33 protein-coding genes (1 of these 33 only partly in view) are annotated in these 46675 nt (G+C 73.0%); 26 read left to right on the top strand and 7 right to left on the bottom strand.

The window, feature by feature from the left end; genetic code table 11:
- The 6 genes from ACFYMO_RS26210 to sbnA all read left to right on the top strand — a co-directional run.
- Window positions 1-5370, top strand: a 5370-nt coding sequence (locus ACFYMO_RS26210) for an amino acid adenylation domain-containing protein (RefSeq protein ID WP_388549385.1), incomplete at its 5' end; no start/stop codon positions are given.
- Window positions 5371-5458: 88 nt separating this feature from the next.
- Window positions 5459-5677: an MbtH family protein gene (locus tag ACFYMO_RS26205; protein ID WP_366770947.1), complete on the top strand. Its 219-nt coding sequence runs from the start codon at window positions 5459-5461 to the stop codon at window positions 5675-5677.
- Window positions 5678-5767: 90 nt separating this feature from the next.
- Complete coding sequence (locus tag ACFYMO_RS26200) at window positions 5768-8368, top strand: amino acid adenylation domain-containing protein (RefSeq protein ID WP_366770948.1); 2601 nt, start codon at window positions 5768-5770, stop codon at window positions 8366-8368.
- Complete coding sequence (locus ACFYMO_RS26195; protein WP_366770949.1) at window positions 8365-9408, top strand: TauD/TfdA family dioxygenase; 1044 nt, start codon at window positions 8365-8367, stop codon at window positions 9406-9408. Before ACFYMO_RS26200 ends, ACFYMO_RS26195 begins: the two co-directional genes overlap by 4 nt.
- A 54-nt stretch (window positions 9409-9462) precedes the next feature.
- The gene (gene sbnB / locus ACFYMO_RS26190; RefSeq protein WP_388549380.1) at window positions 9463-10518 is read left to right on the top strand and encodes a 2,3-diaminopropionate biosynthesis protein SbnB; all 1056 of its coding nucleotides are present in this window, start codon (window positions 9463-9465) and stop codon (window positions 10516-10518) included.
- Between the two features lie 15 nt (window positions 10519-10533).
- Window positions 10534-11541 carry a 2,3-diaminopropionate biosynthesis protein SbnA gene (gene sbnA, locus ACFYMO_RS26185; RefSeq protein WP_037708303.1) on the top strand — a complete coding sequence of 336 codons (1008 nt, stop codon included), beginning with the start codon at window positions 10534-10536 and terminating at the stop codon, window positions 11539-11541.
- Between the two features lie 191 nt (window positions 11542-11732).
- On the opposite strand, the gene ACFYMO_RS26180 is transcribed toward sbnA, so the two are convergent.
- Window positions 11733-13250: an amino acid adenylation domain-containing protein gene (locus ACFYMO_RS26180; protein ID WP_366770951.1), complete on the bottom strand. Its 1518-nt coding sequence runs from the start codon at window positions 13248-13250 to the stop codon at window positions 11733-11735.
- Between the two features lie 261 nt (window positions 13251-13511).
- Between ACFYMO_RS26180 and ACFYMO_RS26175 the strand changes: the two genes are divergently transcribed.
- The 20 genes from ACFYMO_RS26175 (at window position 13512) to ACFYMO_RS26080 (ending at window position 37883) form a co-directional block, all read left to right on the top strand.
- On the top strand, window positions 13512-13709 hold the full coding sequence (locus ACFYMO_RS26175) for a hypothetical protein (protein WP_366770952.1): 198 nt from the start codon (window positions 13512-13514) through the stop codon (window positions 13707-13709).
- A 36-nt stretch (window positions 13710-13745) separates the two neighbouring features.
- Window positions 13746-15035, top strand: a complete 1290-nt coding sequence (locus ACFYMO_RS26170) for a condensation domain-containing protein (protein ID WP_388549377.1) — start codon at window positions 13746-13748, stop codon at window positions 15033-15035.
- A 142-nt stretch (window positions 15036-15177) separates the two neighbouring features.
- Complete coding sequence (locus tag ACFYMO_RS26165) at window positions 15178-15720, top strand: hypothetical protein (RefSeq protein WP_388549375.1); 543 nt, start codon at window positions 15178-15180, stop codon at window positions 15718-15720.
- A gap of 109 nt (window positions 15721-15829) precedes the next feature.
- Window positions 15830-19507 carry a CHAT domain-containing protein gene (locus ACFYMO_RS26160; RefSeq protein ID WP_388549373.1) on the top strand — a complete coding sequence of 1226 codons (3678 nt, stop codon included), beginning with the start codon at window positions 15830-15832 and terminating at the stop codon, window positions 19505-19507.
- A 45-nt stretch (window positions 19508-19552) separates the two neighbouring features.
- The gene (locus tag ACFYMO_RS26155; protein ID WP_366770956.1) at window positions 19553-20296 is read left to right on the top strand and encodes a hypothetical protein; all 744 of its coding nucleotides are present in this window, start codon (window positions 19553-19555) and stop codon (window positions 20294-20296) included.
- Window positions 20296-20973, top strand: coding sequence for an RES family NAD+ phosphorylase (locus tag ACFYMO_RS26150; RefSeq protein ID WP_366770957.1), 678 nt, complete (start codon window positions 20296-20298; stop codon window positions 20971-20973). The genes ACFYMO_RS26155 and ACFYMO_RS26150 overlap by 1 nt, the downstream gene beginning before the upstream one ends.
- 92 nt (window positions 20974-21065) lie before the next feature.
- Window positions 21066-22184, top strand: a complete 1119-nt coding sequence (locus tag ACFYMO_RS26145) for a hypothetical protein (RefSeq protein WP_388549370.1) — start codon at window positions 21066-21068, stop codon at window positions 22182-22184.
- Between the two features lie 152 nt (window positions 22185-22336).
- Window positions 22337-22573 (top strand): hypothetical protein, encoded by a 237-nt coding sequence (locus ACFYMO_RS26140; protein ID WP_366770959.1) that lies wholly within the window; start codon window positions 22337-22339, stop codon window positions 22571-22573.
- Window positions 22570-23340, top strand: a complete 771-nt coding sequence (locus ACFYMO_RS26135) for a hypothetical protein (protein ID WP_388549368.1) — start codon at window positions 22570-22572, stop codon at window positions 23338-23340. Before ACFYMO_RS26140 ends, ACFYMO_RS26135 begins: the two co-directional genes overlap by 4 nt.
- Window positions 23337-24287, top strand: a complete 951-nt coding sequence (locus tag ACFYMO_RS26130; RefSeq protein WP_366770961.1) for a protein phosphatase 2C domain-containing protein — start codon at window positions 23337-23339, stop codon at window positions 24285-24287. The genes ACFYMO_RS26135 and ACFYMO_RS26130 overlap by 4 nt, the downstream gene beginning before the upstream one ends.
- A gap of 2 nt (window positions 24288-24289) precedes the next feature.
- On the top strand, window positions 24290-25402 hold the full coding sequence (locus ACFYMO_RS26125) for a hypothetical protein (protein ID WP_388549365.1): 1113 nt from the start codon (window positions 24290-24292) through the stop codon (window positions 25400-25402).
- Window positions 25390-26040, top strand: a complete 651-nt coding sequence (locus tag ACFYMO_RS26120) for a 4Fe-4S single cluster domain-containing protein (protein ID WP_366770963.1) — start codon at window positions 25390-25392, stop codon at window positions 26038-26040. The genes ACFYMO_RS26125 and ACFYMO_RS26120 overlap by 13 nt, the downstream gene beginning before the upstream one ends.
- Window positions 26037-26339, top strand: a complete 303-nt coding sequence (locus tag ACFYMO_RS26115) for a hypothetical protein (RefSeq protein WP_388549362.1) — start codon at window positions 26037-26039, stop codon at window positions 26337-26339. The genes ACFYMO_RS26120 and ACFYMO_RS26115 overlap by 4 nt, the downstream gene beginning before the upstream one ends.
- A complete protein-coding gene (locus tag ACFYMO_RS26110) occupies window positions 26336-27508 on the top strand; it encodes a hypothetical protein (protein ID WP_388549360.1) in 1173 nt (390 codons plus the stop codon). Before ACFYMO_RS26115 ends, ACFYMO_RS26110 begins: the two co-directional genes overlap by 4 nt.
- A 2-nt stretch (window positions 27509-27510) precedes the next feature.
- Window positions 27511-29724 (top strand): AAA family ATPase, encoded by a 2214-nt coding sequence (locus tag ACFYMO_RS26105; RefSeq protein ID WP_388549357.1) that lies wholly within the window; start codon window positions 27511-27513, stop codon window positions 29722-29724.
- Window positions 29721-31850: an Hsp70 family protein gene (locus tag ACFYMO_RS26100; protein ID WP_388549355.1), complete on the top strand. Its 2130-nt coding sequence runs from the start codon at window positions 29721-29723 to the stop codon at window positions 31848-31850. Before ACFYMO_RS26105 ends, ACFYMO_RS26100 begins: the two co-directional genes overlap by 4 nt.
- Window positions 31850-33040 carry a hypothetical protein gene (locus ACFYMO_RS26095; RefSeq protein WP_366770967.1) on the top strand — a complete coding sequence of 397 codons (1191 nt, stop codon included), beginning with the start codon at window positions 31850-31852 and terminating at the stop codon, window positions 33038-33040. Before ACFYMO_RS26100 ends, ACFYMO_RS26095 begins: the two co-directional genes overlap by 1 nt.
- Window positions 33037-35625, top strand: coding sequence for a GTPase-associated protein 1-related protein (locus ACFYMO_RS26090; protein ID WP_388549353.1), 2589 nt, complete (start codon window positions 33037-33039; stop codon window positions 35623-35625). The genes ACFYMO_RS26095 and ACFYMO_RS26090 overlap by 4 nt, the downstream gene beginning before the upstream one ends.
- Before the next feature lie 6 nt (window positions 35626-35631).
- Entirely contained in the window at window positions 35632-37182 is a 1551-nt protein-coding gene (locus ACFYMO_RS26085) for a hypothetical protein (protein WP_388549351.1), read from the top strand.
- A 209-nt stretch (window positions 37183-37391) separates the two neighbouring features.
- Entirely contained in the window at window positions 37392-37883 is a 492-nt protein-coding gene (locus tag ACFYMO_RS26080) for a phospholipase (RefSeq protein ID WP_366770970.1), read from the top strand.
- 83 nt (window positions 37884-37966) lie between these two features.
- Here ACFYMO_RS26080 and ACFYMO_RS26075 read toward each other — a convergent pair whose 3' ends face one another.
- From ACFYMO_RS26075 to pglZ, 6 genes are all read right to left on the bottom strand, one after another.
- Window positions 37967-39319 (bottom strand): glycosyltransferase, encoded by a 1353-nt coding sequence (locus ACFYMO_RS26075; RefSeq protein WP_388549349.1) that lies wholly within the window; start codon window positions 39317-39319, stop codon window positions 37967-37969.
- A 26-nt stretch (window positions 39320-39345) separates the two neighbouring features.
- Window positions 39346-40917, bottom strand: a complete 1572-nt coding sequence (locus ACFYMO_RS26070; protein ID WP_388549346.1) for a sensor histidine kinase — start codon at window positions 40915-40917, stop codon at window positions 39346-39348.
- A gap of 11 nt (window positions 40918-40928) precedes the next feature.
- Entirely contained in the window at window positions 40929-41723 is a 795-nt protein-coding gene (locus tag ACFYMO_RS26065; protein WP_388549344.1) for a response regulator transcription factor, read from the bottom strand.
- Window positions 41724-41821: 98 nt separating this feature from the next.
- Entirely contained in the window at window positions 41822-43945 is a 2124-nt protein-coding gene (locus ACFYMO_RS26060) for a DEAD/DEAH box helicase (RefSeq protein ID WP_388549341.1), read from the bottom strand.
- The gene (gene brxD, locus ACFYMO_RS26055) at window positions 43945-45267 is read right to left on the bottom strand and encodes a BREX system ATP-binding protein BrxD (RefSeq protein ID WP_388549338.1); all 1323 of its coding nucleotides are present in this window, start codon (window positions 45265-45267) and stop codon (window positions 43945-43947) included. The genes ACFYMO_RS26060 and brxD overlap by 1 nt, the downstream gene beginning before the upstream one ends.
- 40 nt (window positions 45268-45307) lie before the next feature.
- A protein-coding gene (gene pglZ, locus ACFYMO_RS26050; RefSeq protein WP_388549335.1) for a BREX-2 system phosphatase PglZ crosses the window boundary here: on the bottom strand, window positions 45308-46675 show its end. 1617 nt of this gene lie beyond the right edge of the window; only the last 1368 of its 2985 coding nucleotides appear in the window; the start codon falls outside the window, past its right edge; its stop codon occupies window positions 45308-45310.

Below are 46675 nucleotides of genomic sequence, written 5' to 3'. Positions count from 1 at the left end.
CTGGGGTTGTTGGTGCCGGGTGGGCGTGTGGTGGTGGGGGATGTGCGGTATGCGGGGTCGTTGCGGACTTTGCATGCGGCGGTGCATGGGGATCGTGGGGTGCAGGCGCGTGCGGTGGTGGATCGTGCGGTGTTGTTGGAGAAGGAGCTGGTGGTGGCTCCGGAGTTCTTCACGGAGCTGGCCGAGGGCGATGCCCGTGTCGGGGCTGTGGATGTACGGCTCAAGCGGGGTGGCTATCACAACGAGCTGACACGCCACCGGTATGAGGTGGTGCTGCACAAGGCGCCCTCCTCGGTGGTGGACGTCGCTGAGCTGCCTCGGCGGGCCTGGACGCCCGAGTTCGACATCGCCGAAGCGGAGTCACCGATTCGAATCATTGGCATCCCCAATGCGCGGCTGGTCGGGGAGGTGGCTGCCGAGCGGCGTCTCGACGGTCTCGACGCGGGGGATCTGGGTTCCGGGGTGGATCCGGAGGAGTTGGTGCTTCGGGGTGCTGAGTTGGGGTTGCGGGTGGTGGTGACGTGGTCGTCCCGGTCGGTGGCCCTGTTCGACGCGGTCGTGCTGCCCGCGGACGGGAACGAGTCTGTGCTGTCCGGTGTGTATCTGTCGGCTGCTTCGGGTGGTCCGTGGGTGAACAGTCCGGTGGCTGCGCGGGGCATTGGGACTGTGGTGAAGGCGGCGCGTGAGCGGTTGGTGGAGGGGTTGCCGGAGTACATGGTGCCCTCGGCGGTGATGGTGCTGGACCGGTTGCCGTTGACGCCGAACGGGAAGCTGGACCGCCGGGCGCTGCCCGCTCCGGAGTACGCGGTGGCTGCGGGTGGGCGGAAGGCACGGACTCCGCAGGAGGAGACGTTGTGCGGGCTGTTCGCCGAGGTGCTGGGTCTGGAGCGGGTCGGGATCGACGACAGCTTCTTCGACCTCGGCGGCCACTCCCTCCTCACGACCCGGCTGGTCAGCCGGATCCGCAGCGCTATCGGCGTAGAGGTGCCGATCGCGGCTGTCTTCGAGAACCCGACGGTGGCCGGCCTGGCGCCGCGCCTCACGGGCGACGGCCGCACGCGTGCGGCTCTGGTGGCGGTGGAGCGGCCGGATGTGGTGCCGCTGTCGTTCGCGCAGCGTCGTCTGTGGTTCCTGCACAAGCTGGAGGGACCGTCGGCCACCTACAACATGCCCCTGGCGCTCAGGCTGAAGGGCGAACTGGACGCGGATGCACTCGGCAGCGCCCTGCGTGATCTGGTCGTCCGGCATGAGTCGCTGCGTACGGTCTTCCCCGAAGCCGACGGCGAGCCCCGCCAGTCGATCCTCGATCCGCAGAGTGCGGAGCTGGACTGGCAGCGCTGCTCCGTGACGGAGGAGGAGTTGCCGAAGGTTCTGGAGGAGTCGGCTCGGTACGCGTTCGCGCTGGGGTCCGAGATACCCGTACGGGCATGGCTGTTCGACGTGGCGCCGCAGGACAGCGTCCTGATGCTGCTGGTGCACCACATCGCGGGTGACGGTTGGTCCATGGGCCCGATCGCACGGGATCTGGTGGCGGCCTACACGGCGCGTGTGCAGGGTGATGCCCCGCGGTGGTCGGAGTTGCCGGTGCAGTACGCGGACTACACGCTGTGGCAGCGTGAGCTGCTGGGTGACGAGAACGACCCGGACAGCCTCTACTCCCAGCAGGTCGACTACTGGCGAGACAAGCTGGCGGGTCTGCCGGAGCTGGTGACCTTCCCGACCGACCGGCCCCGTCCGGCAGTCGCCTCCTTCGAAGGCACCCATCTCGACTTCACACTGGACGCGGAGCTGCACCAGCGCCTGGTCCGGCTGGCACGGCGGTCGAACACGACGGTGTTCATGGTGTTGCAGGCCGGTATGGCGGCGCTGTTGACGCGTTTGGGTGCGGGGACCGATATCGCGTTGGGCAGTGGTGTGGCGGGGCGTACCGATGAGGCGTTGGACGATCTTGTCGGGTTGTTCGTGAACACCTTCGTGTTGCGGACGGACACGTCGGGTGACCCGGAGTTCGAGGAGTTGCTGGGGCGGGTGCGGGAGTCGAGTCTGGCGGCGTACGCGCACCAGGACGTTCCCTTCGAGCACTTGGTGGAGGTGCTGAACCCGAATCGTTCCACCTCCCACCACCCGCTCTTCCAGGTCGCACTCGTGCTCCAGAACGCGCCTGAAGGCGACTTCGATCTGCCGGGGCTCCGGGTGACGCCCGAAGACGTCGGGATCGGCCGGTCGCGTTTCGACATGCTGCTGAGCCTGGCCGAGCGCTCCGGCGAGCGCGGGGTGACCGGGACAGTCGAGTACTCCACGCGTCTCTTCGATCGGGTGTCGGTTGAGGGGGTGTTGGCGCGGTGGGTGCGGTTGTTGGAGCAGGTGGTGGCGGATCCGTCGTTGTCTGTGGGTGCGGTGGAGTTGCTGTCTCGGGAGGAGCGGGGGCGGCTGGCCGGGTGGAATGACACTGCGGTGGCGTTGCCCCAGGTGTCGCTTGCTGGGTTGTTCGAGGAGCAGGTTGGGCGTGACGCGGATGCGACGGCTCTGCTTCACGGGCAGCGGAGCCTCTCCTATGGGGAGTTGAACGCGCGGGCGAATCGGTTGGCGCACTGGTTGATCGGTCGTGGTGTGGGGCCTGAGGTGTTGGTGGGGGTGGAGTTGCCGCGGTCGGTGGAGGTGGTGGTCGCGGTGCTCGCTGTGGTGAAGGCGGGTGGTGCGTATGTGCCGGTGGATCCGGAGTATCCGGTCGAGCGGCGTGCGTTCATGGTCGAGGACGCTTCTCCGTTGCTGGTGCTGGGGCCGCAGGAGCTGGCGCAGGACCTGTCGGACTTCCCGGAGACCGACCCCGGAGTGCCTGTGGAGGCGGCGCATCCGGCGTACGTGATCTACACGTCCGGTTCCACCGGCCGGCCCAAGGGCGTCGTGGTCTCGCATCGCGGTGTGGCCAGCCTGGCCCACACTCAGCTCCGGCGCATGGGCACCGCCTCCCGCAGCCGGGTGCTGCAGTTCGCCTCACCCAGCTTCGACGCGGCAGTCTGGGAACTGGTCGCCGCTTTTGCGGCCGGCGCCACGATCGTGGTGCCCGACAGCGCCCGGCTGGTGGGCGAGGCATTGCGAGATGTCCTCGCCACCCAGCGCATCACCCATGCGCTGATCCCGCCCTCGGTACTGGCGACACTTCCGGCGGGCTCCGAGGACGAGCTCACCGAGTTCGCGTGTGTGGTCGTCGGCGCCGAGGCGGCTCCGTCGGAACTCGTGACGCGCTGGTCGCGGGGCCGCCGCGTGGTGAACGCCTACGGCCCGACCGAGTCGACCGTGGCGATCTCGATGAGCGACACCTTCTCCGACGACGTGGTGCCGATCGGTCGCCCGGTCGCGAACACCCGAGCCCACGTCCTGGACGAAGTACTGCGACCGGTTCCTGCCGGGGTGGTCGGTGAGCTCTACGCTTCGGGCGCCGGTCTGGCCCGTGGCTATGTCGGGCGGGCTGACCTCACCGCGGAACGCTTCGTGGCGTCCCCCTTCGAGCCCGGCACGCGGATGTACCGAACCGGCGACCTGGCCCGCTGGCGGGCCGACGGGCAGCTCGAGTACATGGGCCGTGCCGATGAGCAGGTCAAGGTGCGCGGCTTCCGCATCGAGCCGGGCGAGATCGAGTCCCTGCTGACCGGCTGCGAAGGTGTCCGCCAAGCCGTGGTCCTGGCGCGTGAGGATGTGCCGGGGGATCAGCGGCTCGCCGCCTATGTCGTGCCGGATCTGGCGGCGGCCGCCACGACCGCCGAGGGCGATACCGAAGAGACGCCGTCCGACGAGGACGCCCAGGTAGGTGAGTGGCGGGAGATCTATGACTCGGTGTATTCGGGGGTGGGGTCTGGTGGTTTTGGTGAGGATTTCGCCGGCTGGGACAGTTCGTATTCGGGTGAGCCGATTCCGTTGGGTGAGATGCGGGCGTGGCGGGAGGCGGTTGTCGAGCGGGTGCGTGGTTTTGGTGGTGGCCGGGTTCTGGAGATCGGGGTGGGGTCTGGTCTGTTGATGGGGCATTTGGCGCCCGATGTTGAGGAGTATTGGGGTACGGATCTTTCGGGTGCGGTGATCGAGAGGCTCCGTGGCCAGGTGGCCGGGGCGGGGTTGTCGGATCGGGTGTGGTTGCGGTGTCAGCCGGCCGATGCGGCCGGGGACCTTCCGTTGGGGTATTTCGACACGGTGGTGATCAATTCGGTGGTGCAGTACTTCCCGGACGGGGAGTATCTGTCCCGGGTTCTGGATCGGGCGCTGGAGTTGTTGGTGCCGGGTGGGCGTGTGGTGGTGGGGGATGTGCGGCATGCGGGGTCGCTGCGGACTTTGCATGCGGCGGTGCATGGGGATCGTGGGGTGCAGGCGCGTGCGGTGGTGGATCGTGCGGTGTTGTTGGAGAAGGAGCTGGTGGTGGCTCCGGAGTTCTTCACGGAGCTGGCCGAGGGCGATGCTCGTGTCGGGGCTGTGGATGTACGGCTCAAGCGGGGCGGTTATCACAACGAGCTGACGCGGCACCGGTATGAGGTGGTGCTGCACAAGGCGCCCTCCTCGGTGGTGGACGTCGCTGAGCTGCCTCGGATTTCCTGGTCCCCGGAGTTCGACATCGCCGAAGTGCAGTCGCCGGTTCGGATCTCCGGCATTCCGAATGCGCGGTTGGCCGGTGAGATGGCCGCAGAACGTCGGCTGGACGGCCTGGATTCCGGGGATGCCGGTGTGGCGATGGATCCTGAGGAGTTGGTGCTTCGGGGCGCTGAGTTGGGGTTGCGGGTGGTGGTGACGTGGTCGTCCCGCTCGGTGGCCCTGTTCGACGCGGTCGTGCTGCCGGACGACGGGGACGAAGGAGCGTTGTCCGGTGTGTATGTGCCGGCCGCTGCGGGTGGTCCGTGGGTGAACAGTCCGGTGGCAGCACGGGGTATCGGCACTGTGGTGAAGGCGGCGCGTGAGCGGTTGGTGGAGGGGTTGCCGGAGTACATGGTGCCCTCGGCGGTGATGGTGCTGGACCGGCTGCCGCTCACGCCGAACGGCAAGCTGGACCGCAAGGCCCTGCCCGCACCCGAGTACGCGGTCAGCGCGGGTGGGCGCAAGGCACGGACTCCGCAGGAGGAGACGCTGTGCGGGCTGTTCGCCGAGGTGCTGGGTCTGGAGCGGGTCGGGATCGACGACAGCTTCTTCGACCTCGGCGGCCACTCCCTCCTCGCCACGCGCCTGGTCAGCCGCATCCGCAGCGAGCTCCAGGCGGAAGTCGCGATCGGCACGATCTTCGAGACCTCCACCGTCGCCGGGCTGGCGGAGCACGTGACGACGGCGTCCCGCACCGCCACGCGGAAGCGACCGGCGCTGCGGCGCATGACGCGACCGACCGGAAAGCCCTGAGAGATTCCCGGCGGCAGACGGAGCCGGCCCGGGAGAGAGAGCAAGCCGCGTAGTCGGCTGAGCCATGAGATGGAGAAGAGGAACAGTCATGACCAACCCTTTCGAGGACCCCGACGGCACCTATGTCGTACTCGTCAACGACGAGGGACAGCACTCGCTGTGGCCCGAGTTCATCGATGTACCCAGCGGCTGGACCGTCGCCAAGTCGGCTGACACGAGGGATGCCTGCCTCGCGTACGTCGAGGAGAACTGGACGGACATGCGCCCGGCCAGCCTGATCGCGGCCATGGCCGCCGCGGAGTCCTGAAGCGGCGGCTGCAAGGCCGCACCCCCTGGTGGCGCTCTCAGCGGGAGAGCGCCACCGGTCTCCAACCTCTCTGGTAAGGGCACGGAATCGATGGATACACCGACAGTGGCCGAGGGCACACCAGCCGGACCCGGGATCGCTTCGGTTGTTCCGCGGTGGCGGAGCGAGCCGGGGGATGCCGACACGCCGAGGACCGAGTACGAGTGCCCGGTCCCGGCCGACACGGTCCGGGGTCTCGGAGCGCTCGCCGACCGGCTGGGGGTGCGGTTCGAGTCCGTGCTCCTCGCCGCGCACGCGAAGGTCCTCGCGGGTCTCTGCGGCGAGCGGGATGTCCTGACCGGGCTCGTCGCGCCCGGCGGTGCCGTTCCCGAGCCGTGCGGTCTGCTGGTGGCGGACGGCGATTGGCAGCAGTTGGTGCTCGCCGCCGAGCGCGCCGTGCTGTCGTCGGCGGGGTCGGAGCAGCACCCTCCTGCCTCCGGGGGCGAGGTGGTCCTCGACCTCTCGGCCCTTTCCGCCGGCTGCCTCTCCGCCGACTCCCCGTCCGAGTCCGCGGCGCCTGCCGCCCGGGCGGGCGCCGGCCCGACGGCCGACGCAGGATTGCCGGGCGCCTGCGTTCTGCGTGTCGCCGTCCTCCCGGAGCGGGACGGACTGCGTCTGCGGCTGCTGGGTCGCAGCGACGTCCTCGATCGCCCCTGTGCCGAGCGCGTCGGCGGATATCTGCTCACCGCCCTCGCGATGATGACCGCCGACGCCGCGGCGGAGCACCACCGGCAGAGCCTGTTGTCCGCCGCGGAGCTCGCCCATCAGATCGACGGGCTGGCCGGGCCGCTGCGTGCCGTGCCGGACCGGCGGATGCACGAGTTGTTCGAGGAGCGGGTGCGCGGGCACCCCGATCGCGTCGCCGCCGTGCACGACGGCACCGAGTGGAGCTACGACGTACTCAACCGCCGGGCGAACCGGATCGCCCACGCATTGCTCGCCCGCGGGCTGCGTCCCGAGGACGTGGTGGCGGTGGTCACCGAGCGGAACCTGCCCTGGATGGCGGCGGTCCTCGGTGTCCTCAAGGCGGGAGGTGCGTATCTCCCGGTGGAGCCGCACTTTCCGGCCGACCGGATCGCGGCCATGCTCGGCCGCAGCGCATGCCGCTTCGTGCTCACCGAGCACGGCAGCACCGCGACCCTCGATCGGGCGTCGGCGGATCCCGGCTCGCGTGGGGCGTCCGGTCGGCCGACGCCGGACGTCGAGGTGCCGGTGCGCCTGTACCTCGCCGACGTTCTGGTGGAGGAGCGGGAGGGCGCGGACACCGATCCGGGTGTTCCGGTCGGTGCCGGGCAACTCGCGTACATCTACTTCACCTCCGGTTCGACGGGCGAGCCGAAGGGCGCGATGTGCGAGCACGCGGGCATGCTCAACCATCTCCTCGCCAAGATCGAGGATTTGGAGATCGGTGCCGGGCAGGTGGTCGCCCAGACCGCGCCGCAGTGCTTCGACATCTCCCTGTGGCAGCTCGTGAGCGGGCTGCTGGTGGGGGCCCGCACGCTGGTCGTCGGGCAGCGGGAGGTCCTCGACATCGAGCGGTATGTCGAAGCGCTGGTCGACGGCGGGGTCGAAGTGCTGCAGGTCGTCCCCTCCTACCTGGAGGTGATGCTCACCTGGGTGGAGGAGAGGCAGCGCGGACTCGGCCGGCTGCGGGTCGTCTCCGCGACCGGTGAGGCGCTGAAGAAGGAGCTGGTCGAGCGCTGGTTCGCGGTCTTCCCCGACATCAAACTGGTGAACGCCTACGGACTGACCGAGACGTCGGACGACACCAACCACGCCGTCATGGACCGGGTCCCCACCCACGACCGGGTGCCCCTCGGACCCGCGGTCCGCAACGTGCGGGTCTACGTGGTCGACGAGCAGCTCGTCCCGGTCCCGCTCGGGGCGCCGGGTGAGATCGTCTTCTCCGGGGTGTGCGTGGGCCGCGGCTACATCAACGACCCGGAGCGGACGGCCGCGGCCTTCGGTACTGATCCGCACCGGCCGGGGGAGCGCCTCTACCGCTCCGGGGACATCGGCCGCTGGCTTCCGGACGGTGCGCTGGAGTTTCTGGGCAGGCGGGACTCCCAGACCAAGATCCGCGGCTTCCGGATCGAGATCGGTGAGATCGAGAACCACCTGCTGCGCGTGCCCGGCGTACGGGACTCCGCGGTCGTCGTCGTGGAGGGCGGCGACGGGGAGAAGTATCTGGCCGCTTTCTACGCCGCGGACCTTCCGCTGTCCGTGGACGAGGTGCATAAGGTCCTCGGCGATGCCCTGCCCGCGTACATGGTGCCGCGGATCTACCACCACCGGGAGGCCCTGCCGCTCACCGGCAACGGCAAGATCGACAAGAAAGCGCTGGCCCGGGAGGCGGTCGAGGCCGCATCCCGTACCGCGGAGCCCGCGCCCGGCGGCGACACCGCGCCCCGGACGGCGACGGAGCGACGGCTGGCCGAGCAGTGGGCGCGGGTGCTGAACATCCCGGTCGCGGAGATCAGCCGGAGGCAGCACTTCTTCGAATCCGGCGGCACCTCGCTGTCGGCGGTCCGCCTCGGCGTCGAGAGCGGCGGCACCGCCTCCATCGAGGACATCGTCAACAACCCCGTCCTGGCCGAGCTGGCCAGGGTCATGGACGAGCACACGCAGCAGGGGAAGGAACAGAGCGCATGACGCAGCCGTCCGCACCGATGCCGACAGCCCAGGAGCAGCCCGCCGACGAGCTCGGCCTGGAACTGACTCCCGGCAAGCCCCCGATCCTGCGGGTCGCCTCACCGGTGGGTGCCGAGGCGCTCCAGGACTGGATCGGCGAGCGCGCCCAGTCGCTGGAGGCGGCCGTGCTCCGCCACGGGGCCGTGCTGATCCGCGGCCTGGGGGTGCGTGACGCGGCAGCTCTCGGCCGCATCGGCGAGCGGCTTCCGGGACGGCACCTGAGCCAGACGGAGGCGTTCGCGCGTCGCCGTCCGCTGGGCGGGCCGGTCTTCTCGTCCCTGGAGTGGCCGCCGGACCAGCCGATGTGCATGCACCACGAGTTGAGCTACGCACTGGAGTTCCCCCGGCTGCTGCTCATGGGATGTTTCACGCCTCCGGCCACCGGCGGCGTCACCGGACTCGCGGACGCCGAAGCAGTGCTCGCGGCCCTGCCCCCGGAGGTCGTGGAGCGCTTCACGGAGGTCGGCTGGTCGCTGACGCGTTCCTACAACGACCTGGTCGGGGTTCCCTGGACGGAGGCGTTGGGCGCGCCCGACCGGGCGGCCGCGGAGAAGTACTGCCGGGCCAACGGCATCGCCTACGACTGGCAGCCGGACGGCGGGCTGCGGACCAGGCAGCGCCGCTCGGCGGTGATCCGGCATCCCCGGACCGGGCGCCGGGTCTGGTTCAACCAGATCGCTTTCCTCAACGAGTGGACGATGGATCCCGCGGTGCGGGAGTACCTGGTGGCGCAGTTCGGCGCGGACGGGCTGCCGTTCAACAGCCGGTACGGCGACGGGTCGGCCGTCGGGGCGGAGGTCGTGGCGGCCATCAACGACGCGTACGAGGCGGCGACGGTACGCGAGCCGTGGCAGGCCGGAGACGTCCTCCTGGTCGACAACGTCCGCATGGCGCACAGCCGCGAGCCCTACACCGGATCGCGCGAGGTCGGCATGGTCCTGGGCGCCCCGGTGCGCCTCGCCGACTGCGCCCCCACCCATCTGCCCGACGCGGCTTCCTGAGCCGTCGGCCGCACCCCGCACACCTCCTCTCCGAGAACGGAGCCGCGCTTCGTCATGAACGCACAGATCCCTCCTTTCGCCGTCATCCCCGGCTCGCAGGTCCACCAGGTACTCACCGGGCAGGAGCGGCCGCTCATCGAGCTGATCGAGGACACCTACCGGGTGCACGGCGCGGGAGACACGGTCAACCCGCCCTCGTACTTCCTGCGCTTCCCCGACCGGCCCGCATCGCGCATCATCGCGCTGCCCGCGTCCGTCGGCGGGCGGACCCGGGTCGACGGGATGAAGTGGATATCCAGCTTTCCGCGGAACATCGAGGCCGGGATCCCCCGCGCCTCGGCCGTCGCGATCCTCAACGACCAGGAGACCGGCTATCCGATCGCCTGCATGGAGAGCTCCATCATCAGCGCCGCGCGCACCGCGGCCTCGGCAGCCCTGGCCGCGGACTGGCTGACCAGGGAGCGGGGGCGGCCGCGGCGCGTCGGCTTCTTCGGCACCGGCTTCATCGCCCGCTACATCCACACGTATCTGCACGCCGCCGGCTGGTCGTTCGACGAGGTGGGCGTGCACGACCTCAGCTCCGAGCACGCTGACGGCTTCCGCTCCTACCTGGAACGGTCCGGCGGCGGAGGTCGGGTCACCGTGCACGGGACGGCCGAGGAGCTGATCGGCTCCAGCGACCTGGTGGTGTTCGCGACGGTGGCGGGAGTCCCGCACGTCAGCGATGTCTCATGGTTCTCGCACAACCCGGTGGTGCTGCACGTCTCGCTGCGCGACCTGGCACCGGAGATCGTGCTGAAATCGGCCAACATCGTCGATGACGTCGAACACTGTCTGAAGGCCGACACCTCACCGCACCTGGCCGAACAGCAGGTGGGACACCGGGACTTCCTGGACGGGACCCTCTTCGACGTGATGACGGACCGGGTGCGGGTGCCCGCCGACCGTCCCGTGATCTTCTCGCCGTTCGGTCTGGGCGTGCTCGACCTCGCGGTGAGCAAACACGTCTACGACGCCGTGCGCGAGCGGGGTGAACTGGGCGTCGTCGACGGTTTCTTCCACGAGATCAGCCGCTACGGGGAGGCCGGGGCCGACGATGAACACGCTTAGGGCGGGGTGGCCACGTTGACGGTGATCAGCGCACCGCAGGACTTCAACACCGAGGACCTCTACATAGATCTGCGGCCGCTTCTGGGAAGCGCGCTCCATCTCAAGTGCGAGGGATTCAACTTCGCCGGTTCCATCAAACTCAAGGCGGCCGCGGCCATGGTGGCCCAGGCCGAGGAGTCCGGACTGCTGACGGAGGACTCGGTCCTGGTCGAGTCCTCTTCGGGCAATCTGGGCGTGGCACTCAGCATGATCGCCGCGAACGCGGGCTACCGCTTCCTCTGTGTGACCGACGCCCGGTGCAACCAGAGCACGCGCCGGCTGATGGAGGCCATGGGGACCGAGGTGTACTCCGTGAACCGGCCGGACGCGGAAGGCGGCTTCCTGGGCGCGCGGCTGGAGTACGTCCGCGACCTGTGCGCCTCCGACCCGCGCTACGTGTGGCTCAACCAGTACACGAACGCGCACAACTGGATCGCCCACCACCGGACCACGGCCCCCGCGATCGCCGAGCAGTTCCCCGACCTCGACGTGCTCTTCGTCGGCGCCGGCACCACCGGCACCCTGATGGGGTGCGCCCGCTACTTCCGCGAGTCGGGACGCCCGGTGACCGTCGTGGCGGTCGACACCGTCGGCTCGGTGACCTTCGGGGGTGCGCCCCGGACGCGCATGATCCCGGGGCTCGGCGCGGGTGTCCGCCCGCAACTCCTGGACGCCTCCTACGTCGACGACGTGGTGATGGTGCCCGAGCCGGAGACGGTGCGCGCCTGCCGCAGGCTGGCCTCGGCGGGATTCCTGTTCGGCGGCTCGACCGGGACGGTCGTCGCCGGTGCGCAGCGGTGGCTCGCGACCCACCGGCCGGGAGCCGAGGTGACGGCTGTGGCGATCTCACCGGACCTGGGCGAGCGCTACCTGGACACGGTCTACCGGAACTCCTGGGTGCAGGACGTGTACGGGGTCGCCGCGTTCGCCGAGGAGGACTCGGCGCTGGACGGTCCGCCGCTGGCCGAGTTCCCGGCCCGATGAGCGGCACCTGCCGATCCGTCCCGGCCCGGCGGCGGACGCTGCGCACCGCCGGGCCCGGCGGAGGCACTCCGGGGCCGGCCGGTGCGGCCCGCACCGCATCGGTCGATCCGGGTGCACCGGCGGATCCGGGTGCACCGGCCGGCAGACGGCGCGAGGTGCGGGCCCCGCGCCTGTCCGGGTGCCGCCGGGGCTCAGCCGCGCTCGTCGGCCCGGGCCGCCAGCAGCCTGCGGTCGACCTTTCCGTTGGGATTGCGGGGCAGGGACTCCAGGTGGTGGACGCTGTCGACGATCGAGTGCCGCGGGAGCTGCTGCGCGCAGTGGCGCTTCAGCTCGATGAGGGACGGCGCGGGCTCCGCGGCGGGCACCACGTGCGCGACGATGCGGGCGTCGATGCCGCTGCCCGCCACCTGGACCGCGGCATCCGCCACCCCCTCGTGGCTCTGCAGCACAGCCTCGATCTCGCTCAGTTCGATGCGGTTGCCGCGCACCTTCACCATGCTGTCCCGGCGGCCGACGAACTGCAGGCTGCCGTCCTCCAGCACCTGGGCGAGATCGCCGGTCGCATAGGTCCGGTCGGTCACCGCCGGGCGGCCCCAGTAGCCGAGCATCACACTCGGCCCGGCGACGACGATCTCGCCTTCCTCGCCGGCCCCGGCCCGGCTGCCGTCCGGCCGCAGAACGGTCACGGAATTTCCGCATGCGCCGGTGCCGATGGGCACCGGGAGAATGCGGTCCGGGTCGATCTCCTCGACCTCGTGGCCGGTGCTGATGATGGTCTCGGCCGGGCCGTAGAGATTCATGAAGCGGCAGTACGGGAGGTGGGCACGCAGCTCCCGCAGCGGACCGATGGGGAAGACCTCTCCGGCGAACAGCAGAAAACGAAGCGAAGGCACGGGGGTGTCCAGTAGGCCACCGTGCCGCATCATCAGCATGAGAGCCGCGGGAACCGAATACCAGACGGTTATCCGGTGGTCCAGCAGAAACTGCACCAGACTCTTCGCCGAATATGCGGTCTCCTGCGGCACCAGGTGCACGGAAGCGCCGACGGAGAATGGCACATAGATGTCGTTGACGGACAGGTCGAAATGGAATGGGGCGTGATTGGAGTACCGGTCCGCCGCCTGCGCTTTCTGGGCCTCGGCCGCCCAGGAGACAAAGGCCCATGCGCTGTTGTGGCTGTGGCACACACCCTTGGGCTCGCCGGTCGAGCCGGAGGTGTAGAGGATGAAGGCGAGGTCGTCGCCGGTGTCGGTGTCGTCGCCGGTGGGCGCGGGAAGGGCCCGGTCCGGCGCGGCCGGCGGGCCGGCGGGCAGTCGGTCCCAGGGGGAGCCGTCCGGCCAGCGGCGCAGGGTCGCCGGAGGGGTGCCGAACTCCGCCAGCGACGCTTCCCGCTCCGGCGGTGCCACCAGGGCCCGGGGCGCGAAGTCGGCCAGCAGCTTCGCCGTGCGGCGCGGCGGCGCCTGCGGATCGAGCGGAACGTAGGCGGCGCCCAGCCGCAGCACTGCCTGCATCGCGGCGACGGCGGCCGTCGATTTGTCGAGCCATATTCCGACCCGGTCCCCGCGGCCCACGCCGAGGCCGGCGAGTTCCCGGGCGAGCGCATCGGCCCAGGCGTCCAGATATCCGTATGTCGCCGCGCCGTCCGGACCGACCACGGCAGTGGCGTCCGGGGTATTTCGGGCTGCGTCCCGCACGAGGTGGTGGAGCATCACGGTACGTCTCCGTATCTCTTGGCCCGCACGACCGGGAGGATTTGGTCGAATCCTGCGAACCTTGACAGGTTTTCCGGCGGCTCAGTAGCATCCGCCAGCATAGTAGCGTGACGGCGAGTCGGGCGGTGGTTCCGGCGAAGAACTGATGCGAACTCGGGGGTCCGCGTGCGGGACAATGAGGTTTTCGAGGCTGTCAAGGGATATGTGGAGGATAGTGTCCTCAAAGGGCAAGGGGAAGTGGAGGGAGATACTCCGCTGTTGGAATGGGGGATTCTCGATTCCCTCTCCGTGGCCCGCCTCGGAAATTTCGTCGAGAAGCGCTTCGAGGTGGTCCTGCCCACCGGCAGCGCCGTGGGGGAGAGGTTCCACAGCCTCGACTCGATCTGCGAGTTCGTCACCGAGCTGCGCGCCGGACGTACCGAGCCCGAGCCGGCCGCTCCGCACGATGCGGCGTAGGGACGTCCCGCTCGGCGGGCGGGGAGAGGATGACTGATGGCTGCACGACTGGCGCTGTCCTCGGCTCAGACCGGAGTCTGGATGGCGCAGCAGCTCGACCCGGAGGACAGGTCCTTCAACATCGGGGAGTACTGCGACATCGCCGGGCCCGTGGACCCGGACCTCCTCCAGCAGGCGCTCCGCGAGGTCGTGGCGGCGACCCCGGCCCTGCGCGCACGCTTCGACATCGGGGACGAGGGGCTGTGCCAGTATCTCGACGACACCGTCGAGACACCGCTGCACCGCATCGATGTCAGCGGCGAACCCGACCCCCGGCAGGCCGCCGAGCGGTGGATGCGGCAGGACCTGGCCAAGGAGTACGACCTCGCCGAGGGGCCTCTGGTCACCTGGGCGCTGTTCACGCTGGGGGCCGAGCGCACCCTGTGGTACCGCGCGGCCCACCACATCGTCCTCGACGGCTTCGGACTGGCCCTGATCGCCTCCCACGTGGCCGACGTCTACTCGGCGCTGGTGACCGGTCGGCCGCGCAGGCCGCGCCCGCCGGGCACCCTGGAGCAGGTCATCGCCTCGGACCTCGCCTACCAGGAATCCGAGGAGTACGCGCGCGACCGGCAGTTCTGGCTGGACCGGCTCGCCGGACAGACCGAGGCGGCGGCCTTCACCGACTGGCGGCCGACTGCCTCCCGCGCCTCGCTGCGCGAGAGCGCTCACCTCACCCCCGCGGACTTCGACGTCCTGCGCGATGCGGCCCGCGCACTCGACGTGACCTGGCCCGAGGTGGTCGTCGCCGCGATTGCCGTGCGGTTGCAGCAGGCCACCGGCGTCCGGGAACCGGTCATCGGCCTGCCGGTGACCGCCCGGACCGAACCGATGCTGCGCAGGGTACCCGGCATGGTGACCAACGTGGTCCCCCTGCGGCTCTCGTTCGGCCCGGACACGCCCTTCGCGGACGTGGTGGCCCGGACCTCGCTGCGTCTGGAGGAAGCGCTCCGGCACCAGCGCTACCCGCAGGAGCACCTGGTGCGCGAGCTGCCCGGACTCCCCGAAGGAAGAAAGCAGTTCGGTCCCGACGTCAACATCATGTCCTTCAAGTACCACGGGGACTACGCGGGCCGTCCCGCCACGGTGCACACCCTGTGCTCCGGTCCGGTCGAGGACCTGACGATCAACGTCTACGACCGGATGGACGGCCGCGGCCTGCAGATCGCCCTGGACGGCAACGCCGAGCTCTACGACCGCGCTCAACTGGCCCGGCACCTCAAGGACCTCGTCGCCCTGCTCCGCTCCGTCACCGGCCGGCTGGAGCACGCACCCGCCGCGCCCTGAGCCGGTCCCGCACCGCCGGCAGCCGCCCCGGTCCGGTGGGCGGCGGCAGGGCGAAGACCGGGCGATGTCCGGTCCGGAGGTTCACCGCGGTCGGAACCGGTGCTTCGCTGGCTGCGGACCGCAGGCGGCGGAGGGAGCCGGCATGGAGATCGAGGGTGCGACCGCGCCCGTGGTCGCGGTCGTCGGAGTCGTCGGGACACTGCTGTCGGCGCTGCTGACCCAGCGCGCGGCCGACCGCAGCCGCCGCCGCGAGCAGGACCGCGCCGAGGAGCTGTGGCAGCGCCGCAGCCAGGCGCAGGAGCTGCGATCCTGCTACGTGGCACTGAACACCTCCGCGCGGCAGTACCTGGCCGCACTCACCGACCAGTTGCACGCGCTGGGCCGCACCGGGGACCTGGCCTCCGCACGGCAGCGGCTGACCGAGGCCCGGGACCTGTACCGGGACGTGTACGCCGAGGCCCAGATGCGGGTGCCGGAGCGGGTGCTCGACCTCGCGGGCGACCTCAGCCGCGACCTGGGCGCGGTCTACGGCACCGTCCGGCGCCTCGACGAGGGTGCGCCGCGGGACGGGGACTCCCCGTCCGCGGCCCAGCGGCGCATCGACGCGCTGTGGGGCCGGCTGCGGCAGGCGCGCCGCGAGATGCGCGCCGAACTGGGCGTTTTCCCGTCGGATCCGGGCCGTTGAGCGTGAATGCGCGGGATCGTGTCCCAACGGCGCCCGAGGATCGGCATAGTGGCGGTGGCTCGGACGAGAGGCCACATGGCTGTCGAGGTTCCGGAGAGGCGGGCTGCCCGTGAACGGCGAGGAGACAGGTGGCGTCGCGGGACTGCGCGCCTGGGCGGCCGACGCCGCGGAGCGGGCCAAGCGGCTGCTGCCTGCCGTGCGGGGCGGCGCCGTGCCGTCGGGTGCGTACGACGCGTCCGTCGCCGAACTCGAACAACTGGCACGGCTGCTGGACCACGATCCGGGTCTGCGCAGCGGGGTGAGCGTCTGGCTCGGAGGCGCGCTCGCCGCGCGGAGTCTCGCCGGGCGCGGCGGGCCGGGGGACCGGGAGCGTGCCGAGACACTGCTGCGGGGCGTACGGGACCGCGGTACGGAGCAGGGCGCGGCGGCCGGCGAGGAGGACCGCCGCTGGGCGGCGTTCTTCCTGCTACCTCTCGTGTCACCGCTGCAGACGCAGCCGGGTGCTTCGGGCGGCGCCCCCGACTTCTCGGCCTTCGCCGCGTGGGCGGCCCGGACGGGTCCGGCCGGGATGGCGCAGGCCGCGGCGGAGCTCCAGACGCTGACCGAAGAGGTGCTCGAACTGCCGCTGCCGGCAGACTTTCTGGCACAGCTACGGCAGATGCACCGCGCCACCACCGCCCCCTCGGGACCGTCGCTCTCCGACCTGCTCGCGACCATGACGCCCGCGGGCTCGCCGTTCGCGGAGCAGATGCGGCAGACGATGGAGAACGCCTTCAACGCGCCCCGGGGCTCCGCCGGCAACAGCACCGCTTCCGCGGCCCCGCCCGGACCTCCGAACCGCGAGCCGGCCGGCCCCGGCCCGGGCCAGGACCGCGGTCTGGACCCGGCTCCCGGGCCCGATTCGGCCTCCGAGCAGGACGCGGCCTCCGGCTCGGAGGCGGCCTCCGAGCAGGGCCGGAGTCCCGAAGCGGAACCGGAGTCGCGTCCCGCCCCGGCCGCGCCCTTCGGGCATTCTGGCGCTTCACGGGGTACCGGCTCGCCCCCACCCGCGGGCCCGCCTCCGGGACCGTCCGCGGACAGCGTCCCGCCTCCGAGCGATCCGCCTCCGGGACCCGGGCTCACACCGGACGACATCCGCCGTCTCACCGCTGCCATGGACGCCGTCCATGCCACCACCTGGGGTCTGGAGGACGTGATCAAGGGCAGCGACCACGAGGCACTCGACGCCCTGCTCCGGCGCCTGCGCGCAGTGCAGGACCTGCCGCCTCCCGGCCCGGACCCGACCGACGCGCTGGAGAGCCTGCGGGCGCTGCTGCTCAACATCTCTCCCGGCGTCGGCGGCACCCACGAGGACAGCTCGGCGGGGCGGGCCCATCTGGCGACCGTCGTCGACCACCTCAGCTCGCTCTCCGGCACGCTGCCCGCCGGAGTCGGGGACCCGGCTGTCTGGGGTCGTGCGTTCGCGCTGTACACCCGAGTCCTGGCGGCGGGGGAGACGGAGGATGTCCACACGCTCCGGGACCTGGTGGCCGAGGCCGAAGCGCTGGAGGAATCCGTGCCGGAGGACGAGCCGTTCCGGTTCGCCGTCCTGTGGGCCCTGGGCGCGGCCGTCGCCAGACTCGGCATCGTCACCGGGGACAGGGCGACGGTGCTGCGTGCGCTGCCGCACATCGAGGCGGGGCACGCGGGGATGACCGCCCTCCCGTTCGCCGACGAGCTGCCGCTGCCGCTGCCGCCCCTCCCGGACCTCGACCTGCTCCGTGCGGGACTCGGCGGCGACCCGGCCCCGGTGCACGAGCACGTCCCCGCGGCCCCCGACGCCTCGCCGGAGGAACTGCACACCGCCGCGCTCGACCTGGCCCTGCGCTTCTCCCTCACCCGCGACCCCGCCCTCCTCGACGCGCTGATCGGCCAACTCGAGCGGGTCCGCGACCGGGTCCGGGAGGGGAGGGCGCCGAGGATCGCCGCCGACGCGCTGTGGGAGCTGGCCCAGGCGTACCGCGAACGCGGGGTTCTCAAGGAGGACGTGACCGACATCGCGGCGCTGGAGGCGGCCAAGGAGGCGCTGACCGCGCTGGCCGCCGACGTCCTCCTGCAGTCCGGCGCCGAGCACGGGCTGCTGGCGGCCCGCTCCGGCGCGAACAGAGGTGTACAGGCCGCGCTGTGGGCGGCCTCCCAGGGCCGGCTGCACGAGGCGGTCGCCGTGCTGGAACTGGGCCGCGCGCTGGTGCTGCACGCGGCGTCCACGTCCTCCGCGGTCCCCGAACTGCTCGATGCGGGGGGACACCACGAGCTCGCCGAGCAGTGGCGTGCGGCCCGGGGGGCTGCCGGGGACGCCGAGGGGAGCGACGCGGGCACCGGGACCGGCGGGGACGGGGTACCGGGCCGGATGCCGAGCACGCTGCGCCGCCAGGCCCTGGAAGCACTGGGCTACCGGGACGAGGACGGTCTGCTCGGCACCCCGTCGCTGGGCGCCCTCTCGGACGGCCTCGCGGACAGCGGGGCCGACGCGCTCCTCTACCTCGTCCCCGGCGAGGGCGAGAACCCCGGCGTGGTGCTCGTCGTGGCGCCCCGGCTCGGTGCCGCGGTCGGGGTGGCGCCGCTGCTGTCAGGTGCCGGATCCGGCCCGCTGGAGAGCTACCTCGACGCCACCGCGGCCCGCGACGCCGCCGCGGAGAGCGGCCGCCCCGCCGACCCGTCGGCCGAGCGGACCTGGGACGAGGCCCTCGCGGCGCTCTGCGACTGGGCCCACCAGGTGCTCGACCCGGTACTCGGCGCGGTGCGCGAGAGCCTGGCGGAGGAACGGGGGGCCGAGGAGCAGCCGACGGCGGACGGATTGCTCCGGATCGTCCTGGTGCCCTGCGGTCGGCTCGGCATCGTCCCCTGGCATGCCGCGAGCCGCGAGGGTGCGGCGGGCCGGGACCACCTGTGTCGCACGACGGTGGTCAGCTACGCGGCCTCCGGCGGCGAGTTCCTGCGCTCGGTGCGCCGCGTACCGCGGGATCCGGCGTCGGCGCCGGTGCTGCTGGCCGATCCCGGCATGGACCTGGCGCATGCGGAGGTCGAGGTCATGGCGCTGCGGGACGCCTTCTACCAGGAAGCGCGGATGTGCGGGGGGATCTTCGAGCTGCCGGAGGAGGAACTGCTCCCCGGCACGCCCGAGGACGTGCTCGCGCTCCTCGCCGACGGGGCCTCGCTGCTCCACGTCGCCTCCCACGGGTCGGCGGGCACCCGCCCCACGGCCTCGGCCCTGCACCTCGCCGCCCCCGAGCGCACCGGAGAACCGCCCGCGGACGGGGCCGGGCCGGATCCCGGCATGCTGACGGTGACCCGGCTGCTGGACCGGCCCGCCGCGCGAGAGGGCGCCGAGCGCGCGGAGTCCACCCGGGCGGACACCGACGAGGGGGCGCCGCTGGTCGTGCTGAGCGCCTGCCAGACCGATCTGAGCACCCGCGACCACGACGAGGCGCTGACCCTCACCACGGCGTTCGTCTCCGGCGGGGCGCGGGACGCCGTGGGCTCGCGGTGGCGGACCGACGACGCGGTGTCGGCGCTGCTGATGGCCGTCTTCCACCACTACGTGACCGTCGACGGACTCGGTCCCGCCGACGCACTCAGGGCCGCGCAACTGTGGATGCTCGACCCGGACCGGAAGAACCCGGGCTCGCTCCGCGGCCCGCTGCTGCGGCAGACGGAGCGACCCGATCTGGACCGCGCCCGCTTCTGGGCCGCATTCATCCACCAGGGGCATCCGGGCCCGGGGCGCAGGGTGCCGGACGCAGGATGAGGAAGGCCGGGGAAGGCCGAGGCGGAGAACGAGGAAGGGGAAGGGATGAGCGACGACGGCACGGGCGACCGGTCCGGCGCTCCGGCGCAACGTCTGCTCGCACAGGTGGGAGAGCACCGGGAGGCCGTGCGCGCGGCGTTCGGCGAGGAGCAGTACGCGCTGCTGCTGGTCCGGTTGGAAGCTCTGGCGAGCACCTCGGTGGACGATGACCGGGCGGTGCGCGTGGCGTTCCAGGGCGTGCGGGTGCTCCTGACACGGCTGTCGCTGCCCTACGACCATCCGGTGCATCGCGCGCTGGATTCCGACCGGCTGGCCGGGACACCGCCGGGGCCGGCGACCGTGGCGGACGCGCGGGAGCTGGCAGCCGCGCTGACGGGATTCTCGGCAGCCGGTTCCGGCCCTGACCCCGACCCGTTTTCCGACGGCCCCGATCCGGGCCCCGGAACCGTCCTCGGCGCCCAGGAGCGGCTGCTGCGGGCTCCGGCCCTCCCGGCGGACGAGGCGCGGGCCCGCTGCGGGGGAGCGGCGCCGCCCTCCGAACTGATCAGGCTCTCCGACCCGCTGGGGCGGGAGCACTACCCGGCGTTCCAGTTCGCGGGCGACGGCGCCCCGTACGAGGTCGTCCTGGAGGTCAACCGGCTGCTGCTCGCGGACATCGACCCCTGGGGTGCGGCGGCCTGGTGGCTGGAGGGCAATACCTGGCTCGGCGGTGCGCCCGCCTCGCTGCTGGGACGCCTGCCCGACCGGGAACTGGTCGGTGCGGCCACCGCGTTGGTGGAGGAGGACTGATGGGCGCCCTCTTCCCCATGACGCCGCTGCAGCTGCGCCCCCGTCACCGGGTACTCCCGGTGGGCACTCTGCTGTGGCGGGTGCACAGTGTGCGCCGAGCCCCGGACGCCTTCAATCCGACGCTCGCCGACCCCTTCGAGTTCCGGAAGGGCAACCGCTTCGACGGCACCTCGCTGGACCCGTACCACTGCCTGTACCTGGCCGACACCCCGACCACGGCGCTCGCCGAGAGCGTGCTGCGCTCACGTCCCTTCGAGCCGCCCGCGGGCCTGCGGCTCATTCCCTACGCCGCGGTCCGGGGCCGCTCGTTGAGTGCCGTGCGGACCAGGTGCGAGCTGAACCTGGTCTCGCTGGTCGAGTCGGAGGACCTGGCCGCCGTCTGCCAGGACGCCACGCTTCTGGAGGACGAGCGCAACTACGTCCCGGCCAGGCGCTGGGCGAGCGAGATCCGGGCACAGACGCCGGGCGCGATGGGGCTGGTATGGCAGTCGCGGCACAACCGGCCGCAGCACGCGCTGGTGCTCTTCCACGACCGGTTCGCGCACTGGGACGGCAAGCCGCTGGAGGTCGCGCCGGACAGGGGTGTCCCGGCCCTGGACTCCGCCGACGGCATCGCAGCGGCCAACCGGCTGCTCGAACCCCTCCGGGCGCGGATCTCCGAGCCGGCGGGGAGGTGAGGCAGCTTCCCGTCCGGGAATGCCGAGTGGCGGCGTCCCGGGCCGCGGCGATCAGTCTTGTCCGCGGCTGACGCCCGGTGCATGGTGGTCGTATGGCATCGACCGCGCCTGATGAGGCGTCACTCTTCGCCGAATTGCAGAAGGTTCGGCGTGCGGGGCTGGTCCGGTTGCGGGGGCGCGTGCTGCCTGCGCTGGAGTCGGCCGCGGCGGAGGCGGCCACCGGTGCCCGCACCCCCGGCGCCGCCGTGGAGGCGCTGCTGCGGCTCGCCGTGGCGCGGTTGGACGCCGGTACGCTGCGCACCGCCGCCGAGTACACCCTGGGGCTGGCGCAGGGCACCCGCGACTGGCCCGCCGCCTCCCGGCGCGCCAGGGCTGCCTCGGTGTACGGGGTGAGTGTCGAGCGGTTCCGCAAGGACCACGAGGTGATGGTCCTCGGGCAGGTCGCCGAGCACATCGTGCGCCTCGCGAGCCGGCCGGCTGTCGGGGCTGCCGGAGCCGCCGATGCCCGGACCGGGGACGGGGGCGGCTCGGGTACGCACCGCACGGTAGGGATCGCGGCCGGCGGCCGGACCGTGGCGCTGACCCTCCATGTGCACCCTGTGGATCTACTGCGCGACGTGGACGTGGTCGTCTCCCCGGTCAACGTCCATCTCGCGCTGCCCGAGCGCTTCAAGTCCTCCGTGGCCGCCTCGCTGCGCCGGGCCGCCGCCGTGCACGGAGTGACCGGGGACCTGTTGGCGGACCCGCTCCACGACGAGCTGTTCGGCTGGGCGTCCCGGCACGGCGCCGCGGGGCGTGCGGTGCTGCCCGGCACGGTGGCCGCCACCGGTGCGGGGGCGCTGACCGGGCAGGGGGTGCGGCGGATCTACCACGCGGCGGTCGCCGTCCCGCGGGCCGGGACCAACGACTACGACGTGCTGCAGTCCGATGTCACCCGGGCCACGTCCCGCGCGCTCGCGGTGCTGGCGGCGGAGCACGACCGCTTCGACCCGCCGCTCCGCTCGGTGTGCTTCCCGCTGCTGGGCTCGGGGCGCGGCGGGCTGTCGTACGGCGCCAGTCTCGCCGCTGTGTGGGCAGCGGTGGAGGCGGACGCGGCGCGCGGTGCGGGCTGGGACATCCATTTCGTGGTGCGTTCGCCGGAGGCGGCGGCGCTGGTGGAGCGGCTTCCGGCCGGGATCCGCCCGGCGCACGACCGACGGGCGACCAGATGACCCGGTGGAATGGGAGGACATCCCGCGCCGCGTGAGCCGGTGCGAAGGGTGTGTGCGGGAGGGCGCGCCGGGGGGTGCCCTCCCGCACGAATTACCCCCGTAGCGCGTCATTTTGACGGCTGATCACATAGTGTTCGCGGATGGGTGGTGGGATGGCGGAATGGGCTCACGGGGCGTCGGGCCGGACCGTGACCTGGCCGGCTCCCGACACCTACGTACTGGTCGAGGGCGTGCTGCTGCGGATGCTCCCGGACGATCCCGGGACGCCCGTGGGAACGGAGGTCGTCGTGGGGTACGACGCGGAGCGGCGGCGGCTCGTCGCGTACCGGGCCGCACCCGCCGGATCCACCCCGGCGGAGCAGGAGAACGACAGGGGTGCACGCGGATGAGCACACCCGGCTTCGGTCTCGCGGAGAGCTACGACGAACGGCAACCCGTCGTGCTGCTCCTCCACACCTCTGCCTCCATGGCGCGGCCGGCGGAGAGCCCGCGGATCGAGGAGCTCGACGCGGCACTGCGGCGCCTGTTCGACGGCGTGCGGGGGAAACTGCGCCTGCGCGCCCGGATGGAGATCTGCCTGATCACCTTCGACTCGCGGGTGCGCGTCCTCGATCCCACGCGGGGCGCGCTCGTCCCCGTCGAGGAGGCCCCCGCCGACCGGCTCTTCGTGCCGGTCGACGAGCTGAGCCCGCCGCACCTGACGGCGTCCGGGGTCACCCGGCTCACCGAGGCCGTGGAGACCGCCCTGGATCTGGCCCGCGACCGGTACCGGACGCTGCAGGCGCAGCGGGTGCAGGTGCGGCGGCCTTTCCTGTGGGTCCTGACGGACGGGGCGCCCAGCGACGCGCACGGCCGCCGGGCGGATCCCGCGGCTGTGGCCGCCACGGCGCGGAGGGTGCGCAGCGGGGAGGAGCGGGGCGAATGCGTCCTCCTGGCGATCGGAGTGCGCGGCGCCGACCCGGAGCTGCTCCGGGAGCTCGCGCCGAACGCCGCACTGCGGCTGGAGGGTCTGGACTTCGAGCAGATCCTGGGGTCGATGTTCCAGAGCTCGGACGTCATCGGAGCCTTCGGCGCCGTCGACGACATCCATATCCAGGTGTCGGCCGAGATGAAGCGGCAGGAGCGGATACGGCTGCTCGAGGAGAAGCACCGGTGATCGTCGCGGGGGCCGGCGTGCAGGGCACCGGCCATCTGGCCACCGGGCGGGGCTGCCAGGACGCGTTCCGGGCGGCAGACCTGGGCGACGCGGTGGTGCTCGCAGTGGCGGACGGCGCCGGCGGCAGGGAGCGCAGCGCGCTCGGTGCGCACCTCGCCGTGGACACGGCCTGCCGGGTGCTGGCCGAGGGGGTGCCCGGAACGGACGAGCCTCCCGGGGTGTGGACCGGATGGGCCGCCGCGCGCGGAGCACGGCTGGTCGCCGACCACCTGCGGGCCGCCGAAGGGATGCTGCGCGCGGCCGGGCCCCGGGCACTATCCGGGCAGGCCGGGCCCGCGGAACCGTACGGGCTGCCGCGGGCGATCCAGGAACCCTCCGCGCCGCCGGTGGACACCGGAGCGCTGGCCGCCACGGTGGCCGCGGCTGTCCTCCGTCCGCCCTGGGTCGTGTTCGTCGCGGTCGGCGACTGCTTCGGCACGGTACTCACCCGCGGAACGACCGACCCCGGGCCGCCTCCCGGATCCGGCGGGTTGCCGATCGAGTCCCCCGGGCCGCCTCCCGGGCCGGGCGGGCCGCCGTCGGAGGCCGCGGAGCGGTGCCACCTCGTCCTCCCGCCGCCCGGCCCCGGCGGACCCGGCCCGGTCTTCCTCTCCTCGCCCGGCGCCGCGCTGCGGGTGCGGTCGTTCGCCGTGTGGGAGCCGGAGCTGACCGGAGTGGTCCTGGCCACCGACGGCTGTACGGCGCTGACCCTCGACCATCCCTCGGCCCGCGCGCTCCCGCCGCAGGCCGGTCCGCTGCCCTCGGAGCGGTTCTTCTGCGGACTCGCGTCGACCCTCCGTGCCAACGGCGGCGACGCCGAACCCCTCAGAGCGCTGCTCTCCGGCCCGGAGGCAGCCCGTACCGGCGACGACCTGACGGTGCTGTGCGCCCTGACGGGCGGGTGGTGACAGTGGCTCTCACGGTGGTGTCCTCCGCCGGGCACGCATGGCGCCTCACCGAGCGGATCGGCAGCGGCTCGGAAGGAGTGGTCTACGGCGTCGAGGACGACCGGCCCCTGGTGGCCAAGCTCGTCCCCGACCCGCCGGACCCGGCCGCCTACCGGCGCCGCCTCGCCCGGCTGGTCCGGCAGCGCCGTGAGCCGCGCACAGTCCGGCTGCTCGCCGCGACACCCCCGCGGGCCGCCTGGCCGATGGCGCTGGTGCGCACCCGGAACGCGGGCGCCGACGGCTATCTGATGACCGACATGCGCCACGCCTACCGGCCGTTGGCGCAACTGCTCTTCCCCACCGCCCGTCGGCACTTCCTGCCGGACGCGACCTGGGAGACCGCGCTCGCCGCCGCCTGCTCGCTCGCCCGGCTCCTCGCCGACCTGCAGGCTGAAGGCTATGTGGTGGGCGATCTCAAGCCCGACAACCTCTGGGTGGACGCCCGGGGCGCAGTCGGTGTGGCGGACGTGGACTCCTGGCACTTCCGGGACGGCGCCGAAGTGTTCCCCGGGCGGATGAGCACCCCCGGCTACACGGCCCCGGAGCGGATCGGTGTACCCGCCGGTACCCCGCCGGAGAGCGCCTCGGACAACTTCGTCCTCGCCGTCCTCGTCCATCAGTTGCTGACCGAGGGCCTGCATCCGTTCGCCGGGCACCCCGCGGACGGCACCGACTACCGCTCCTACGACGACAACGTCCTGCGGGGACGCTGCCGTCTGCTGAATCGCCTGTCGGTCGTGCTGCCGTCCTCCGCCCCGCCCGCCGATCTGCTGCCGCGACGGATCCGGGAGCTGCTCCGTGCGGCGTTCGGCGGAGTGCGTCCCACCGCGGCCGTATGGGCTGAGGCGCTGGCGGCCGAAACGGTCCCCGGACGTCTGCGGACGTGCCGGGTCGACGCGGGGCACGTACACACGGTCGAGCGCCCGTGGTGCCCCTGGTGCGACCTGGCCGACCGGGGCGCGGACCGCCCCGGGGGCCGGGCCGGGCGAGTCGGCCCGCGCGTCGACGGCACAGCCGGGACCGGACAGCAGCGGAACGGGGCGGACGGCGGAAGGGGCGAGGTATGGCAGAGGTGACCCGGATCTCGGTGGCCCGGACGCTGGACCGCTGCACCGTCCTGGGCCCGGGGGCCCGCGCGGTGCTCTGGGTGCAAGGCTGCCCGCTGCGCTGCCGGGGCTGCGTAGCGGCCGAGACGCTGCCCTTCGGGGGCGGCACCGACCGGACCGTGCCCGAACTCGCCGACTGGCTGTGCGGGTTGCCCGCGGTGGAGGGCGTCACCCTCTCCGGGGGAGAGCCCTTCAGTCAGGCGGCCGGGCTGGCGGCACTGCTCGACGCGGTCCGCGAGCGGCGCCCCGACTTCAGCGCGATGGCCTACTCGGGCCTCACCTACGAGGTCCTGCGCCGGGGCGGGGCGGACCGGCGAGCGCTGCTGCGGCGCCTCGACCTCCTCGTCGACGGACCCTATGTGGCGGCCCTGCACGGCAGCCTGCGCTGGCGGGGCTCGTCGAACCAGCGTCTCGTCGCGCTCACCGACCGCTATCCCGAACTGCGTTCCCAACCCGACACCAGCGCCGGGATCGAGGTGTCCGTGGAGCCCGGAGGGGCGCTCTCCTGGGCAGGGGTGCCGCCGACGCCGGAATTCCGCGGGGGACTCGAGGCGCACCTCGCGGAACGCGGCTTCGTGCTGCACACCGAGGCCCGGAGGGACACATGAGTGGATCACCGAAGTACAGCACCGTCTCGGTCGCTTCCGCCTACGCCCGGCGTGAGGCGCAGCGCCGTGCCCAGCGTGAGGCCGAACGCCGCAACCGGCAGGAACAGCGCGCCCGGGAGCGCGCCGAACTCGCCGCCCGGCGGGCCCGCGAGCGCGCGGCGCGCCGGGAACGGGCGCAGGCCGACGTCGAGCGAGGCAGCGGGAGGCGGCCGATCGGCGGGCCGCGGAGCGGGAGGCGCACGCCTCCCGGGTACGCGAGGAGCAGGCCGCTGCTGACTACCGCCGCCTCGACGAGGTGAACGACCTGCTCGTCCGGGTGCGGACCGCCGCCCCGGCCGCCGAACTCGTAGCGATCGAGGAGCGGTTGATCCAGTTGCGAGGGGAGGCCCGCGGCGGGGAACCGCTCGGCGGGGCGGTCGAGGAACTGCGCGGCCGCCTTGTCCTGCTGAGCAGCCGAGGCAACGCCCCGCAACCGGACGCCGGATACGACACCGTACTGGCGCGGCTCGAACAGCAACTGGCCGCGATCGGGCCGGACGGCGCGCGGCACGACCCGGAGGGCCGGCGGGCCTGCACCGAACTGCTCGACCAGCTGCGGGCCGCCGCCGGATCGGGCGCGGAGACCCGCTTCGCCGCGCTGCTCGGCACGGTGGAGCACGCGCTCACCCGCCATGCCGGCACCGCGCGGCGCCACGCCGACCAGGAGCGGCTGCGGGAGGCGGAGGAGCGGCGCCGGAGCGAGGAGCACGTCGCGGCGCGGATGGCGGCCGAGGTAGCTGCCGAAGAAGCCGCTGAGGCCGCGAAAGCCGCGGAAGCCGAGGAAACGGCCGTACACGAGCGGCGTGCGGCGGCGCTCGTCGAGGCGGCCGACCGGCTGGGCGTCGTGCGCGGTTCCGCCGAGGCCGTGGCGGGGGAGGCCCGCGAACTGGCGGATCCGGACCTTGCCGCCCGCGTCGAGCGGGCTCTGCACACCGTCACGGGCGCACTCGGCGCGCAGGCGGCCGAGGACGCCCTCGAAGCGGTCGGTGCCCTGGAGCGGCTGCTGCCCGAGGCCGAGGCCAGGTTGGACGAACTCCAGTTGGCCTTCACCCGGCGCAGCGACCTCGCCGAGGCACTGCAGGACGCCATGTGCGGGGAGGGGTTCACCTTCACCGAGGGCAGCGAGCAGGGCGCGGCCTTCGTGCTGCGTTTCGAGCGTCCCAGCGGGGCGCGGTACGAGACGACGGTCGCCACGGAAGCCGACGGCACCCCCGTGCTCGTGTACCACGTCGAGGGCGAGCCCGACGTGACGCTCCACCCGGCGGCGGAGGGTGCGGTCTGCGACCGTACCGAGGACCTGCTGGAGCGGGTGCACAAGGCGATGGGTGAGCGGGACGGCTTCCTGCCGGGCGAACTCACCTGGCAGGGCAAACCCCCCAGAGGGCAGGCCGGGCCGCTGCCTGGTGCGGGGCGGGGGCGGCGCGGGTGAACATGGCGAAGGGGGCCGGTGCCGACCCGCAGCAGTCGACGTCCGGTGACCGCCGCGCGGGAGCCGCGCCGGACGAGGGACAGCCGGTCGTGGCGGACGGGATGATGCCGCTGTGGGCGGTCTCGCTCGGCTGGGAACTCCGCCGCGGGCGGCAGGTCATCCTCAACGGGCAGATTCGGGACCGCTGGTGGTTCGACGACAGCCCGGCCTCCTTCCGGGAGGTGGTCGCCGGCACGCTGGCGGCGCGCGGTGCCGAGGTGGTCGGCTGGTGGGATCCCGTCGGCGGACTCACCTTCCCACTGGCGGAGCACGCGGAGCGCTTCGACCGGCTGGCCGCCGCGCCGCCCGCGACCGGACGCGGCGACGGAGCGGTCCGCGACGGAGCAGGCAGCGGCGACCCGGGCGGCGCGGACAGCGGCGGGGGAGTGTCTGCGGCAGGAGCAGCGGCGGACAACGGCGGCGGACCACGGCGCGACGCGGAGGAGCCGTCTGCGGCGGGGCAGCCGACGGGGCGTCCCCGGCGCGACGGGGAGCGGCAGCGCAGCCGCGAGCGGCTGTTCGCCGCCCGCACCCCCGGGCGGCCCCGGTCCTTCGACGACGTCGTGGCCACCGTGCAGCGCCTGGCGGCCTCGCCCGAGGCGGCCACGGCCTTCGTCTTCGAGGACGTCGACCACCATCTGCCGGCCGACCGGCCCGAGTCGCAGCTGGGCTATCTGCGGCTGCGCGCCGCGATGGCCGGTGCCGTCACCCCGCACTCCGCCGAGGGTCCGCAGCCGCACGCCCGCAACGCCGTGCTCTGCGCGGTGGGTGATGTCGGGAGGCTGCCGGGCTGGTTCCATCTGGAGGATCCGCGGATCGCCGCGCTGCACATCGGCCCGCCCGATCCCAGTGAGCGGCGGCTGTGGCTGACCTGGCTGCTGCGGTACTTCGACGGCGGCCGCCACGCCGCGCGGTCCGATCTCGAGGCGCTGGTCGGAGCCACCGACGGGATGGCGGGCTGGGACATCGAGTCCCTGGCCAGAACGTCGAGGCTGCGCGGCGCGCCGCTGCAGAAGCCGGACAAGCTTCTGGAGCTGCACCGGCTCAATGTCAACGTCGACCCGTGGGCCCAGTTGGACCGGGAGACCGTCGCCCGTGCGGCCGACGCGCTCGCCACCCGCGTGGTCGGTCAGCCAGCGGCCGTGAACGCCGTCGCCGCGGCCCTCCAGTCGGCCTTCGTCGGCGTCGACTTCGGCCACTCGGGGGCTGCCCGGCCACGGGGCGCGTTCTTCTTCGTCGGGCCCACCGGGGTGGGCAAGACCGAACTCGCCAAGGCAGTGGCCGAGCTGATGTTCGGCGACCGGAGCGCATACGCCCGCTTCGACATGAGCGAGTACCAGCAGGAGCACGCGGCTGAGCGCCTCGCGGGCGCGCCACCCGGCTACATCGGCTACGAGCAGGGCGGCGAGCTGACCCGGCGGGTGCAGGAACGGCCGTTCAGCGTGCTGCTCTTCGACGAGATCGAGAAGGCACATCCCAAGGTGCTGGACAAGTTCCTGCAGATCCTGGAGGACGGCCGGCTCACGGACGGGCGCGGACAGACCGCCTACTTCTCCGAATGCCTGATCATCTTCACCTCCAACACGGGTGCCGAGGAGCTGCGGACCCTGCTGGAAGGCAGCGAGGACGAACTCCCCTACTCCGCGCTCGAAGCGCACTTCACCCGGGCGGTCGAGGACCGGTTCCGGGAGAACGGCAGACCGGAGATCTACGGACGGCTCAAGCCGGGCGTCGTCGTCTTCGACATGCTGCGCCGCGAGCACATCGTCAGCATCGCCGACCGGCTGCTGGGGCAGCTCACCGAGTCGGTGCGCGAGCGCCACCGGGTGGAGCTGGTCCACGACACGCGGACGCTGCACCCGTGGATCACCGCACGGATGTCGGAGCCCGAGCACCAGGCGTTCGGCGGGCGGCAGATCCGCAACGAGCTGGAGCAGGTGCGCGCACAGGTCGTGCGCCACCTCCTGGAGCACCGTCCGGTGCCGGGCAGCCGGGTCCGGACGGAGATCGGCCCGGACGGGGAGGTACGGGTCACCACGGACGCGACGGACACCACCGACGCCCCCAGCCCGACCGGTACAGCGGAGACCGCTGGGACCGCGAACGCGGCGGCTTCGGCGGACGCGGCCGGGCCGGGCGGCTCCGCGAGCACGGCGGAAAGGGGCGGGCCCGCATGATCGCCATCGATCTCGGCCACCGGTTCGGCCGGTTGGCACACCTCGGCGCCGACGGACATCCGGAGGTGACGGCGACCGAGTTCGAGGCCGAGGACGGCGTCCTGGAACCGGGCCGGGCACTGCCCGCGCTGCTGGACTCGGCCCCGGGCGGCACCGGCGCGGACGGTGCGGTCCTCGGCCTGTCCGTGCCGGACGGCCGGGAGGAGGAGCTGCGGCGTGCCGCGGACACCGCCGGGCTCCGCGTGGAGCGGGTCGTCCCGGAGCCGGTGGCCGTGGCCCTGCACTACGGTGCGGCCGGGGAGGGCGTGGACCGCACACTGCTGGTCTGCGACCAGGGGGCCACCACACTGGACCTGAGTGTCCTGGCCGTCACCCCCGACCTCACCCTGCGCGTCGTGCGGACCCGCAGCCACCGCCTCGGCGGCGACGGCTGGGACGCGGCGCTGGCCGCCCGGCTGGCCGGACGACTCCCGGACGGCGCCGATCCGCTCCGCTCGGCGGCGCTCCTGCGCCGGGCGCTGGGCGATGCGGACAGCGTCACCGCGGAGGTGGCCGACGCCGCGGGGGAGCTGCACCCGGTGACCCTTGACCGGGCCCAGGTGGAGGCGGCCGCTGCGCCGCTGCGGGAGCGGACCCTGGCCGCGGTGCGCGAGGAACTGCTCGCCGCTGACCCGGCACCGGACACCGTTCTGCTGGCCGGCGGCCTGTTCGCCATGGCGGGCGGATCGGCCGGGATCCGGGAGCTGTCGGCCGCGCGGGGCCTCACGGTGCGCTGCGACCGGCCGGAACAGGCCGTGGTGCGGGGGCTGCTGGCGCTGCGGGACTTCGGGGTGCTGCGGATCGCGTCGGGCCCCGCGGCCCGGCCGACCGCTCCGCACGACGGGTACTTCCTCCCGGACCTCGACCCCGAGCCGATGGCCCCACCCCCTGAGACGGGCCCGCGCGCCGAGCCTGTCTCGCCCTCCGAACGGGGCCCGAGCTCCGATCCGGACCCCCGGTCCGGCCCGGAAGACGCGCCCGCGCCCACGCCGCACCCGGCGCACGCGTCCGGAGTCCGGCGCCCGCTGCACGAGGAGCGCCCCGCCGGATCCGGGCCGGACGCCGGGCCGGAACGGGGCGCCGCACGAGGCCCCGGCGCCCCGCCCGCGATGGCCTCCCCGCCCGCGGCGGGCAGCGCACCGGCCTCCGCGACCGGTGGGGACGCACCAACCCCCGCGCCCGGTAGCGGCGCACCAACCTCCGTGCCCGAGGGGGACGCCCCAGCCGCCGCAGCGCCCCCGCGGGCAACACCGCACGCTCCCGGGGGCACTACGGCGCCGGGCGAGGGCGGCACCGGGCAGCCGCGGCCGTCCGCGGCATACCGCGAACCGGACCCGCACGCCACCGCGGACCCGTCGCACCCCGCACCGGGGGAGTCCTGGCACGGCCCGCCCGACCCGCCGGACTCGGCGCACCCCGCACCCCCCGGCGGCGCCCCCGCGGATCCGCACGCCCTCGTCGCCGTCCCGGTCGAACAGCTCCAGGCGCTCCGGCGCGGGGATCATCTCCTCGTCCTGTGGGCCTGGCCCGAGGGCGCACTCAGTGCCCGGGTCCGCTGGCGACGGGAGGGAACCCCCGCGGGCTCCGGGCCGCGGGACGGTGACCTGGTCTGCCGGCGCCGGGTGTACGAGCACGACGGCGGCCTCGATCTGACCGTCGGCCGGGACGCGGTCACCCTCACCGTGGAGGCCCTGGTCGCGGATCCCGGCGCGGCCTGCGAAGCGGCCGCCTCGCTCGTCGTGCCCGCGCCGCCGGCCCTGGTGGAGTACGAGCCCACGGTGCGGCGCCGCTTGACGGGCCGGGTCGCGACGGTCACCTTCACCTCCGAGGCCGGCTGCCATCTGCCCCGCCTCCGCATCGTCCACAGCCGGGGCCGGTTCCGCCCCACCAGCGCGTCCGAGGGCACCGTCCTGCACGAGGTGCCCGGCCAGCGGTTGCCCGCGGGCAGCCCGTTGGCCGTGGAGTTCCCGCTGCCCGCCACCAGAGGCCCCTCCTGGCTGGTCTGCTTTCCGGCGGACGCCGACGCGGGCACCGACTGCGACCTCGACATCCGTCCGACGGCGCTGCACAGACTGCGAGTGACCTGATGGCCAGACGGCACACCTGCCCCTACTGCTACGAGAGCTTCGCCGCGCGGGAGATCCGCTTCCGCTGCAACACCCGGCTGAGCCCGGCCGGGAAGAAGTGCGAGCGGCGCCGCGACCAGGTGCTGGACGAGCGGATGGGCCCGCGCCGCAGCCACGACCTCGGCCCCGACTTCGCCGCGGACGGGCGCCGCCCGACCGCGGTCTGCCAGGACTGCAAGGGCGAGACGACCTACCGGATCTGCCCGGTGTGCCACTCCGAACTGCCCGTGCAGTTCGGCATGGTGGACAACCGGCTGATAGCGATGGTCGGCGCGAAAGCGTCCGGCAAGACCGTGTACATGACGGTGCTGCTGCACGAGGTCAGGAACCGGGTCGGCGAGGCGTTCGGTGCCTCCCTGATGGGCCTGGACGACGCCACCATGCGCCGCTTCAGCACCGACTACGAGGACCGCCTCTTCCGCGACAAGCAGTTGTTCCCCGGAACCCAGACCGCTTCCACCAACCTCAACCGGGTGGACCCGCTGGTGTTCCGGTTCGGCCTGCGGCGCCGCACCCTGTTCGGCCACCGCCCGCAGCACACCGTGCTCTCGTTCTTCGACACCGCAGGTGAGGACTTCAGCTCGCGGGAGAGCGTGGAGCTGAACACCCGCTACCTGTCGGGCGCCGACGGCATCATCCTGCTGCTCGACCCGCTGCAGATGCCGGGCGCCCGGGACGGGGCCGCGCCGGGGACGCCGCTGCCGGGCGCCGAGGGGCTCGACACGCCCATGAACGTCCTCTCCCGGGTGACCGGCCTGCTGCTGGCACCCCGCAGCGGCCGCTCCGCGCAGAAGATCGACACGCCGATCGCCGTGGTGTTCTCGAAGCTGGACGCCTTCTGGCACCTGCTGGAGAACAGCAGCCCGCTGCACGACCACGCCCCGCCGCGCGGTCGGTTCGAGGTGGGCGACAGTCTCAGCGTCCACGAGGAGGTGCGCGGGCTCCTCAAGGACTGGGACGGGGTGCCCGTCGACAATCTCCTGGAGAACCACTACACCCGCTACCGCTACTTCGGGGTCTCGGCCCTCGGCCGCAACCCCACCCCCGACGCCCGCGTCGCCGCCACCGGCATCCAGCCCTACCGGGTCGCCGACCCGCTGCTGTGGCTGCTGAGCGAGTTCGGTTCGGTGCCGAAGGCGGGCCGTGGATGACCGGCGACGCCGCACGGCAGCAGGCGGTAGTGGGGCCGCACTTCCAGCAGCTCTACTACACCTCCTGCGAGCACGGGCTGACCGGATTCTCCGGTTTCCAGTTCAACGCCGTCAGCGAAGGCGTCACGGCCGACACCCGGCAGGCCGTGGAGGCCCTCGCCGGGTACGAGCCGCCCCGCTCCATGGTGGAGTCGGACACCCCGGAACTGCTCGACCGCTGCCCGGTCAACCTCTGCTACCGGCCGCACGATCCGCGCGGACGCAGCGGTACGGCGCTGTGCGTGCGCTACGCGGGCCGGGACTCGGCCCGCCGGTTCGGCAACTACTTCGCCCACGCCCTGCACAGCGAGGACTTCCCCGCCGCGGGCCGCGGGCTGCTCGGCATCGAACTGTGGGGCTCGCCGGTATGGGCGGGCGGCACCTCCCCGACGACCCGGATCCCGGTCCTCACGGCGCCGCCACGCGGTCCGCTCGGCCCCCGCACGGTACGCGGCTTCCTGGACGCGCATCCGCACGCGGAGCGGTTGCCGCACCTGCTGGCCGCCGCGTTCACCGCGCTCACCGAGCACGGCTCGGTGGTGGTGGTCGACCGCACCACCGAGCGGATCGCGCACTGGTTCGCCGCCGTCTGCTACCTGCTGCCGCCGCCGCTCGCCCGCCGCCTCTCCTTCGCCACCTACGTCTTCCGCCCGGCCCGCAGCAGTCTGCACCTGATCGGCACGGTGCCCGAGGCGCGGCTCGACTTCGGGCCGGACGAGGAGGACGCCTACACCGTCTTCGACTTCTGCCGCGGCCGGTTCCCCGACGACGTGCACGCCGCACCGGACGTGCGCGCCCTGGTCGCGCTGCTCACCCGGATCGGCGTCGCAGCCGTGCGGCCGGTCTGGGCCTGGACCAAGGACTTCGCGCACGGCGGCGAGGAGAGCCCCGGCGACTGGCACGCCCCCGTTGCCGCGGCCGCGTCCTCGGGCGGGGTCGCCCTCGCCGTCGCCGACGTCGACGCGCTGCTCGACTGGCTGCCCGCGGCCGAGCACCTGGGCCCGCTCGGCGCCCAGATCGCCGCGGACCTCCACCGCAGGCACCGGAACCTGGACGACAGCCGGCTGCGCCTGCTCAGCGGCGTCGCGCGAGCCGCCGACGACACCGCACTGCACCAGGAGATCGAGGGGAGGCTGCTGGAGTCGCGGATGCGGGCCCATATGACCGGCGCCGCGGACGCGACGGAGCCCGCACCTCTCACCGACCCGGACCTCCGCGCGCGGGCCACCGCACTGTGGGAGCGCCTGCTGCGCGACGAGGCGGCCACCACCCGCCGCCGGGTGCGACTGCTGCTCTGGGCGCACGGCGCGCGGCTGGCGCCGGAAGCGGACGTCGTCGAGCGCGAGACGCTCACCGCGGCCCGCGCCCTGCTGGGCACCTCGGCGCCGGGGGCCGCACTCCGGCGGGAGGTGGAACTGCTCGTCGCCGCCGAGCCCCGGATGAGGGGCGCGCTGGCGGCCGCCGTGCGGGAGGTGCTGGAGAGCCGCCCGGGGCAGGAGCAGCTCTTCTCGCAGTTCCCCGCCGCGCTGCTGGAGGAGCGGGACCTGCGGGGCAGTCCGCTGCTCCTGGAGCACTACTGGCGGGCGCGGGCCGAACGGGAGCCGGCCCGCACGGTGGAGCTGATGTTCCGTATCCTGCGGGTCCGCGGCCGACCGGTGCCCGACGACGCGCTGCTGGGGGCGCTGTGGCGGCATCCCGCACGGACCTGGACCCACCGGGAGGCGAGCGAGATCGCCCGCGGACTGCCGCCCGAGGCGCTGGCGGACCCGGTGGTCGGCCAGTGGTTCGACCGCGCGGTCAACCAGCGTATCGAGACCGTCGCGGAACTCGACCGCTGTCTGGAGCTGTGCGGGCTGCTGGCAGCGCCGGACCGCTGGGCGCGACTGCCCGCGGACGTCCGCGCCCGGGTACGGACCACCCTCGACCTGGCCGCGGCGCTGCGTGGCGTCGGCGAAGCCGTCCGCCTCGCCCGGCTGTTCGCGGTGCCCGAGGCCGACAGATGGGCCGGGCCGCAGGCGCTCAAGCGCTACCGCCTGGTGCCCGCGATGCTGCGGCTGCCCGCCGACATCGGTGCCCTGGGGGAGCACCTCGGACACGCCGAACACGCCCAGGCCGACCGCTACCTCGCAGCCGTGCAGCGGACGGCGACGGGCAGCGACCCGGTGGACGACGTCCGGCTCAGCCATGTCGCCGCCGCCGCCGCGGCACCGGCGCGCGCCGGGCTGGCGCAGGCCCACCTGGAGGTCGTCGACCGGATCCGGCTCCATGCCGCCCGGCACTGGCGGCTGGCGGACCTGCAGCGGCTGGAGCGTGCCGTCCGGCCCTACGACGCCCGGCTGGCCGACTGGTTCGGCGCGTGGGCCGAGTCCCGGCTGAGCGGACCGCGCAGGCTCGCACACCGGCTCCCGGGGCTCCGGCGCGGCACCGGCGTCGGACGCTCCCCCGACGACTCCCACGGCACCGCCCCCGGAGGCGCCGGGAGCGAACCGGACCGGCCCAGGAGAGGCCCGCGGTGGATCCCGCGGAAGAACGACGGGGAGAGGTGACCCGCGGTGGCCGAGATCGTCGCCTATGTCGTCGTCCCCGTGCTCTACCTCGCCCTGCTCGCGGTCTTCCTGCTGTTCGTCCCGCTCCTCGCCGGTCTGCGGGCACTCGCGTTCGTGATGCAGCTCCTGCGCGGCCACCTGGAGCAGTTGACCGGTGTCCTGTACCGGCGCATTCCCGATTTCCGCACGCTGCCGCCCTACCGCCCGCAGGACGACGAGGTGAACGCGTACCGCAACTACTTCTTCGGGCCGGGAGCCCGGGACCTGCGACAACTCTGCATCCTGGAGCGCCGTTCGTACGCGGCGGCGGTCGGCGACGCCTTCCGCGACGTGACGGCACGGCAATTCACCTCCCCGGCACGGAGCAGAGCGCTCACCGTGCCGTACGGCCTGACGCTGTACGCGGGCCTCGGCCTGGGCGCGGCGCTGGCCGTACTGCCCCTGGGCGCCCTGCTGGCGCTGCACGCGCTCGTCCTCGCGCTGCTGATGGCGGGAGCCCGGCTCGTCGCCGGGCTGCTGCGCGCTCTGGACCGTGCGGCTCTGTGGACGCGGCGGCTGTCGGCCGGCATGATCTGCCCGCGCTGCTACGAGCGCGTCCGCCACCCGGCCTACGACTGCCCGGCGCCGGCCTGCCGACGCCGGCACGCGGACATCCGCCCTGGCACCTACGGCCTCCTGCGCCGCCGCTGCGAGTGCGGGCAGCGCATGCCGACCCTGCTGATCCTGATGAGCGCGCAGGCCCGGCTCCAGGCGTACTGCACCCATCCGCACTGCGGGCGGGCGATGAACGCCGACGCCGGGCACATGCCGGAAACCGTCCTCCCGCTGATCGGCGGCAGGGCCGCGGGCAAGACCCAGCTGATGGCCGCCATGCTGCTGACGCTGGAGAACGCGGCCGGCAGCGGCGGCCCCGCGCTCCGCTTCGCCGACGCCGGCTCCGAGGGCGACTACCGGATCCTCCGCGAGGTGTTGCGGAGCGGCGGCAACACCCGCGGCACCCAGAAGGACCTGCCCAGCGCGCACTCCTTCGTGCTCGGCACCGGCCGCACCGAGCGCCTGATCCACCTCTTCGACACGGCCGGGGAGCGGTTCGTCGACCGCGACGAGACCGACGCACTGCGCTACGCCCGGGCCGCGCACACCTTCGTCTTCGTCCTGGACCCGATGGCTGTGGAGGCGTTCTGGGACCGGCTGGAGCACGCACCCGGCCCGGGGCCGGACCGCAGCCTCGCCTCCACGGTCCATCCCGAGGAGGTCTTCGCCCGGTCGGTGCAGGCGGTGGCCGCGATGCGCGCCCCCGTGCGCCAGGCGCGCCTCGCCGTGGCCGTCAGCAAGGCGGACGTGCTGGCCGAGGCCGGTCTCGGGCCGGGGAGCGCCGCCGGCAGCGACGAGGCCCGCGCCTGGCTCCAAGAGGCGCTCGGCCTGCACAGCCTCGTCCGCGCGATGGAACTGGACTTCCGCGAGGTCCGGTTCTTCTGCACGGCGGCCGTGGCGGACGAGGAGGCCCGGGTGGGAACCAGCATCACCGGCCTCGTCGACTGGTGCCTGGGGTCCTGACCCCCGAGGGCTCGGCGGGACCGGCGAGTGGGATGACCCGCTCGGTGCGGCGCCTTCGGTTGCGGCCCGCTCGGCGGCCCAACAACGTTCACTCGATGGTGAGTTGAAGGATCTTTTCAGGGCTGCGACGTGCTGCCACACTTGCCGTGCCCCAGTGAACCCCCCCCCATGGCCCGGTCGTTCCGGGCCCGTCACTTCGGAGGTCATTCATGCGCCGCAGATACGCCGTCCCGCTCGCTGCCGCCGCGCTGTCGCTCCCCGCCGTGCTCGTCCCCGCCGGCTCGGCCTCGGCCGCCCCCGCCGACAAGGCGCAGGTGCTCAGCTCCTGGACGCAGACCAGCGCCTCCAGCTACAACGCCTGGTACCAGGCCCGCCAGCACCAGGGCGACTGGTCCGCCTACGGCTTCGACTGGTCGACGGACTACTGCAGTTCCTCGCCCGACAACCCCTTCGGCTTCCCCTTCCAGACCGCCTGCGCCCGCCACGACTTCGGCTACCGCAACTACAAGGCCATGGGCACCTTCTCGGCGAACAAGTCCCGTATCGACTCGGCCTTCTACGAGGACCTCAAGCGGGTCTGCAACCGCTACTCCGGAGCGACCAGGACGGCCTGCAACTCGACCGCCTGGACGTATTACCACGCCGTCGACATCTTCGGCCTCAAGGGCGCCGACGAGGCAGCCGCCGACAAGGCCGCCTGACCGGCCCGCCGCACCCCGCCCGCCGGACGGGTACCCGGGCGCTCCTTCCGTTGCCGTTCAGCCACGGGAGGGGCGCCTGCCGTTCAGCCACGGGAGGGACGCCTCGCAGCCGACGGCTCCGGCTGCTCCTGCGGCTCCCGACGCTCCCGCCGTTCGGTGCGGCGGCCGAACACCCAGGCACGGAAGAGGAGGAAGCGCAGCACCGTCGCGGCCAGGTTGGCGCACACCAGCACGGCGAGCTCGGCACTGCGCGGCGCCCCGGCGGCCGCGGTGTGCAGCGCGGCCAGCGAACCGCTGGTCAGCGCCAGACCGACGGCGAAGACGAGCAGGCCCTGGGCCTGGTGCCGGACCGCTCGCTCCCGGCCGCGCACCCCGAAGGTCAGCCGCCGGTTCGCGGCGGTGTTCCCCAACGCCGACAGCAGCAGCGCCGACGCGTTGGCCGACTGCGCACCCACGCCCTGCCGCAGCAGCGAGTAGAGCCCCAGATACAGCAGCGTGCTCAGCGCCCCGACCAGGCAGAAGCCGATGAGCTGGCGCGGCAGCCCGCCGGGCACGTCCGCCAGCCCGCGGTCGCGCGGGTCGTCGCCGAACGGGCGGCGCAGCCGGTCCAGCGGCAGCGCGCCCCCGGCCAGCGCCCTGCCGACCCGCCAGACGCCCTTGAGGTCGTCCGTGACGGTGCGGAGGATGTCCACCCGCGAGTCGGGGTCGTCCACCCAGTCCACCGGTACCTCGTGCACACGCAGCCCGGCGCGCTCGGCCAGCACCAGCAGTTCGGTGTCGAAGAACCAGCCGTTGTCCTGCACGAGCGGCAGCAGCCGGTCGGCCACCTCGCCGCGTACGGCTTTGAAGCCGCACTGCGCGTCGGAGAAGCGGGCGGCCAGCGAGCCGCGCAGCAGCAGGTTGTAGCCACGCGAGAGGACCTCGCGCTTCGGTCCGCGGACGACGCGCGAACCGGAGGCCAGCCGGGTGCCGGTCGCGACATCCGAGTGGCCCGAGATCAACGGCGCGACCAGCGGCAGCAGCGCGTTGAGATCGGTGGACAGGTCCACGTCCATGTAGGCCCGCACGGGGGCGTCCGAGGCGGCCCACACGGTGCGCAGGGCGCGCCCCCGGCCCTTCTCCTCCAGCCGTGTCAACGAGACGGAGTCGAACTCCCGGACGAGTTCGCGGGCCACCTCCTGGGTGCGGTCCCGGCTGGCGTTGTCCGCGACGGTGATCCGGAAGCCGTACGGGAAGTGCCGGGCCAGGAAGGCGTGCAGCCGCCGGACGCAGGGACCGAGGGCCGCCTCCTCGTTGTGGACGGGCACCACCACGTCCAGCACGGTCGTGGGCGTCCGGGACGGCAGATGACGGCGGGAGGGCAGGGTCTCGCACGACGGCAGGCCCTCGCGCGACGGCGCGGTCTCGCGCCCCACAGGATCGGTCTTCGCACTCATGCCGCCGACCGTGGCGAACCGGCCTGTCAGCCCGGTGTGGCCAGGCTGTGCGCCACCTGTGAGGTGCCGGATCCGGCGGAATCCGCGGGCAGCCGCACGGTGAAGGCGGTTCGGCCGGGCCGGCTGGCGACTTGCACACCCCCGCCGTGCGCGGCCACCACCGCGGCCACGATGGCCAGCCCCAGCCCGGTGCTGCCGCGGTGCCGGGAGCGCGAGGCGTCGCCCCGCGCGAACCGTTCGAAGACGCGCTCCCGCACATCCGCCGGGATACCCGGACCGTCGTCCACGACCCGCACCTCCACCCGGCCCCCGTCCAGCGCCAGCTGTGCGCGCACCGTCGTACCCGGTGGAGTGTGACTGCGCGCGTTGGCCAGCAGATTGGCCAGCACCTGCCGCAGCCGCGACTCGTCGCCGGTCACCAGCAGCGGGGAGGTGGGCACCTCCAGTCGCCACACATGCTCAGGACCGGCCACCCGCGCATCGCTGACCGCGTCGACGACCAGCGCCGAGACATCCACCGGCTCCCGCTCCAGCGGCCGCCCCGAATCCAGCCGCGCGAGCAGCAGCAGGTCCTCCACCAGCCCGGTCATCCGCACCGCCTCGGACTCGATCCGCTCCAGCGCGTACCCGGTGTCCGTGCCCGTACCCGGCTGCTCCCGCGAGAGCTCCGCGTAGCCGCGGATGGACGCCAGCGGGGTACGCAACTCGTGGCTGGCGTCCGCGATGAACCGGCGCAGCCGCAGTTCGCTGTCGTGCCGCGCCGCCAGCGCCGAACCGACATGGCCGAGCATCCGGTTCAGCGCCGCCCCGACCTGGCCGACCTCCGTCTCCGGATCCGTGTCCCGCACCGGCACCCGCTCGCGCAGCCGCACCTCGCCGCTGTGCAGGGGAAGTTCCGAGACCCGGGTGGCGGTGTGCGCCATCCGCCGGAGCGGCCGCAGCGCCACCCGCACCGACGCCGCGCCCGCGAGCCCCGCACCCAGCAGTCCGGCCCCGGCCACGCACACCTCGACCAGCACGAGCGTGCTGATCGTGTCGTCCACCGCCGCGGTCGGCAGACCGACCACCAGAGTGCCGCCCGCCACGTGCACCGACGTCACCCGATAGCTGCCCACCTGCGGCAGCTCCGCGGTGTGCGGACTGCTGTCGCGGGGCACCGAGGCCAGCGCCGCGGACTGTGCGCCGGTCAGCTCCCTGATGCCGACGCCGGGCATCCCGCCGGCCGGCTGCTGCTGCACGCTGCGGGCCGCGGAGCTGAACGTACTGCCGGTACCGCTGTCGGAGGCGCCGTCGCCGCTGTCCTTGACGAAGGCGCCGACGGTACCCACCGGCTGCCCGCCCACCTTCAGGAACCGCAGCTTCTCCAGCCCCTCGGGCCGCTGATGACCGGGCGGCCCCGGGCCCGCGGCGCGGAAGGTGACGTCCTTGAGCTGGCTGTCGAGCTGCTGGTACAGATACGTGTGCAGCGCGATGGTCGTCACCGCGCCGATCACCGCGGCCACCACCGCGATCATCGCCACGACCGAGAGCACCAGCCGGGCACGCAGCGAACGCCGCACCCGCAGCCGCGCCCGCACCCCGGCGAACAGCCGGAACACCGCCGCTTCCCTCACTCCGCTGCGGGCTTGAGCAGATAGCCCGCACCGCGCCGGGTGTGGATCATCGGAGCCCGCCCCGCGTCGATCTTCCGCCGCAGATACGAGATGTACAGCTCCACCACGTTGCCCTGGCCGCCGAAGTCGTAGGACCACACCCGGTCCAGGATCTGCGCCTTGCTCAGCACCCGCCGCGGATTGCGCATCAGATACCGCAGCAGCTCGAACTCGGTCGCCGTCAGCCGGATCTCCGCGTCGCCCCGGGCCACCTCGTGGGTGTCCTCGTCCAGCGTCAGATCCCCCACGGCCAGCACGGACGACGGCTGCCCGGCGGCAGTGGCCCCGGCCCGCCGCAGCAGCCCGCGCAGCCGGGCGATGACCTCCTCCAGGCTGAACGGCTTGGTCACATAGTCGTCGCCGCCAGCCGTCAGCCCCGCGATCCGGTCCTCCACCGCGTCCCGTGCCGTCAGGAACAGCACCGGAATCCCCGGCGTCACCGAATGCAGCCGGCCGAGCACAATGAGCCCGTCCACGTCCGGCAGCATCACATCCAGCACCACCGCATCCGGACGCCAGTCCCGCGCCGTGCGCACCGCGGCCTCACCGCCGCCCGCCGCACGCACCTCCCAGCCCTCGTACCGCAACGCCATCGACAGCAGCTCGGTGAGCGAGGGCTCGTCGTCCACCACGAGGATCCGCACCGGACCGCCGTCGGGCCGCCGCAACGGCCCCTGCCCCGGCGCCCCGGCCCGCCCGGCACCAGCTCGTGCACCACCCTCACGCGCGGCCGACACCGCCTTCTCGTCCATGCGAGCACCCTGCACGCCCAACCTGAGAGAAACCTGTGAACACCCTGGGGGCCGGCTGAGAAGCGGGGCCGATGCCGGCCGCCCGCCCGGATCCAGGACTATGCGGGAACGTGGAAGCGCACGGGCTCCCGCAGCGCCGCGGACGCGCCGTCGAAATCGGCGAGCCGGGCGGCGACCGTCGCGACGGCGAGTCGTTCGGGCAGGGCGGCGGAGAATTTCAGCCCGCGCACAGCCCGCGGGTCCACGTCCGGCAGCACCAGGGCCGCGCCGTCGTCGGTGGCCGCACGGGCCGCCCGCCACCTTTCCGGCGTGAGGTCCTCGCGGAGCCGGAGAAAGCAGTCCGTGGGCCGCTGCACAGGGTCGGCGACCGACGGCAGGGTGGCGGCGAGGGTCGCGTTCGCGCGGTAGCCGGCCCAGGTCCACCACCGCACATCGCTGCCGCTTCGGGTGATCAGCGTCCCGCCGGGGTGCACGAGGTCGGGCGCATGGTCCTGGCGCCATTCGGCCAGGCAGGCATCGGCCCGCCGGGTCAGGGAAACGGGCGGGTCGGTGCCCAGGAGCACGTCGCGCATCGCCCGGGTGAGGGGGTGGGAGAGGCCCGCGAGTGAACCGCTCGACCACTTGGCGACCCCGCCGCTGTCGACCGGTTCGACGAAGACGCGTTTGCGGGCCCAGTCGATGAACGTGACCTGCCAGTTGCGTCCGCCCAGCAGCAGCCTGCGCGGGCCGGGACGTTCCTCCGTCAGGACGGACGGATCCGTCTGCCCGATCTCCGTACGCCCGGAGAGGACGGTGAACTGCGGGGGAGCGGTGAAGGAGGCCGTCAGCTCGATGAAGTGCCGACGGCCGAACCGGCGCTCGGCTTCGGGGCCGATGAACAGCAGGCCGCCGTCCTGTTCGAGGAAGCCCTCGGACATCAGATGCCGCAGGACGGGCTGTGCCGAACGGTCGAACGGCACCAGCCCGTTCCACTGCTCCGGCCACAGGCTGTCGCCGATCCTGTGCTGCTGGAGTACGAGCGCGAGGAGCTGCTGAGCCACCAGGTGGCGTGGCTCCGGTGGAGCGGTCACCGGCTCGACCCAGCCGCGCGACCAGAGCACGAGCAAGGCCGCCGCCTGCAGCAGTGTGTCTTTGCGGGTGGCGAGGAAGAGGCAGTTGCGGGTGGCGCCGGGGCGGCGTCCGGTGCGGCCGATGCGCTGTAGGAAGGAGGCGACGGTCCCGGGGGAGTCGATCTGGATGACGCGGTCCAGGTCGCCGACGTCGATGCCGAGTTCCAGGGTGGAGGTGGAGACGATGACGCAGTCCCGCGCCTCGGCGAACGCCTGCTCGGATCTGGCGCGCTCCTGCACCGACAGCGAGGCGTGCGAGAGGAAGACCGTCACCTCCCGCTCGAGCAGCGCAGCGCCCAACTGCTCCACCTGGCTCCTGGAGTCGCAGAACACCAGCCGTTTCTCGCCCCGGTGCAGCGTGGCGACGAGCTTGGCGGCGTTCTCGAGGGAGCCAACGTAGTCCAGTTCGACCTCGCCCGCGGGGCGGTCGGAGGCGGCGCTCTGCACGGGGGCCGGGGCGACCACCCGGCCGGGTCGCTTCCCTGCCCCCGAGCCCTGGAGCCAGGTGAGCAGTTGCTGCGGGTTGCCGACGGTCGCCGACAGGCCGATCCGCTGCAGGGGCCGCCCGGTGACCTGCTGCAGGCGTTCCAGCACGGCCAGCAGGTGCCAGCCCCGGTCGTCGTCGGCGAAGGCGTGCACCTCGTCCACGACGACCGCTCGGACATGTCCCAGCACGGTGGCGTGATCGGTCTTGACCCCGATCAGCATCGCTTCCAGCGACTCGGGCGTGGTGAGCAGGAGGTCCGGGGGATCGGTGCGGATGCGCTGCCGCCGCGCCTCGGTGGTGTCGCCGTGCCACAGCTCCGCACGGCGCCCGAGCCACTGGGCGTACCCGTGCACGCGTGTGACGAGGTTGTTCAGCAGCGCCTTCAGCGGACACAGGTAGAGCACCGAGGTGCCGGACCAGCCCTGTGCGGACATCGCGGAGAGGACGGGCAGACAGGCCGCCTCCGTCTTGCCGCCCGCCGTGGGGGCGAGGAGGATCGCGTCCTCGCCGTCCATGAGCGGATCGATCGCGGCACGCTGCAGGGGCCGCAGGTCGGGCCAGCCGAGTGTGTTGACCACGTGGTGCAGGACGACGGGATCGAGCCGGTCGACCGGGTCGGGCGCCATCACACGTTCAGCTCCACGTCATCAGCCGCTGCCGCTGCGACGTTGCGCTCGACCTCGGTGAGTTCACTCTCCGATACCGTCAGCCGGTAGTGCTGCCGGGGATCGAAGTCCGCGAACTGGTCGATCCGGTCCAGGACGTCGCCGACGAGCTTCTTCAGGAACAGCCGCGGCGCCACTCCCACCTTGCCGCCGAGCGCACCGCCCACCGCGGCGGCGAGGTCGGCGATATACGCGTCGTCGGCGAGCTGCCGTATCCGGTCCGGCGCGGATGCCCCGTCCGCGTACAGGTCGCGGATCGTGGTGCCGAGGGTGATCAGCGACTCCTGGGTGAAGCCCGGCAGCCGCACCTGCACCGCGCGCGGGTTGTCGAAGCGCGGGTCGGTGGTGAAGTCGGTGGCCAGCCGCTGGGCGAGCGGTGCGAGACGCTGCACTCCCTGCGGGCCGTCGTAGAAGGCAGGCGTTCCGGTGATCACCAGATACAGGCCGGGGAACCGGCCCGAGTGCACCTCGTCGATGAGCTGCCGCAGCGCGTTGAGTGCTTTGTCCCGGGCGTCGGACCGCACCCGCTGCAGGGTCTCCACCTCGTCCAGGACGACGAACAGCCCGCGGTGCCCCGAGTCGCGCAGCACTGTCAGCAGCCCTTGCAGGAAGCCGAAAGCCCCGAAGTGGTCGAGGTCGCCGCGGACCCCGGCGGACCGCCTCGCCGCGGCGGCCACATGTGGTTGCCCGCCCAGCCACGCCAGCACGGCCGCCGCTGTCACCTCGTCCCCCTCGACGAGTGCCGTCCGGTACCCGCGCAGCGCCGTCGCGAACGAGGGCGCATGTCGGGACACCTCGGCCAGCCGCGCGGTGAGCAGCTTCTCGACCTCTCCGGTCAATTCCTCCTCGTCGGCGCCGGCCGCGAGGGCGTCCTCCTCGAGCGCGTAGAACCAGGCGTCGACCACCGGCCGCAGCGCGCTCGGCGGGAAGCTCGACGTGGCGAGCCGTTCGGTCAGCCGCCGGTACACGGTCTCCAGCCGGTGCAGCGGGGTCTCGGTCTCCGAGATCTGGATCTCGGCGACCGCGTAGCCGAGCCGCTTGGCGCGCTCGCCCAGCCACCGGGTGAAGAAGGTCTTACCGGACCCGTACTCGCCGCGGACGGCCTTGAACACGGACGCACCGGAGGCGACCGCGGTCAACTCGGCGTCGAGAGCGTCCGCGAACCGGTCCAGGCCGGTCGCGAGCAGGTCCAATCCGCTGTCGGGTACAGCGCCACGCCGCAGGGCGTCGATGACGGTGCGCCGCCGGACGGCGGAGACGCTGGAGGCACGTGGATCGGTCACCTTTCCAGTCTCGCATTCCTCCGGTACCACCCCGCGTCCCTCACTCCAGTCCGAACTGCGCACGCAGCGCGTCGCCGTGCAGCCGCAGCGTCCGCCCGTCCGGCATGGTCTCCAGCACTTGCACTCCGTCGTAGTTGAGGAGCTGCCGCAGCACGGCGGCGAAGCCGTCGGCGCGGGTGGCGGGGAAGCCGACCCGCTGCGCCAGCGCCGTCACTGGCAAGGTGCCGCCCGTCTCGAGGAGCGCGACCACGGCGAGGCGGAACTTGTCGAGTTCGCGCTCGCGCGGCTTGCGGGCGAGGAGTTCCACCTGGTTCCGGAATGTCTCCGAGGCGAAGAGCTCCGCCACGACGGCTTCTTCCGGTGGGCCCGGCTCGGGCTGCTCCGGCCGCTCCGCAGGCTCGACGGGCTCGGGCACGGGTGCCGGGGCCACGTCGAACAAGGAGTCGTGGGTGGCGGCCAGTTCCGCCTGGGTCTTCGACGGCTTGTGCCGGGAGGTCTGCTGCTCGCGTGGCCCCGCGTTCTTCGTCGCAGCGCTCGAAGGCGGGTCGCCGAGCAGCCGCGCGTCTTTCTCGTCGGTCTTCCACCAAAGGGGCTGCTGTTCACCCAGCTCCCGCCACCCTCGGGGCGGCGAGGCGCCGAACGGCAGGAACGCCAGAACGGGGATGGCCACCTCCGCCAGGGAGGCTCCGCCGTGGTAGCCGGCCTTGAGTCCGGTATAGCGGGAGTCGGCGTCCCACAGCGCGACGACGGACGACTCCGGTTCGGGCCAGACGACCCGCGGCCCGGACAGCGCGACCTCGGCCGCAGCCGCGGGCTCCTCCGTCCCGGAAGCGGCACGATGCCGCGCCGACTCCGGCTCTCCGGCCTCGACCTTCGCACCGTGCCGGTCCACCACATGCCCGTGGTCGCTGGTCAGGACCACAGCCATGCCCTGCAGGGCGGCCACACGCAGCAACTCCGCCAGCCCGGGGATGTGCTGGACCTGCCAGGCGCCGTCCCCGAGCTTCTGCTCCTTGCCGAGCCGGTCGTCGATGGCGTTGAGGACGACCGCCACATGGGTGCGGCCGTCGCCCAGTGCTTCGGTGAGCTGCGGGCCGAAGACCTCCCCGGCGCTCTCGGCGCGCAGATCGTCCTTGTGGAAGACGGCTGCCGGAGCCCCGCCCCACAGCTTCTGCTGCGGGAAGAGCCGCTTCTCGTCCGCCTGCGCCCCCTTTGTCAGCCGCCCCGCGAACAGCGACGTACGGGAGACGGCCGTCACGGTCGGCAGCGCTGCGGCCATGGCGCGGCGGTGCGGCGTGCCGTCCGGCACCGGGTCGAACTCCGCCCATGAGGAGCGGATCTCCTCGCCCAGCTCGGTGGCGATGGCCGCACTCATCCCGTCCAGGACGACGAGCAGCACCCGCCGCCC

Source organism: Streptomyces sp. NPDC007025 (assembly GCF_042869455.1).
Lineage (GTDB): Bacteria > Actinomycetota > Actinomycetes > Streptomycetales > Streptomycetaceae > Streptomyces.
This window is presented reverse-complemented; position numbering and strand designations above follow the sequence as displayed.

Bases quoted from the DNA above. Each gene is read 5' to 3' on its own strand.
- ACFYMO_RS26205 (WP_366770947.1), top strand. From the start codon at position 5,459: ATGACCAACCCTTTCGAGGACCCCGACGGCACCTATGTCGTACTCGTC.
- ACFYMO_RS26200 (WP_366770948.1), top strand. From the start codon at position 5,768: ATGGATACACCGACAGTGGCCGAGGGCACACCAGCCGGACCCGGGATC.
- ACFYMO_RS26195 (WP_366770949.1), top strand. From the start codon at position 8,365: ATGACGCAGCCGTCCGCACCGATGCCGACAGCCCAGGAGCAGCCCGCC.
- sbnB (WP_388549380.1), top strand. From the start codon at position 9,463: ATGAACGCACAGATCCCTCCTTTCGCCGTCATCCCCGGCTCGCAGGTC.
- ACFYMO_RS26180 (WP_366770951.1), bottom strand. From the start codon at position 13,250: ATGCTCCACCACCTCGTGCGGGACGCAGCCCGAAATACCCCGGACGCC.
- ACFYMO_RS26170 (WP_388549377.1), top strand. From the start codon at position 13,746: ATGGCTGCACGACTGGCGCTGTCCTCGGCTCAGACCGGAGTCTGGATG.
- ACFYMO_RS26165 (WP_388549375.1), top strand. From the start codon at position 15,178: ATGGAGATCGAGGGTGCGACCGCGCCCGTGGTCGCGGTCGTCGGAGTC.
- ACFYMO_RS26155 (WP_366770956.1), top strand. From the start codon at position 19,553: ATGAGCGACGACGGCACGGGCGACCGGTCCGGCGCTCCGGCGCAACGT.
- ACFYMO_RS26150 (WP_366770957.1), top strand. From the start codon at position 20,296: ATGGGCGCCCTCTTCCCCATGACGCCGCTGCAGCTGCGCCCCCGTCAC.
- ACFYMO_RS26145 (WP_388549370.1), top strand. From the start codon at position 21,066: ATGGCATCGACCGCGCCTGATGAGGCGTCACTCTTCGCCGAATTGCAG.
- ACFYMO_RS26140 (WP_366770959.1), top strand. From the start codon at position 22,337: ATGGCGGAATGGGCTCACGGGGCGTCGGGCCGGACCGTGACCTGGCCG.
- ACFYMO_RS26135 (WP_388549368.1), top strand. From the start codon at position 22,570: ATGAGCACACCCGGCTTCGGTCTCGCGGAGAGCTACGACGAACGGCAA.
- ACFYMO_RS26120 (WP_366770963.1), top strand. From the start codon at position 25,390: ATGGCAGAGGTGACCCGGATCTCGGTGGCCCGGACGCTGGACCGCTGC.
- ACFYMO_RS26115 (WP_388549362.1), top strand. From the start codon at position 26,037: ATGAGTGGATCACCGAAGTACAGCACCGTCTCGGTCGCTTCCGCCTAC.
- ACFYMO_RS26105 (WP_388549357.1), top strand. From the start codon at position 27,511: ATGGCGAAGGGGGCCGGTGCCGACCCGCAGCAGTCGACGTCCGGTGAC.
- ACFYMO_RS26100 (WP_388549355.1), top strand. From the start codon at position 29,721: ATGATCGCCATCGATCTCGGCCACCGGTTCGGCCGGTTGGCACACCTC.
- ACFYMO_RS26095 (WP_366770967.1), top strand. From the start codon at position 31,850: ATGGCCAGACGGCACACCTGCCCCTACTGCTACGAGAGCTTCGCCGCG.
- ACFYMO_RS26090 (WP_388549353.1), top strand. From the start codon at position 33,037: ATGACCGGCGACGCCGCACGGCAGCAGGCGGTAGTGGGGCCGCACTTC.
- ACFYMO_RS26080 (WP_366770970.1), top strand. From the start codon at position 37,392: ATGCGCCGCAGATACGCCGTCCCGCTCGCTGCCGCCGCGCTGTCGCTC.
- ACFYMO_RS26075 (WP_388549349.1), bottom strand. From the start codon at position 39,319: ATGAGTGCGAAGACCGATCCTGTGGGGCGCGAGACCGCGCCGTCGCGC.
- ACFYMO_RS26065 (WP_388549344.1), bottom strand. From the start codon at position 41,723: ATGGACGAGAAGGCGGTGTCGGCCGCGCGTGAGGGTGGTGCACGAGCT.
- ACFYMO_RS26060 (WP_388549341.1), bottom strand. From the start codon at position 43,945: ATGGCGCCCGACCCGGTCGACCGGCTCGATCCCGTCGTCCTGCACCAC.